49 protein-coding genes and 3 pseudogenes (2 of these 52 cut by a window edge) are annotated in these 57,671 nt (G+C 59.3%); 26 read left to right on the forward strand and 26 right to left on the reverse strand.

Translation table 11 applies throughout. The features are described from left to right. The 4 genes from lptF to ACJ8IM_RS03005 all read left to right on the forward strand — a co-directional run. Window positions 1-435: the 3' portion of an LPS export ABC transporter permease LptF gene (gene lptF, locus ACJ8IM_RS02990; protein ID WP_033655204.1), read on the forward strand. Its footprint begins 636 nt before the window's first position; only the last 435 of its 1,071 coding nucleotides appear in the window; the start codon falls outside the window, past its left edge; it ends in the stop codon at window positions 433-435. Next, the gene (gene lptG, locus ACJ8IM_RS02995) at window positions 432-1,511 is read left to right on the forward strand and encodes an LPS export ABC transporter permease LptG (protein ID WP_033655203.1); all 1,080 of its coding nucleotides are present in this window, start codon (window positions 432-434) and stop codon (window positions 1,509-1,511) included. The genes lptF and lptG overlap by 4 nt, the downstream gene beginning before the upstream one ends. Window positions 1,512-1,734: 223 nt before the next feature. After that, entirely contained in the window at window positions 1,735-3,237 is a 1,503-nt protein-coding gene (locus ACJ8IM_RS03000; RefSeq protein ID WP_033655202.1) for a hypothetical protein, read from the forward strand. Then, window positions 3,234-4,007 (forward strand): ankyrin repeat domain-containing protein, encoded by a 774-nt coding sequence (locus tag ACJ8IM_RS03005; protein WP_033655200.1) that lies wholly within the window; start codon window positions 3,234-3,236, stop codon window positions 4,005-4,007. Before ACJ8IM_RS03000 ends, ACJ8IM_RS03005 begins: the two co-directional genes overlap by 4 nt. A 91-nt stretch (window positions 4,008-4,098) precedes the next feature. Here ACJ8IM_RS03005 and ACJ8IM_RS03010 read toward each other — a convergent pair whose 3' ends face one another. Beyond that, window positions 4,099-5,406, reverse strand: coding sequence for a serine hydrolase domain-containing protein (locus ACJ8IM_RS03010; protein ID WP_033655198.1), 1,308 nt, complete (start codon window positions 5,404-5,406; stop codon window positions 4,099-4,101). 107 nt (window positions 5,407-5,513) lie between these two features. Here ACJ8IM_RS03010 and ACJ8IM_RS03015 point away from each other — a divergent pair. Continuing rightward, a pseudogene (locus tag ACJ8IM_RS03015) lies at window positions 5,514-6,289 on the forward strand (LysR family transcriptional regulator). Between the two features lie 250 nt (window positions 6,290-6,539). Here the strand turns inward: ACJ8IM_RS03015 and ACJ8IM_RS03020 are convergent. After that, window positions 6,540-6,847, reverse strand: a pseudogene (locus ACJ8IM_RS03020) (LysR family transcriptional regulator); the annotation flags it as partial. On the opposite strand from ACJ8IM_RS03020, the pseudogene ACJ8IM_RS03025 reads away from it, so the two are divergent. From ACJ8IM_RS03025 to ACJ8IM_RS03035, 3 genes and pseudogenes are all read left to right on the forward strand, one after another. Further along, window positions 6,843-7,061, forward strand: a pseudogene (locus ACJ8IM_RS03025) (DUF3577 domain-containing protein); the annotation flags it as partial. The pseudogenes ACJ8IM_RS03020 and ACJ8IM_RS03025 overlap by 5 nt on opposite strands. 347 nt (window positions 7,062-7,408) lie before the next feature. Further along, on the forward strand, window positions 7,409-8,728 hold the full coding sequence (locus tag ACJ8IM_RS03030; RefSeq protein WP_072008453.1) for an AAA family ATPase: 1,320 nt from the start codon (window positions 7,409-7,411) through the stop codon (window positions 8,726-8,728). Next, on the forward strand, window positions 8,729-9,628 hold the full coding sequence (locus ACJ8IM_RS03035) for a hypothetical protein (RefSeq protein ID WP_154231896.1): 900 nt from the start codon (window positions 8,729-8,731) through the stop codon (window positions 9,626-9,628). Between the two features lie 555 nt (window positions 9,629-10,183). Here ACJ8IM_RS03035 and ACJ8IM_RS03040 read toward each other — a convergent pair. Continuing rightward, window positions 10,184-11,188 carry an IS110-like element IS5075 family transposase gene (locus tag ACJ8IM_RS03040; protein ID WP_000427614.1) on the reverse strand — a complete coding sequence of 335 codons (1,005 nt, stop codon included), beginning with the start codon at window positions 11,186-11,188 and terminating at the stop codon, window positions 10,184-10,186. Between the two features lie 178 nt (window positions 11,189-11,366). Next, window positions 11,367-12,236 (reverse strand): hypothetical protein, encoded by an 870-nt coding sequence (locus ACJ8IM_RS03045; protein ID WP_072008452.1) that lies wholly within the window; start codon window positions 12,234-12,236, stop codon window positions 11,367-11,369. 496 nt (window positions 12,237-12,732) lie between these two features. On the opposite strand from ACJ8IM_RS03045, the gene ACJ8IM_RS03050 reads away from it, so the two are divergent. Then, window positions 12,733-13,737, forward strand: a complete 1,005-nt coding sequence (locus tag ACJ8IM_RS03050) for a LacI family DNA-binding transcriptional regulator (RefSeq protein WP_060388043.1) — start codon at window positions 12,733-12,735, stop codon at window positions 13,735-13,737. A 6-nt stretch (window positions 13,738-13,743) separates the two neighbouring features. On the opposite strand, the gene araD is transcribed toward ACJ8IM_RS03050, so the two are convergent. The 8 genes from araD to ACJ8IM_RS03090 form a co-directional block, all read right to left on the reverse strand. Then, a complete protein-coding gene (gene araD, locus ACJ8IM_RS03055; protein ID WP_033632583.1) occupies window positions 13,744-14,436 on the reverse strand; it encodes an L-ribulose-5-phosphate 4-epimerase in 693 nt (230 codons plus the stop codon). After that, the gene (locus ACJ8IM_RS03060) at window positions 14,430-15,299 is read right to left on the reverse strand and encodes an L-ribulose-5-phosphate 3-epimerase (protein WP_033655116.1); all 870 of its coding nucleotides are present in this window, start codon (window positions 15,297-15,299) and stop codon (window positions 14,430-14,432) included. The genes araD and ACJ8IM_RS03060 overlap by 7 nt, the downstream gene beginning before the upstream one ends. Further along, on the reverse strand, window positions 15,286-16,773 hold the full coding sequence (locus ACJ8IM_RS03065) for an FGGY-family carbohydrate kinase (protein ID WP_033655115.1): 1,488 nt from the start codon (window positions 16,771-16,773) through the stop codon (window positions 15,286-15,288). Before ACJ8IM_RS03065 ends, ACJ8IM_RS03060 begins: the two co-directional genes overlap by 14 nt. An 8-nt stretch (window positions 16,774-16,781) precedes the next feature. Continuing rightward, window positions 16,782-17,771 (reverse strand): ABC transporter permease, encoded by a 990-nt coding sequence (locus tag ACJ8IM_RS03070; RefSeq protein ID WP_033655114.1) that lies wholly within the window; start codon window positions 17,769-17,771, stop codon window positions 16,782-16,784. Beyond that, window positions 17,768-19,258: a sugar ABC transporter ATP-binding protein gene (locus ACJ8IM_RS03075; RefSeq protein WP_033655112.1), complete on the reverse strand. Its 1,491-nt coding sequence runs from the start codon at window positions 19,256-19,258 to the stop codon at window positions 17,768-17,770. Before ACJ8IM_RS03075 ends, ACJ8IM_RS03070 begins: the two co-directional genes overlap by 4 nt. 54 nt (window positions 19,259-19,312) lie before the next feature. After that, window positions 19,313-20,230: an ABC transporter substrate-binding protein gene (locus ACJ8IM_RS03080; RefSeq protein ID WP_015378502.1), complete on the reverse strand. Its 918-nt coding sequence runs from the start codon at window positions 20,228-20,230 to the stop codon at window positions 19,313-19,315. Between the two features lie 135 nt (window positions 20,231-20,365). Continuing rightward, complete coding sequence (locus ACJ8IM_RS03085) at window positions 20,366-21,433, reverse strand: zinc-binding dehydrogenase (protein ID WP_033655121.1); 1,068 nt, start codon at window positions 21,431-21,433, stop codon at window positions 20,366-20,368. A 285-nt stretch (window positions 21,434-21,718) separates the two neighbouring features. Continuing rightward, window positions 21,719-22,672 carry a LysR family transcriptional regulator gene (locus tag ACJ8IM_RS03090; protein ID WP_033655111.1) on the reverse strand — a complete coding sequence of 318 codons (954 nt, stop codon included), beginning with the start codon at window positions 22,670-22,672 and terminating at the stop codon, window positions 21,719-21,721. Window positions 22,673-22,810: 138 nt separating this feature from the next. Here ACJ8IM_RS03090 and ACJ8IM_RS03095 point away from each other — a divergent pair, with 138 nt between their 5' ends. Both ACJ8IM_RS03095 and ACJ8IM_RS03100 read left to right on the forward strand, forming a co-directional pair. Next, window positions 22,811-23,992, forward strand: a complete 1,182-nt coding sequence (locus tag ACJ8IM_RS03095; RefSeq protein WP_033655110.1) for a M20 aminoacylase family protein — start codon at window positions 22,811-22,813, stop codon at window positions 23,990-23,992. A 22-nt stretch (window positions 23,993-24,014) separates the two neighbouring features. Then, window positions 24,015-24,803, forward strand: a complete 789-nt coding sequence (locus ACJ8IM_RS03100) for an ABC transporter substrate-binding protein (protein WP_033655109.1) — start codon at window positions 24,015-24,017, stop codon at window positions 24,801-24,803. Between the two features lie 158 nt (window positions 24,804-24,961). Here the strand turns inward: ACJ8IM_RS03100 and tmaR are convergent, their stop codons facing one another. From tmaR to ACJ8IM_RS03115, 3 genes are all read right to left on the reverse strand, one after another. Further along, window positions 24,962-25,279 carry a PTS system regulator TmaR gene (gene tmaR / locus ACJ8IM_RS03105; protein ID WP_004935612.1) on the reverse strand — a complete coding sequence of 106 codons (318 nt, stop codon included), beginning with the start codon at window positions 25,277-25,279 and terminating at the stop codon, window positions 24,962-24,964. A 160-nt stretch (window positions 25,280-25,439) separates the two neighbouring features. After that, the gene (locus tag ACJ8IM_RS03110) at window positions 25,440-26,507 is read right to left on the reverse strand and encodes an FUSC family protein (protein WP_033647985.1); all 1,068 of its coding nucleotides are present in this window, start codon (window positions 26,505-26,507) and stop codon (window positions 25,440-25,442) included. Between the two features lie 94 nt (window positions 26,508-26,601). Beyond that, a complete protein-coding gene (locus ACJ8IM_RS03115; RefSeq protein ID WP_033647986.1) occupies window positions 26,602-27,369 on the reverse strand; it encodes an N-acetylmuramoyl-L-alanine amidase in 768 nt (255 codons plus the stop codon). 176 nt (window positions 27,370-27,545) lie between these two features. Between ACJ8IM_RS03115 and ACJ8IM_RS03120 the strand changes: the two genes are divergently transcribed. After that, on the forward strand, window positions 27,546-28,292 hold the full coding sequence (locus ACJ8IM_RS03120) for a S24 family peptidase (RefSeq protein WP_004935623.1): 747 nt from the start codon (window positions 27,546-27,548) through the stop codon (window positions 28,290-28,292). A gap of 34 nt (window positions 28,293-28,326) precedes the next feature. Here ACJ8IM_RS03120 and ACJ8IM_RS03125 read toward each other — a convergent pair whose 3' ends face one another. Beyond that, entirely contained in the window at window positions 28,327-29,436 is a 1,110-nt protein-coding gene (locus tag ACJ8IM_RS03125; RefSeq protein ID WP_033655108.1) for an SDR family oxidoreductase, read from the reverse strand. Window positions 29,437-29,955: 519 nt separating this feature from the next. On the opposite strand from ACJ8IM_RS03125, the gene ACJ8IM_RS03130 reads away from it, so the two are divergent. Together ACJ8IM_RS03130 and sbcB are read left to right on the forward strand one after the other, a co-directional pair. Then, entirely contained in the window at window positions 29,956-30,144 is a 189-nt protein-coding gene (locus ACJ8IM_RS03130; protein WP_033635247.1) for a DNA polymerase III subunit theta, read from the forward strand. A gap of 90 nt (window positions 30,145-30,234) precedes the next feature. After that, window positions 30,235-31,662 (forward strand): exodeoxyribonuclease I, encoded by a 1,428-nt coding sequence (sbcB, locus tag ACJ8IM_RS03135; RefSeq protein ID WP_101455532.1) that lies wholly within the window; start codon window positions 30,235-30,237, stop codon window positions 31,660-31,662. 70 nt (window positions 31,663-31,732) lie between these two features. Here the strand turns inward: sbcB and ACJ8IM_RS03140 are convergent, their stop codons facing one another. Then, window positions 31,733-33,100, reverse strand: a complete 1,368-nt coding sequence (locus ACJ8IM_RS03140; protein ID WP_033647989.1) for an APC family permease — start codon at window positions 33,098-33,100, stop codon at window positions 31,733-31,735. A 534-nt stretch (window positions 33,101-33,634) separates the two neighbouring features. Then, window positions 33,635-35,053 carry a glutamine synthetase family protein gene (locus tag ACJ8IM_RS03145; RefSeq protein ID WP_033653807.1) on the reverse strand — a complete coding sequence of 473 codons (1,419 nt, stop codon included), beginning with the start codon at window positions 35,051-35,053 and terminating at the stop codon, window positions 33,635-33,637. On the opposite strand from ACJ8IM_RS03145, the gene ACJ8IM_RS03150 reads away from it, so the two are divergent. The 6 genes from ACJ8IM_RS03150 (at window position 34,967) to ACJ8IM_RS03175 (ending at window position 41,908) form a co-directional block, all read left to right on the forward strand. After that, a complete protein-coding gene (locus tag ACJ8IM_RS03150; protein WP_162057002.1) occupies window positions 34,967-35,251 on the forward strand; it encodes a hypothetical protein in 285 nt (94 codons plus the stop codon). The two genes, ACJ8IM_RS03145 and ACJ8IM_RS03150, sit on opposite strands and share 87 nt — an antisense overlap. Before the next feature lie 197 nt (window positions 35,252-35,448). Continuing rightward, window positions 35,449-36,006 carry an HTH-type transcriptional regulator PuuR gene (puuR, locus tag ACJ8IM_RS03155; RefSeq protein WP_016927000.1) on the forward strand — a complete coding sequence of 186 codons (558 nt, stop codon included), beginning with the start codon at window positions 35,449-35,451 and terminating at the stop codon, window positions 36,004-36,006. A gap of 156 nt (window positions 36,007-36,162) precedes the next feature. Further along, the gene (locus ACJ8IM_RS03160; protein ID WP_060430642.1) at window positions 36,163-37,674 is read left to right on the forward strand and encodes a sugar ABC transporter ATP-binding protein; all 1,512 of its coding nucleotides are present in this window, start codon (window positions 36,163-36,165) and stop codon (window positions 37,672-37,674) included. Continuing rightward, on the forward strand, window positions 37,671-38,666 hold the full coding sequence (locus tag ACJ8IM_RS03165) for an ABC transporter permease (protein WP_033648150.1): 996 nt from the start codon (window positions 37,671-37,673) through the stop codon (window positions 38,664-38,666). Before ACJ8IM_RS03160 ends, ACJ8IM_RS03165 begins: the two co-directional genes overlap by 4 nt. A 244-nt stretch (window positions 38,667-38,910) precedes the next feature. After that, window positions 38,911-40,899: a ligand-gated channel protein gene (locus tag ACJ8IM_RS03170; protein ID WP_033653805.1), complete on the forward strand. Its 1,989-nt coding sequence runs from the start codon at window positions 38,911-38,913 to the stop codon at window positions 40,897-40,899. Between the two features lie 55 nt (window positions 40,900-40,954). After that, complete coding sequence (locus tag ACJ8IM_RS03175; protein ID WP_033653804.1) at window positions 40,955-41,908, forward strand: siderophore ABC transporter substrate-binding protein; 954 nt, start codon at window positions 40,955-40,957, stop codon at window positions 41,906-41,908. Window positions 41,909-41,941: 33 nt separating this feature from the next. Here the strand turns inward: ACJ8IM_RS03175 and ACJ8IM_RS03180 are convergent, their stop codons facing one another. Continuing rightward, window positions 41,942-42,730, reverse strand: coding sequence for an ABC transporter ATP-binding protein (locus ACJ8IM_RS03180; RefSeq protein ID WP_033647994.1), 789 nt, complete (start codon window positions 42,728-42,730; stop codon window positions 41,942-41,944). Next, on the reverse strand, window positions 42,727-43,809 hold the full coding sequence (locus ACJ8IM_RS03185; protein WP_031300718.1) for a FecCD family ABC transporter permease: 1,083 nt from the start codon (window positions 43,807-43,809) through the stop codon (window positions 42,727-42,729). Before ACJ8IM_RS03185 ends, ACJ8IM_RS03180 begins: the two co-directional genes overlap by 4 nt. Window positions 43,810-44,171: 362 nt before the next feature. Between ACJ8IM_RS03185 and ACJ8IM_RS03190 the strand changes: the two genes are divergently transcribed. Then, the gene (locus ACJ8IM_RS03190; protein WP_033653803.1) at window positions 44,172-45,272 is read left to right on the forward strand and encodes a GGDEF domain-containing protein; all 1,101 of its coding nucleotides are present in this window, start codon (window positions 44,172-44,174) and stop codon (window positions 45,270-45,272) included. Between the two features lie 45 nt (window positions 45,273-45,317). On the opposite strand, the gene ACJ8IM_RS03195 is transcribed toward ACJ8IM_RS03190, so the two are convergent. The 3 genes from ACJ8IM_RS03195 to ACJ8IM_RS03205 form a co-directional block, all read right to left on the reverse strand. Further along, entirely contained in the window at window positions 45,318-46,796 is a 1,479-nt protein-coding gene (locus ACJ8IM_RS03195; protein ID WP_033635259.1) for an amino acid permease, read from the reverse strand. Window positions 46,797-47,014: 218 nt separating this feature from the next. Continuing rightward, window positions 47,015-47,881, reverse strand: a complete 867-nt coding sequence (gene yieE / locus ACJ8IM_RS03200) for a DNA-binding transcriptional regulator YeiE (RefSeq protein ID WP_016926991.1) — start codon at window positions 47,879-47,881, stop codon at window positions 47,015-47,017. Window positions 47,882-47,987: 106 nt separating this feature from the next. Beyond that, a complete protein-coding gene (locus ACJ8IM_RS03205; RefSeq protein WP_033647996.1) occupies window positions 47,988-48,185 on the reverse strand; it encodes a hypothetical protein in 198 nt (65 codons plus the stop codon). Between the two features lie 193 nt (window positions 48,186-48,378). On the opposite strand from ACJ8IM_RS03205, the gene ACJ8IM_RS03210 reads away from it, so the two are divergent. Beyond that, window positions 48,379-49,452, forward strand: a complete 1,074-nt coding sequence (locus ACJ8IM_RS03210) for a YeiH family putative sulfate export transporter (protein WP_048321814.1) — start codon at window positions 48,379-48,381, stop codon at window positions 49,450-49,452. A gap of 99 nt (window positions 49,453-49,551) precedes the next feature. Continuing rightward, entirely contained in the window at window positions 49,552-50,391 is an 840-nt protein-coding gene (nfo, locus tag ACJ8IM_RS03215; protein ID WP_033635262.1) for a deoxyribonuclease IV, read from the forward strand. 60 nt (window positions 50,392-50,451) lie between these two features. On the opposite strand, the gene fruA is transcribed toward nfo, so the two are convergent. From fruA to fruB, 3 genes are read right to left on the reverse strand one after another with little or no spacing between them, the layout of a single operon-like run. After that, window positions 50,452-52,134, reverse strand: coding sequence for a PTS fructose transporter subunit IIBC (gene fruA, locus ACJ8IM_RS03220; protein ID WP_049195140.1), 1,683 nt, complete (start codon window positions 52,132-52,134; stop codon window positions 50,452-50,454). 11 nt (window positions 52,135-52,145) lie between these two features. Next, complete coding sequence (fruK, locus tag ACJ8IM_RS03225) at window positions 52,146-53,087, reverse strand: 1-phosphofructokinase (RefSeq protein ID WP_004935702.1); 942 nt, start codon at window positions 53,085-53,087, stop codon at window positions 52,146-52,148. Beyond that, on the reverse strand, window positions 53,084-54,217 hold the full coding sequence (gene fruB / locus ACJ8IM_RS03230) for a fused PTS fructose transporter subunit IIA/HPr protein (protein WP_033635264.1): 1,134 nt from the start codon (window positions 54,215-54,217) through the stop codon (window positions 53,084-53,086). Before fruB ends, fruK begins: the two co-directional genes overlap by 4 nt. 247 nt (window positions 54,218-54,464) lie before the next feature. Between fruB and ACJ8IM_RS03235 the strand changes: the two genes are divergently transcribed. The 3 genes from ACJ8IM_RS03235 to torA form a co-directional block, all read left to right on the forward strand. After that, window positions 54,465-54,887, forward strand: coding sequence for a nucleotide triphosphate diphosphatase NUDT15 (locus ACJ8IM_RS03235; RefSeq protein ID WP_101455533.1), 423 nt, complete (start codon window positions 54,465-54,467; stop codon window positions 54,885-54,887). 232 nt (window positions 54,888-55,119) lie between these two features. Further along, window positions 55,120-56,280 (forward strand): NapC/NirT family cytochrome c, encoded by a 1,161-nt coding sequence (locus tag ACJ8IM_RS03240; protein ID WP_033648001.1) that lies wholly within the window; start codon window positions 55,120-55,122, stop codon window positions 56,278-56,280. A gap of 12 nt (window positions 56,281-56,292) precedes the next feature. Further along, on the forward strand, window positions 56,293-57,671 hold the 5' portion of the coding sequence (torA, locus tag ACJ8IM_RS03245; protein WP_101455534.1) for a trimethylamine-N-oxide reductase TorA. Its footprint extends 1,096 nt past the window's final position; only the first 1,379 of its 2,475 coding nucleotides appear in the window; the start codon lies at window positions 56,293-56,295; its stop codon lies off the right edge, out of view.

Genomic DNA, 57,671 nt, shown 5'->3' on the forward strand with positions numbered 1-57,671 from the left:
GTGCTGGATCGCCAGGGCACCGACGACAACGGGCAGAACTACGACAACTTTGATATCGCGCTCAAGCCGTTCGTGCCCAGCGCCGAGAGCCGACACAAATCGGCCTCGCCGGCGGAGCTGGCGCGCTCCGCCGATCCGGGCGACGCCGCCGAACTGCAATGGCGCGAAAGCCGCGGGCTGACCACCGTGCTGATGGTGCTGCTGGCGATCCCCTTTAGCCGTATCAAGCCGCGACAAGGGCGCTACGCCGCGCTGCTGCCCCTGACGGTGCTGTTTACCGTGATTTTCTATGGCGGCAACATTTGCCGCACGCTGGTCGCCAACGGCTCTGTGCCGACGATCCCCGGCGTTTGGCTGGTGCCACTGGCGATGGCTGCCGGCATAGCCCTGTTGCTGGCGCGCGACTTATCCCTGCTGCGGAAACCCTCCCGATGACTATTTTTAGCCGTTACCTGATCCGCAACGTGTTCATCGGCTTCGCCGCCGCGGCCGGGCTGCTCATTCCGCTGTTCACCACCTTTACGCTGATCAACGAGCTGGAGGACGTGACCCCGGGCGGCTACCGCTGGCAGCAGGCGCTGCTGGTGACCGTGCTGACCCTGCCGCGCAGCCTGGTCGATCTGGGGCCGTTTATCGCGCTGCTCGGCGGCATCGTCGGGCTGGGGCAGCTATCTAAAACCCTGGAACTGACCGCGATCCGCTCCGCCGGGATGTCGATATTCCGCATCGCGCTGGTGATGCTCGCCGCCGGGCTGCTGATGAACCTCTCGCTCGGCGCCCTCGATGAATGGGCGGCCTCGCCACTGCAGCAACGCGCGCTGCAGATGAAGAACAACGCCCTGGCGCAGTCGAACGCTAACGACGTGACCGTGAACCCGCTGTGGGCGCGGCGCGGCAATGAGTTTGTGACGGTCAAAACCGTCGATGAGAACGACCAGCCCCACGGCATTGAGATATTCCGTTATCAGGCCAACCGCGCGCTGGAATCTTACATTTACGCCGACAGCGCCAGCACCGCCGCCGACGGCAGCTGGCTGCTGCACAACGTGATGCAGAAAAGCTGGCAAGGCAGAAAAGAGACGATTGCGCGGCAAAGCAGCCTGCCGTGGCGCTCGCTGTTCGCCGTGCCGAGCCTGAAAGAGCTGACTCTGCCGGCCGGCAGCTTCTCGCTGCAACAGCTGGAGCGCTATATCGATTACCTGCAGGGCTCGGGGCAGCCCAGCACCGAATACCGCCTGGCGCTGTGGAAAAAACTCGGCCAGCCCCTGCTGGTGCTGGCGATGATTTTGCTGGCCATCCCGTTTACCTTTACCGCCCCGCGCGCCCCCGGCATGGGCAGCCGGTTAGCGCTTGGCGTGATCGTCGGGCTGCTGACCTACATCGCTTATCAGATCGTTCTCAATCTGGGGTTGCTGTTCGCCCTCAACGCGCCCTTCACCGCCCTCGCCCCGCCGCTGCTGATCCTGGCGCTGGCGTTAGTGCTGGTTTATCGGTTTGATCGGCGGGGTTAAAAGCCCGCAGCAGCCTTTGGAAAACAAGAACTTTCCGGTTAACCTTTGGCCGGCTTTACAAATTGGCCTGAGCCGTTATCATCCCTTATCTGGTGTCCTATGCGCCGTTAGCTATCGCTGACTGCCGTTCGATAACATGCCCCTCAGGGGGCCATCGAGTGCAAGGAGTGCGAGCGCCCGCCTGAACAGGCCAAGACGCAGCAAGCAAAGGAAGAGACACACTATGTTTTCCCGTTTGAAACTGCTGTATATCGCCGATGATATTATTTCACCTGATGAATTCCCCCGTATAGTCAGCCCTTCCAGCGCCTGTCACGGCCTTTCATACATGCCGGACAATGACATTCTGTCGCTTTTTTCTGGTTTTCGCGGTGGCGAACGGATCCGCCGTGAAGTCGGCGTTACGCAAAACGGAATAAGCTCTAACCTGCGCGCAAGAGTGCAGAGCGACCTAATGAGAGGCGTTGTCGTAGCGGTCGAAACCCGGCCCGGCGTGTTGGCGACGATGGGGCCATTTTACGCCGACATCGACGGCTACCTGATACCGCAGGGGAGACAAGAGCCCAACTACCCGGTGGACAAGATAGTGAAGCGGTACGAAGAGGCCGTGAAGTCTTACGGTGGCCGCCGGGCGCGCCCGTCCGTCTTCCCCGCACAAGTCACGCGGGCCAAACCGGCCCTTGGCCCGGATATCCCGGCGCAAGGTGCAAGAGCCTCACAGTCGGTCGTGTCTGGCTCCTTGACCAAAGCGCAACGCTGGCAGGAGCGAAAATACCTCATTGGCCGCGGGCAACGGAGTATCTACCCGGACGCCCGAATCGCCTCGGAACGCCTGGCGGTAAACAATGTCGCCGTCGAGAAGGCAAAGCTGGCGGAGAATATCTACAAGACCACGAATCCGCTAAAGGATACACCCGGCATTCCTGAGGGTTGGAAAGATGTCAGTAACGATGAGTTGGCGCTAAACAAACTGGGTCTTAAAAGCTCAATGCTTTATGATAACAATTTATCTCCAGACTTTCTGGCCCGAGTATATCAACCTGATAGAGGTATTTTTGGTAAAGAGATGAACCCAACGGTCGTGTTCAGAGGGTCAAGAGCGCCAGAGTTCCCGCAGGGAATCGGCAGCGCCGCAAAAAAAGCACTTAAAGGTGATTTATCGGGCATTAAAAATGTAAATGACTGGATAAATAACGGTGCTCAAGGGATTGGTAAAAGTTCTGAGTATTATAAAAAGGCTGTTGAGATTGGTGACGGCATATCAAAAACCCCCAGTATTGATATCTCTGGTCATTCATTAGGTGGTGGAATGGCTTCCGCAGCATCAATGACCAGTGGAAAACCCGCATGGACGTTTAATGCAGCCGGACTCCATCATGGAACTGTAGGAAGATACGGATCTGAGATGATTGGTTCAGCCAAGAACATACAGGCCTATCGAGTGGAAGGTGAGCTATTAACCACGTTACAGGAGGTTAATAACGAAAGTGATTATCAGCTTATAAAAAATGCCCTGCCCGATTCTTTGCAAAAACCCTGGGGCGTAGCATTGCCTTTCACCTTGAAAGAGTGGTCATCACTGGCGCTGCCTGATGCCGCCGGCATACCGCACACTCTTGCCGGTGGGACAGGAACCTTGCTCGATAAACACGGTATAGACCAGACAATAAAGTTGATTGAAGATCAGAAAGACGAGGATGTCGCCACCATCAGGGGGAGAATATGAGCAAGTTGATAATGGCAATGGCGTTACTCTTTACTGCTCTCATGATGCAAGGATGCGAAAAAAACATGGAATATGAACCACGGGATTTTTTTGTAGGCCGTCAACTGGACATCGCCCAACTGATTTATGATGGCGACGAAGTGAAACTGAATGAGAAGCTTCCTTCAATAAGCAAGGAAGAACTGAATCGACCGGTTAAGGCGGACATGACCCTGCTGTTTTGGTCGGTGCTAAACGCAATCTATGATAAAAATACGCCGAAAAGACTGAGCATTATTACTGACTTGGTTAAAGCGGGTGCAGACCCATTGCAACCCAGACCGGAAGGGGGAAGCAGTCCAGCTGAGTTTGTCCTGCAGGGCGATAAAGATGTCTGGATAAAAGCAATGTTGGATGGTGGGTTACCACCGAATTCTAGAGATAAAGTTCATAATGAGCCAATTATATTCGAAGCATTAGACGCGAAAAACACTGAAACTTTAAAGGTGATGTTAGATTATGGTGCGGATATAAACACAAGAGATTCATTGGGAAACACCTTGTTAATAAGCTCACTGGATTCTCGTTCGTTTGATCATACGATTCTTTTGTTAGAGAGAGGTGCGGATAGCAAAATAAAAGGGAAGTTTGGTTGGACTATGGGCAATCAGCTTCAGCGCTTTATAGATAGAGGTGTAGGCGATGCCGAAGATAAAGAGAAAATTGACAAGATAAAAGAGTTATTAATTAAAAAGGGTGGTGACTGGCCTCCACTACCTGTAGAGAATTGAGACTCCCCTAAGGTCGACGTCGAAAACATGTAATATACCGTTCAGGGGCTGAATGGCAACCGCCATCCAGCCCCTGCTTGCCCAGCCGACGTTAACGCAATTCCTTCGCTATCGCACTAAACATCAGCGATGCCTCCAGCGGTTGCGCGCTGAAAGAAGGCTCCGCCTGCGGCCAGGTGGACCACTGGACGATCACCAGATTCTCCGCCTGATTAACCATAATCATCTGGCCGAAGATCCCCAGCGCCCACAGGGAATGCTTGAGGGAAGCCTGCGGGGCGGGTTCCACGTTGGTCGCATTCACCGGCACTTCGTTGTTCCACCACTGGAAGCCGTAGATGCCGTTTGGATGCGCCGCCGACACCGACCCTGCCGCCCGCGTCCAGTTGGACGACTGGGCTACCCAATCTTTCGGCAGGATCTGTTTGCCGTTCGGCAACGTCCCGTTATGCAGGATGAATTCGCCGAAGCGCCCCCAGTCTTCCAGCGTGGCGTTGAACCCGTGCGCGCCCACGTCGTGCTGGCCTTTGGCGTAGGCATGCCACACCCCATCGCTCGCCATGCCGTAGGGCTGCCAGATGCTTTGCTGCAGATAGGCCGCCAGCGGCATGCCGGTGGCACGCTCCAGCACGTCGCCCAGCAGCCACGCGCCGCCGGAGGAGTAAGACCAGTTCTGCCCGGCCGGATGCGCACGCTGCAAACCGGCCACCAGCTTGCGCACGCAGGCGTAGGTGCCGGGCCTGGCTTCACACTCGGTCAACTGCGCGAAGTCCGATTTTGGGTTGGTGTAATCCTCATTCCACGCCACGCCCGAGGTGTGGGTGATCAGCTGCCTGAGAGTCACGCCGTCCCACGCGGTGCCTTTCAGATCGGGTTCGTATTGCGTGATGAGATCGTCGAGTGAGCGGATCTTGCCCTGTTTAATCGCCACGCCCACCAGCGTGGCGACCACGGATTTGCCCACCGAGCGCGACGTCCACAGGGTGGCGTCGGTATTGCCCTGCCCCAGATATTTCCAGGCGATTTTGCCGTCTTTCAATACCAGTATGCCGCTGACGTTCTGGCGCTGCAGGTAATCCTGCAGGTGGTAGGTTTTGCCATTCACCCGATAGCTGGCGTCGGTTAACGGTTTAGCGGCAGTAAGCAGCGGCGCGGCGTTGCCGTGGTGAAACACATCCCCGGCATAGTTACGATAGTCGTTACGAAAACCGATCACCCGGTCGCTCTGGCTCCAGGTGAGCATCTTGTGCGTATCCGGCAATTGCGCATCGAAAGGCGCGGGACAGGCGCTGAGTTCGGTGCCCGCACAGGCGGCCAGCGCGGCGGGTGCCAACAGGCCGCTGCAGAGACTGATGACAACGCCCGCCAGCAGGCTGCGGTTAAACACTTTGCTTTTCATATTTTTTCTCACTTAGCTCAGGAAGGCGTTCAGCTTAAAAAAACGCGGCCTATAATAAAAAACGCCTGATGGGGGAAAATCCCCCGAAAAATCGACGGGAGAACCGCGTGCCGAGCCTGATTTATTCCTTTGCCCAACTGGAAGCCTTCACCGCCGTGGCCGAGCACGGCAGCCTGGCGAAAGCCGCGCTCAAGCTGGGCAAAGACCGCACGACGCTGCGCGATTTGATTGATTTTCTCGAGGATGGCTTGGGCTATGCGCTGTTCCTGCGCGAGGGGCGCAGCCTGCACCTGACGCCGGAAGGCGAACAGCTGCAGCGCCAGGCGCACCTGCTGATGCGCCAGGTGAAAGCGTTTGAGGCATTTGCCAAAGACGTGCCGAAGAGCGCGGCGCAGGAAATTTCGCTGGTCTACGACCCCTTTACCCCCCGCGCGCTGCTGCAGGCGCTGATTGCCGCTATGGCCCAACGCAACACGCGCCTGAGCCTGATTAACGCCTCGCGCGATGAAGCGGAAAGGCTGCTGGCGAGCGGCCAAGCCGATCTGGGCATCTGCCAGGCGCGCAACCGCAGCGTGGGCGACGCCATGGAGTGGCGCGCCGCCTGCAAATTTCCGGGCACACTATCTTCACCAACGAACTGGAAATGCTGCGCGCCCTGCTCGAACAAGGCTGCGGCTGGGGATTCTTGCCGACGCACATGCATGCCGAACAGTGGAAAAACGTCAACACGCTGCGCACCGAAGTGGGCAGCCAGGGGATCAGCCAAACCATGGTGACCATCTGGAAGCCGGGCAATGACAGACGGGCGCTGATTGATGAGACACTGGCGTTGTTGCCGGGGTTATGGGGGAAATTGCGGTGTGAAAAGTCGCTGCTAGATTAGCGGTGTTGTTACCGGAAGACGGTCTTAGGACTCATCATCTACGTTGTCGATCTGATCGCTCTTAAGCAGGGATTTCTGTTTTCCTCAATGAGCCCCATAACGCTTCCGTTCCACAGCTACTGGTGCTGGTTTATTGCTTTGAACGGTGGCATTAAGGGGCAGTTTTAGCGAGAAGCGGACGTTCATATTTTATAATCTGCAAATAATTCCATTCAAAAGTAAAACACCTCACCATTTCGGTTTTTCGCACTCACAGCTCTGAATTTACCTCTTTCGCCAGCAGTTCCAATACTGACTTCAGCCAGTTAGTCGCTTATCGCTACGTATATACGAACAAATCTTCACTTCAAAGGAGGGGATCTTGAACGGCAGTGCAAAAATCTTGATATTGATTGCCGTGAGCAGTTTCTCTGCTGCGAGGCGGGGAATTGTCATCAGCAGATCGCTTTCTTCAACAATAAACGGCGAACTCAGAATGGATGGCGTTTTGATCGCTATCTGCCGTATATAACCCATCTGCTCAAGTTGTAGATCTAGGATACCTCGCTTCTCATTCCAAGTTGATGAAGACAAGAAAGTGCTAATTGGTTTCGTCCTCAGCCCCCCCTCAACGGACATTTTTCAGCTGAAAAATGGTGAGCATGCCGGTGAAAGTCGCGTCAACCTGAAAGCCCGTCTGATCAAGGTGGACTAGGTCAAAATAGGCTAGGATATGGTTTACAGGACTGAACATGCGGAACTGCAACAGGCGCCGAACGCCGCTTCACAGTAGCAATCCTACGCCGAAAACTTATACTGATATTACTCCTAAGCCTGCTCATTTTTGGGCAGGCTATCTAAAACGAACTAGCATTTCAAAGATGTTATGGAATAATTGGTGGTGGCTAAAATGGGCTGATTAACTGATTGGAGCTTAATGAACTCCTTTTGTCACATATCTGATACCCTTTACTGTCAATATTATCGATTGAAAATGTATATTTTTCATTTAAAATTTGTTATTTTAATGAATGAAATTTGGGATCCAACCCAGTGTTGGTGACAGGCATGGGCACGGAAATTGGATTTTTTAGTAACCAGGTGTCTTAAGTCGATAATTTTTGAAATAAAAGGACGAAGATGAAAATATCCAAAATATCTGTTAAGAATCTATTTGGGATTTTTAACCATGATATTCCACTAAATGAAAATCCAGATATTACGATTGTTTTAGGTGAAAATGGAATCGGTAAGACCAAGCTTTTGGAAGCTATTAGTGCCATTTTTAGGAATGATTACGATTTTTTAGTTGAGCTTGATTTTGAAAGTATTGTTATCTTTTTTGATACCGGAGAGTCTTGGGGTTTTTCTAAAAGCTTGCATGGAAATGACTCAACATTATATGTGCAAAGAAAGTTTTTTAATTCAAATCCCAAATCAAAACCTGAGAGGTTATCAAATTCTAAGCATGGGAAAAAGATTCATTCAATGGAGCGGCGAAGAAGAGAAATAGAGATGATTCATTACGAGATGCTGCACTCTCGTTATGATTATGAATCTAAAGATTTCTATGATTTAATGAAAGAAAATGAATATTTAGAATATAAGCATCGTAATGATTTAGAGAGAATAAAGCCGCTAAAATGGATTTTAGAAGAAACAAAAAAAATCAATATTAGACTCATTGAAACCCAGCGAATAATCACCAGAAATGAAATGAGCAAAAACGCCTATGAAAGCGCTGTAATACAATGCTCAAATCAGTTGAAAGACTTAATATCAGTTGCAATAAAATCCTCTGCAGATATCACGTCAGCTCTTGATAGCACATATCCCAATCGTTTAGTAAAAAGTCTTCGTGAGGAAAATAATTATACTTATTCCCAGCTAAATGAAGATCTTTCTGATTTAAACGAAAAAAGGAAAACTTTATCAGCTGCAGGATTGGTTGTTGATGCTCAAGACACAGAGCTTGCAGTAATTGAGGATGAAAATAATGATTCTATCATCATATCAATGAAGCAATACGTTGAGGATAGTAAGAAAAAGCTCGAGCCGTATGAAAAGTTGGCAGAGAAAATTGGATTATTTATGGATATAATAAGCAACCGATTTAAACATAAAACTATCAAAGTTAATAAAGATGAGGGCATTACATTTTCATCCATCATTAGTGATAAAAGAAACAACCCCATTAATATCGCATTAGGCAAGCTTTCCTCTGGTGAGCAACATGAACTTGTTTTGTTCTTTAAGCTTATTTTCAATTCAACCCCTGGAGATCTTATCCTAATTGATGAGCCTGAACTTTCATTGCATATTTCATGGCAAACGCAATTTATAGATGACTTAAAAAGAGTTGCTGCTCTAAATGAAATTTCTGCAGTTATTGCTACTCACTCTCCTGACATAATTTCATCTAATTGGGATTTGAGAGTTGAATTGTTAGGGGTAAAGTGAGTGGAGGGATACATTACTGCTGAACGGATCGCAAACTCAATTATGCAACAAAATAGCTTCGAAGGAACGCACATTTTAGTGGAGGGAGTTAAGGACATTAAAGTTTACACTAAGTTCTTTCAAAAAGAACAGGTCAAGCTCACGCAGACATTTGGTAAGTATAAGTTGCGTGAAGTTTTCGATATATTATCTCTAAGGGGATTTAACAAGAAAATAGCTATTCGTGATGCAGACTTCTTACGATTGAAAGATAATAGAAAGTTTGAGGTAGACTATGCAATTGACATCTATCCAACTGATGGTCATGACAGCGAAGTCATGATGTTGGCAGTGAACACTCTTGAGGATTTATTGGCTGTAACTGTTGAGCAGGATAAGCTAGATGCTTTTGAAAAAAGAATAGGGGAGTCGTTCAAATCAAGGGTAATTAAAATGTCATACCTTATTGGGTGTTTGAGGCTTGCTAACAAAAGATCAGGGCTGGGATTGTTATTTAAGCCCGCAAAGCAAGGTGGAAATAGAATAAAATTCAAGAAATTTGTCTGTGACAAAGAATTTAACATTGACACATCTAAAATGATTCATGTCATATCTGAATATTCTAAAAATAGAGATACAATCGTTTGTGCACAACAAGTGATCACTGATAATCTTGATAAAGTGTTGATGGAAAATCATGATGTACTTGAAGTTATTAATGGACATGATGTAGCTGAAATAACATGCATATTATCCTCTATCGGAGTTAAAAGTAAGAGTGATATATTTCAGCATCCTGATAAATTAGAGGAGGCACTTGCCATGTGCTTTGATAGGAATAAATTTTGTAGTACAAATCTCTATAGAAAAATAAACGACTGGAAAGTTAAGAATGATTTAGAGATTTTTTTTAGTATGTGATGAGTTTTTTCAAGCTTTAAATTATTTACTCAAAACAACGCTGCCTCCGGTCGGCGTTTTTTTGAAAATGCAAAAATAGTTGTTGATTGAAGCATGCAGAATAATTGCGCACAGTGAATCGCCACGGGTTTAACAGACACTTCCGAGTCATTTAAGATGACTTAAAAGAGAGGTACCCATGAGCGGTAAGCTTTATCCTGAAGAGTTCAAAATTCAAGCGATCAAACAGGTTGTTGATCGCGGCCATTCCATCGCAAGCGTCTCCACCCGTCTTGATAGGGGTCAGCTTGGAAAACGGAATCTATGGTCACTCCCGTTTTTGCAACACCGATTTTGACGATAAGTTGGCTTGCTTGAATCTATCCGGCGTCTGAATGGGATTTTATTCCCGCGCCTCGATGAGTTCCGCGCCTGATGAACCTCCAGAAAATATACGGCTTCAGCGAGCCTTTCCGTTTTACAGGTTCCTCAACAGGCCGGTGGGCCGTTTGTATCATCAATATCAGTATTCGCAAAACCAGATGAATGATTGTTTAAACTGGTGTATTTCTGCCTTTATGCTTCGTAAGTTTGCTGTCGCGCCGTCAGTGCCCAGGCTATTCTGGCCAGCTTGTTTGCCAGAGCACAGGTGACGACAAAGTTGCTTTTCCGACACAACAACTCCCTGACCCAGTCGGCCAACTTGCCAGACTGGTGTTCCAGTTTTTGTATGAATACCCTGGCACACTGAACCAACAAAGTTCGGATCTTTTTGTTGCCCCGCTTGCTAATCCCTAACAATGTCGTCCGACCTCCCGTGCTGTACTGTCGGGGTACCAGCCCTGTTGCCGCCGCAAAGTCACGGCTGCTGGCGTACTGCTTCCCGTCGCCAATCTCAGTTGAAATAGTACTGGCAGTCAGCGTTCCAACGCAGGGAATACTCAGCAAGCGCTGTCCAACCTCATCTTCGTCCAACTTTCGTTTCAACTGAGATTCCAGATCTTTAATCTGCTCAACAAGATAGTGATAATGCTGTTGTAATTTCAGCAGTAACTGGCTGAGATAAAGAGGCAAACTACTGTCCTCAAGAAGGGTACTCAGTCGACTAATAACGGCAGCACCTCGCGGAACGCTGATACCAAATTCCAGCAGAAAAGCATGCATCTGATTAGTTGTTTTCACCTTATCCTGAACCAGGGATTCACGGACACGATGCAGAGCCCGCATTGCCTGCTGAGATTCGGTTCTGGGCTGCACGAAACGCATAGATGGACGTGATGCTGCTTCACAGATAGCTTCAGCATCAACGAAGTCATTTTTGTTGCTTTTAACGAATGGGCGGACAAATTGCGGTGATATCAGCTTTGGAAAATGCCCTAACTCTGCCAGCTTGCGTGCCATAAAGTGAGAACCGCCACAGGCTTCCATCGCGATGGTTGTTGCTGGGCATGTCGCCAGAAATTCGATTAGCTTTGGTCGGGTGAATTTTTTACGGTAAACGGCCTTCCCACGATGATCCTGACAATGAATATGGAAAGAGTTCTTACCCAGATCGATACCAATAAGCGCAATGTTTTCCATGATGGTTCTCCGAATGAAAGCCTGTCCTCAGCATAGTACTGGGAAGGAGGGAGTGACCATCTCATTAAATATCCTACGTTAAAGCCGTCTCTTAAGCAGACATGGCAGGCAGCTCTGAGCGAAAAGCGGAAGTTAGCACTTATCTACCGTCAATCAAAAATGATTACGAAAGCAGTGGCTATTCGGTTCTGACCAATACTACAGCACGTGGGGTTGATAGCTCAACTTTCCTAGAGGGTTCTTCGTGTGTCAATTCAAACCCTTCGGCCAACTCACTTGGTAGATCAGAGTCTGGGTGTATTTCCTGGAGTGACGATAGCATACTTCCCAACCAAATTCGCATTTCAGTGGTTCCAGTTGAACCATATAAAACCTGCTGAAGAGGTGTCCCTATCAAGCCCAATTCAAGTGATTTTCCAAAGGTATACATACAGCAAGTTGCTGTTATTTCATCATAACGGCCAATTTTGCGAACTTGACCTAATTGAGTTTTCCACTGGAGTGTACCCGACGGCTTATAGTTATTTTTCAAGGGACTAAGTCCATTCGCAACAAAGTAAGCAAAATCGAACCCCTGACCTTTAGGATAAAAAACTCCAAATGTACCCACTGATGGTAGTAGGGCGTTAGAAAGTAGATCGGCGGGGAAATTAATTTTTGCTGTAGTAGCACTTATTGAAGGTCGATTTGATAGCAAGTCCCACTGCTCTAAATTTGCACGAAATTTGTATGGTGAAAACACCACTGGAGCACACTGTAATGGGTTAGAAGAGACTTTTGCTTGATTAAAAGTAACGCGCGCTGCTCTAGGGTTTCCCACTGGGTAATGGATGATCATTACGTCACATAATTCACAGCGTGGGACTGGTCGCCCTGTACCTCGGTTAGCACTAAATTTCACTTGGTAACGATTACCATGATATTCTTGCGTCAGTGCATTTGAACCGAGTGAATTGAAAGCGCGGATGAATGCACGGAATAGTGCTATTTCACCACTAGCAGCCAATGACTCTATGTGAAAGGCATTCTGAAGAGCTGATCCAATCATTAGACTTATAGTCTCCTTAGTTATGAAGCTCTTGAAGATAGTGACAACACTATAACTAATCAGTATGTCATTAAATGTTAACTATTAGCATTCTGCTCATTTTAATCTTACTTCTTAGGTACTATTATATTAGCCCTGTAACACTTTCGTTTTCTCATAACATCAAAGAAAACCGACTAATAAATGGCCCTTAAATGAAACCCAAAAAATTAATTACTCATCCAATACATTTATCTGAAGAATGTCCGTTTTTGGCATAAAACAGTCATTGTTACCTAACGTTGATCATGAAACATCACCTTACCAGACTCTCCGTCAACATAATATAGCTACATAAAATGATTCAATTCACAATTAATAAACCAACGCCATTATTACCTCTATTTTCATTCCATTATTTTCTCTCCCCCCGCTCCAACCCCAACTCCCCCCTAGCACCGCCCCCGCCCTTTCCCTACAATAAGGGTTCTGTTGAGGCATAACGCAAGGAAAGACGGTGTCGAAAGCCAATCCCAATGCCACTATCGTGGATATCGCCCGCCGCGCCAGGGTGACCAATATCACCGTTTCCCGCGCCTTCAATAAGCCCGAGCTGGTCAAGCCGGAAACCCGCGAGCGCATTCACGCCATCGCCAAAGAGCTGAACTATGTGCCCAACGCGTTCGCGCAGGGGCTGAAAAGCAGCAGCAGCCAGATTATCGGCATCGTCACCAGCAGCATGTACAACCCGTTCTATTCCGGCCTGATCAAGACCGTGTCGCGCATTGCGCGCCAGCAGGGCTACCAGATCATGCTGTTCGACACCGACGGCAGCGAGGAGGCGGAAATGCGTGCCATTCAGGCGCTGTTCGGCTACAAGGCACGCGGCATCCTGCTGTCGGCGGTGCGCGACGACAAGCGCTACCGCCCCGCCTATCTCGAGCTGGCCGAGGTGTACGGCGTGCCACTGATCCTGATCGACCGCGATCTTTACGATCAGCAACTGAGCGGCGTGTTCCTCGATAACCGCGAGATCGGCGTGCTGGCCGGGCGCTATCTGGCGGAGCAGCCGGAGAAGAAGCTTTTGATTATCGGCGGCCCGGCGGATTCGGAAATTACCTTAACGCGCACCGCCGGCATCGTCGCGGCCTTGCAGGGCAGCGGCCGTGAGATTCACATCATCAACGGCGACTATGATTTCACCTCGCAAGAGAGCGAGGTGCGCGCCTATCTGGCGCAGCCGGAGAACCGCCCGGATTGCATCATCGGCCTGAACGGCATCATCACGCTGGGCGCCATCGCCATCTGCCACGAGATGGGGCTTTATGAGCAGGTGAAGTTCTTCTCGATAGACGAGCCGCCGCGCGCCGGCGCTTACGGCCTGCATATTCCGGGGGTGTATCACGATACGCAGAAACTGGGGGAGATCGCCGCGGAGCTGCTGTTCAGCGCCATTCACAGCCCGCGCGGCGAGCTGCCGGTGCGCAGAGAATTCTTCACCGGCTCGCTGTTGAATCGCTGACGGGCGCTATTGCCCGTAGTAGGCGTGTTTGCCGTGCTTGCGCAGGAAATGTTTGTCCAATAGCTCCGGCTGCATCGGGGCGATGGCCGGCGCCAGTTGGCGCGTCGCCATCGCCATGATCGCCACCTCCTCCAACACCACCGCGTTGTGCACCGCATCCGCCGCGTCCTTGCCCCAGGCGAACGGGCCGTGGGAGTAAACCAGCACCCCCGGCACCTGCTGCGGATCGCGCCCCGCCTGGTTGAAGGTCTCGATAATCACCTTACCGGTTTCCCCCTCGTAATCCCCGGCGATCTCCGCCTCGCTCATCGGCCGGGTGCAGGGAATGTCGCCGTAAAAGTAGTCAGCGTGGGTGGTGCCCAGCGCCGGGATCGGTTGCCCAGCCTGCGCCCAGATGGTGGCGTTGCGGCTGTGGGTGTGCACCACGCCGCCGATGTCGGCGAAGGCGCGGTACAGCGCCAGATGGGTGGCGGTGTCGGATGAGGGTTTGCGGTGCCCTTCGCGCACCTTGCCCTCCAGATCCACCACCACCAAATCCTCCAGCGTCATCGCCTCGTAGGCGATGCCCGAAGGCTTGATCACCACCAGCCCGCTCTGGCGATCGATCGCCGAGACGTTGCCCCAGGTAAAGGTCACCAGCCCGTATGCCGGCAGGCTGAGGTTGGCGGCCAGCACCTGCCGCTTGAGTTCGTTCAGCATGCGATGCCTCCCTCATTCATCTGTTGTTCGATCCAGGCCTTGGCCTGGGCGATGCGTTGCTTATCCTGCCCGTCTTCGCGCGCCCACATCTCCAGCAGGTAGGGTCCGCGATAGCCGAGCGCGTTGAGCACGGAAAAGGCATGGGCGAAATCCACGCAGCCTTCGCCGAACGGCACGTCGCGGAACTGCCCGGCGCTGCCCGGCCCCACCGCGACGGTGTCTTTGAGGTGCACGGCGGTGATGCTGCCGATGCCCAGCGCCAGCTCGGCGGCGACGTCGTTGCCCCAGGCGCTGAGGTTGCCGAGATCGGGATACACCGTGAACCACGGGCTGTTGACGTGGCGGGCGATGTCGCGCCATTTGCTGATGCTGTTGATGAACGGCGTGTCCATCACCTCCACCGACAGCATCACCTGCGCCCTGGCGGCCTGCGCCGCCGCCCACTGCATGCCCTCGATAAAGCGTTCGCGGCTGTGGCGATCAGCGGGTTCGTAATAGACGTCGTAGCCCGCCAGCTGGATGTTGCGGATGCCGAGATCCGTCGCCAGTTCCAGCGCCTTGCTCATCAGCACCCGTGCCCGCTCACGGGTGGCGGCGTCATGGCTGCCGAACGGGTCACGCCGGTGCGCCGACAGGCAGAGGCTCGGCACCGTCACCCCGCTGTCGAGCCGCGCCTGGATAAACGCCAGCCGCTGGCGGCGATCCCAGTCCAGCCGCTGCTGGCGCGCCGGCTGTTCGTCGATCGACATCTCCACGAACTCAAAGCCCAGCTCGGCGGCGGTGGCCAGCCGCTGCGGCCAGCTCAGATCGGCGGGCAGCGCCTTTTCATACAGCCCCAGACAGGCGGCGTTAGTCGTTTGCATCAGTCACCTCACTCAAAGCCTGAGCGACCGCCAGATAGCGCGCCTGCTGGGCGCGCAGGCGCCGATGGGCGGCGGTCGCGGGATAATAACAGCGCAGTTTGGGCGGCGCGGCAGCGATCGCTTCGGCGAACCCGGCGTACTCCCCGGCGCCGACGGCGGCGCACAGGGCGGCGGCGCGGCAGCCGCTTTGGCGCGTTTCCACCACCTCAAGCGGCAGGTTGCCGGCGTCGGCGTACATCTGCATCCAGACCTCGGACTGCGTCGGCCCGCCGGTCATGCGCACCCGCTCGATGCGCGGGTTCAGCTGCACCATGCGCTCCTGATGGATCAGGTGCGAGAATACGATGCCCTGGTAGATCGCCTGCACCACGTCCGCCATCTCATGATGGGCGCTCAGGCCGATCAGCCCGCCCGGCGTGTTGCCGCCGAGGTTGGAGCCGTACAGATACGGCAGGAACAGCAGCCCGCTGGGCTGCTCGCGGCGCTCGGCCACCCAGGCGTTGAACTGGGCATAGCGCTGCCGGTCGTCGGCGCAGAACTGGCGCAGGAACCAGGCCAGGTTGCCGGCCGAGGTCGGGCTGCCTTCGTGCACGAAATAGCGGCCGTCGATGCAGTAGCGCCCCCAGGCGTAGGGATAATCGGCGGGAATGATGCGCTCGGTCACGCAGGTGGCGATCGACCAGGTGCCCGCCACCGCGCTGAGCGTGCGATCGTCCGCCACGCCGGAGCTGAGCGCCGCGCCCACCACGTCGAACAGGCCGCCGTACACCGCGGTGCCCGTTCGCAGGCCGCACTGCGCCGCCGCCGCGACCGTCACCCGCCCGGCCAGCTGCGCCGAGCCGATCACCGGCGCGGTCTTCTCCTGCGCCTCTTCGATGCCGAAGGCCGCCATCAGCATCGGATCGTAAGCGCCGCTGCGCTGGTTAAACAGATTGCTGCCGGAGATGTTGGTCACCTCGGCCGCCGCCTCGCCGGTGAGGCGAAAGCGCAGGTAGTCGTGTGCCATCAGGATGCGATCGACGGCGGCGTACTGCGCCGGTTGCCGCTGCTTCAGCCAGCGCAGCAGCAGCGCCGGGTGGCTGGGCCACAGCGGCTGCAGGCTGCGCGGGTAGGTCTGCGCGTCCACGCCGGCGCGGCGCAGCTCAGCCACCGTGGCCGCCGCGCGGTTGTCCGAAGAGAGGATGCCGTTGCCGACCGGTTTGCCGTGGCGATCGATGGCGTAAAGCCCTTTGCCGTGCGCAGAGAAGCTGACGCCGCGCACCTGCCCGGCATCCAGCCCCGCCGCGTGCAGCGTCTGGCGGATCGCTGCGCAAACGTCATCCCACAGCGCGTCCATATTGCGTTCGCTGAAGCCCGGCTGGGCGGCAATCGCCGCGCCGTCGCGCTCGGCGATCGCCAGCTCTTCGCCGCTTGCCCGGTACAGCCCGGCCTTGATCACCGTGCCGCCGACGTCTATGCCAAGAAAGACTGCCATCGCGCCTCCTATTTGCGCCGCACGGAGCTGAGGTAGATGGCGGCCAGGATGATGCCACCCTTCACCACGTTCTGGATATACGGCGACACGTTCATCAGATTGAGGCCGTTGTTGAGCACCCCGAGCATCATCGCCCCCACCAGCGTGCCGACGATGGCGCCGCGCCCGCCGGAGATCGCCGCCCCGCCCAGCACCACCGCGGCGATGGCGTCCAGCTCGAAGCCTTCGCCGGCGTTGGGCTGCCCGCTCATCAGACGCGAGGTCAGCACCAGCCCGGCCAGCGCGGCGGTCAGGCCGCTGATCACGTACACCAGCATCTTGTAGCGCGGCACGCGGATGCCGCTCAGCCGCGCCGCCTCTTCGTTGCCGCCCATCGCATAGACGTAGCGGCCGAACGGCAGTTGGTTGAGCATCAGCCAGGCCAGCACGTACACGCCGAGCATGATCAGGATCGGCACCTGGATGCCCAGCACCGTGCCGCGGCCGAAGAAGGAGAACACGTCGGGCAGGCCGGAGATCGGGTAGCCGCCGGTATAGAGCAGCGCCAGGCCGCGGGCGATGCCCATCGACGCCAGGGTGACGATGATCGGCGGCATGCGCAGGTAGGCGATGCAGGCGCCGTTGGCCAGGCCGAACAGCGCGCCGACCGCCAGCGCCGCCACCATCGCCAGCGGAATGGGCACCGCCGCCAGCATCAGCCCGGCGGCGACCGAGCCGGCCAGCGCCATCACCGGCCCCACCGAAAGATCGATGCCGCCGGTCAGGATGGCGCAGGTCATGCCCACCGCGATGATGGCATTGATCGACACCTGGCGCGCCACGTTGGTCAGGTTGTTGACGCTGAGGAAGCTGTCGTTCAGCAGGCTCATCAATACGAACAAGATCACGAAGCCGATAAACGGCAAGACCGCCGGGTGATGCAGCAGTTTTTCCCAGCGCTTGCCGAGGCTGGGGCCGGCGGCGCGGCGCGCCACGGCGGGTTGTTCAATTCCGATCATAAGGCACTCCCGGTCGCGTGAAGCATGATGTGGTTGGATTCGATGTCGTCGCCGGTCAGCTCGGCGACGATGTGGCCGCCGCGAAACACCAGCACGCGGTCACACACGCCGATGATCTCCGGCAGTTCGGAGGAAATCATGATGATGGAGATGCCCTGCTGGGTCAGTTGCTGCATCAGTTGGTAGATCTCGGCCTTGGCGCCCACATCGATGCCGCGCGTCGGCTCGTCGAAGATCAGGATGTTGCAGTCGTTGTTGAGCCAGCGGGCGATCACCACCTTCTGCTGGTTGCCGCCGCTCAGGGTGCTGACGGCGGTCTCGGCGTCCGGGGTTTTCACGCCCACGGCGCGGATCAGCCGCTGCACCACGTCGCGATCCTTGCGGGCGCTGACGAAGATCTTGCCGCGCCGGTGGTGCCGGTTGAGGGTGATGTTCTGCGCCACCGAGAACGGCAGCACCAGGCCCTCGGTTTTGCGGCTCTCCGGCAGCAGGCCGATGCCCTGCGCCAGCGCCTGCGCCGGGGAGCGCAGCGCCGCCGGTTGGCCGCCGAGGCTAACGCGTTTGCGGTGGCAGCGGCTGGCGCCGATCAGCGCCGAGACGGTCTCGGTGCGCCCGGAGCCCACCAGCCCGGCGAAGCCGAGGATCTCGCCCTTGTGCAGGTGGAAGCGGTCGGTCGCGCCGTGCTTCTCGCGCTGGATCTCCGCCTCCAGCAGCACCGTGGCGGTATCGACCGGGTGCTGTTTCACCGGGAAGGCGTTCTCGATTTTGCGCCCGACCATCAGCCGCACCAGCTCTTCCACGTTGGTGTCGCCGGTGGCCAGCGTTTCGATGTAGGCGCCGTCGCGCAGCACGGTGATGCGATCGCAGATGGTGAAGATCTCGTCCAGGTGGTGCGAGATAAACACCATGCCGACGCCCAGCAGCCGCAGATCGTTCATCACGCTGAACAGGTGCTCGGCCTCGCCCGGCGTCAACGTGGCGGTCGGTTCGTCCAGCACCAGCACCCGCGCCTCCAGCGACAGCGCTTTGGCGATCTCAACGAACTGCTGCTGCGCCACGCTCAGTTGCTCCACCGGGCAATCGAGATCGATAGCCACCGTCAGCCGCTTGAAGATCGCCTCGGCCTTGCGCCGCATCGCCCGCCGATCCAGCAGGCCCCAGCGGTTCCTGATCTCCCGGTTGAGGAAGATGTTGTCGATGGCGCTCATGTAGGGAATCAACGAGAATTCCTGAAAAATAATGCCGACGCCGGCCTCAATCGCCTGGCGATAGTTGTTAAAGCGGCGCTGCTCGCCGTCGATAAAAATATCGCCCTCGTCCGGCTGATAGATGCCGCACATGATTTTCACCAGCGTCGATTTGCCGGCGCCGTTTTCGCCCAGCAGGGCGTGCACTTCGCCGCGTTGAATGGCCAGATCGATGCCGTCCAGCGCCTTCACGCCGGGAAAGCTCTTCTTTATTCGCTTCAGTTCCAGTAAAGGTGTCACCGCATTGCCCTCCGCGCCGAACGCCCCGCCGCAGCGGGGCGAACCTGGCCGCTGTTACCAGCTAAAGCCGGCCGCATTGCTGCGGTCGATCAGCTTCACTTTCACCGGCACGGTTTTCGGCACCGTGGCGCCCCAGTAGCGGGCCAGCGCAATGCCGAGCGCGATGCGCAGTTGGTCGCGCGGGAACTGCGCCGAGGTGGCGATGAACGGCGAGTTCGGCTTGAGGATCTCTTTGATGGCTTCCGGCTGGCCGTCGACGCTCACCAGCTTGACCTTGGCGCCGTTGCTTTCGATCGCCGCCAGGGCGCCGAGCGCGCCGACGTCGTTGACGCTGAAGATGCCCGCCAGATCCGGCGCCGACTGCAGCATGTTTTCGGTCACGGTCAGCGCGGTGTCGCGCTCCTGCTTGCCGTTTTGCTTGGTGACGATCTTGATGTCGGGGTATTTCTTCATCGCCGCTTCAAAGCCGCGCACGCGCTCCAGGATCGGCACCACCGGGATGCCGTCGAGGATCGCCACCTTGCCTTTGCCGCCCAGCGCTTTCGCCAGGTACTCGCCCGCCTGGAAGCCGGCGTCGTAGTTTTCCGAGCCGACGAACGAATCCAGCGGCCCTTCCGCCTGCGCGTCGATCGCCACCACCACCGCGCCGGCCTTATGGGCGGAGATCACCGCCGACTGCACCCCCACCGAATCGGTCGGGTTGATCAGCAGGATATCCACCTTCTTCTGCAGCATGTCTTCCACGTCGCCGATCTGTTTGGCGACGTCATGGCGCGCATCGGCCACGTATACCTTGGCGCCGATATCCGCCGCCGCCTGATCCAGCGCCTGCTTCATGGTGACGAAGTAGTCGTTGTTCATCTCCTGGAACGACATACCGATAGTGATTTGCTTGGCCAGCGCCCCATGGCTGGCCGCCAACATTCCACCGGCGACGATAAAAGGCAGGGTCTTTTTGAATAATGAAAACATAGCCAATTCTCCTGTAGGGAAGCTTCTTGTTGTGGTTATCAGAGCAACAGCATGTCTTTACGTTTGGCCGACCGGCCGGCCCCCCATTGCGAGCGGGCCAGCGGTCGGGACTGCAACCGCGGTACAGCGGGAGGGTCAGGGAACCAGGATCACCTTGATGGAGTCGGTCGAGTCCGCCAGGGCGAAGGCTTCGTCCCAGTCGTTCAATGCATAGCTGTGGGTAACCACGCCATTGGAGGTTACCAGCCCGCGCTCGAACAGATCGATGGCGATTTCATAGCTGTAGGGCGCCAAGTGCGCGCCGCGAATGTCCAGCTCTTTGCGATCGCCGATGATGGACCAATCGACGGTGGTTTCCTTGCCGAACACGCTGAACTCCACGAAGCGGCCCAGCTTGCGGATCATCTGCAGCCCCTGGGTGACGCCGATCGGCGCGCCGGTGGCCTCGATGTACACGTCGCAGCCGTAGCCGCCGGTCAGCGATTTGACGATCTGGTCGGCGTCTTCCTTCAGCGGGTTGATCACCACGTCGGCGCCGAACTCCTTCGCCAGCGCCAGCCGCTCGTCGATGGCGTCGATCACGATCAGTTTCTTCGGCGTCTTCAGGCGCGCCACCTGCACCATGCACAACCCCAGCGGCCCGGCACCGGCCAGCACCACCACGTCGTCCAGCTGGATGTCGCCGCGCGCCACGGTGTGAATGGCGCAGGCCATCGGCTCAATCAATACCGCGTCTTCATGGCTCAGGCTTTCCGGGATCTTGTGCACGATGGCGTTCTCGGAAAAGCGCATGTACTCCGCCATGCCGCCCTCCGCCACGTCTTTTTGGAAACCGTAAATGTTATGCGTCTCACACATCCAGTAACTGCCGGATTTGCAGTAGCGGCACTCCCAGCACGGCACGATCTGCTCGGCGATCACCCGCTCGCCGAGCTGGTATTTGCCTTCCGCGCCCTCGCCCAGCGCGGCGATGCGGCCGTAGAACTCGTGCCCCGGCACCACCGGCGGTTTGACCCACGGGTTCTCCCCCCAAAACATCTGCGCGCCGTTCTTGCACTTGCAGTCGCCGGCGCAGATGCCACAACCTTCCACCTTGATCACCAGCTCGCGCGCCTTCGGCAACGGCGTGGGCACCTGTTCGAAACGATAGTCCTGCGGGCCGTGGCAAACGACCGCACGCATTTTTTCCGGCAACTGGCTCATCTCTTCCTCCAATACACTCATTAAACGCTTGAATTTTCTTAATGTTGACGTTGTCATTTTTATCCAACAAAAAACAACAAACGTTATAAAATGATAAATTTCAATAGATTAATCATCAAACATCCAGGAAAACCAAAAATGACAACGTGAACATAGAGAGACATATAACCAAAGCTGCAAAAATAATTATTTGAGCAAAATCACATATCGTTAACATTGCGGCTAAAAATGCTACAAATGCGGATCGCGATCCCATTTACGGGATCGGCGATCCGAGGGGATCCGCTAAATCAGCAGGCGCACGCGGTCGTAGATCTGGCGATCTTCCGGCCGCGACGATCGCGCCTGCTGGCGCAAGGTGCGCACCAGCGTGTCGATAAACGCATGGGCGGCGGCGCTCAGAATGCTGTTGCGCCGGGTGACGATATTCAGCTGCACCGGCCGGCAGCTCTCCCGCAGCGCCAGCGGTTGCAGGCGAGAGGCGAACTGCGGCAGCGCGGCAATCGGCTGCGGACAGCAGGTACACATTTCGGCGAACTCCACCAGCGCCTGCAGCATGCCGAACGAATGCGCCTGGATAATGCGCTGGCGCGGCAGGCGCACGCCGTGGCGGAGAAACACCTCGTCGAACAGCGCATCGAAACTTTCCGGGGTATAGCTCATCACCCAATCCTGTTCCAGCAGCTGATGCAGCGAGGTGCTGTGCGCCAGCGGGTGGCCGCGCCGCACCATGTACGCCGTTTCGTACTCCAGCAGCGGCTCGCAGTGGAACTCCTGCGGCGCCGACGACGCCGGCAGCGGCGTGATGGCGAAATCCATCGTGCCCTCGCGCAGCTGCGACTGGGCGTTGGCCATCAGGCTTTCCGACAGTTCCAGCCGCACCGCCGGCATCTTGCTGCGAAACGCCATCACCGCCGACGGCAGCACCGTCAGCATCAGCCAGGGGGTGAACGCCGCCTTGACCAGATCCGCCGTGCGCCCGCGCAGCGCCGCCATTTCGCCCTGCGCCTGCTCCAGCTGGTTCAGCACCAGCCGGGCGTGCGCCAGCAAGGTTTTGCCGTAGGGGGTAAAGCCCAGCCCGGTCGGGGTGCGGATCAGCAGCGGCAGCGCCTGTTCCTGCTCCAGTTCGCGCAGCGCGCGGGTCACCGCCGCCTGCGACAGCCCCAGATGCCGCGCCGCCGCGCGAATGCTGCCGCTGTCGGCGCTGGCCACCAGCGCCTGCAGTTGGTGCAGTTTCATGTTCACCTCCTGACAATCATAGGTTGTCAGCATAACCGAACGGCGGCTACCCGGCAAAAACGGAGTTTGCTAGTCTCGATGCCTACCCCTCTGCCCCATTCCCCGCCCGTTGGCCGGGACCCTTTGCCGGAGACCGTGATGAGCCCTTCACTCGTACTGCCTGAGATCGCCGCCGTTCATGATGAGATGGTCGCGCTTCGCCGCCACATACACGCCCACCCGGAGCTGGGATTTAAGGAGTTCGCGACGTCGGATCTGGTGGCGCAGCGTCTGGAGGAGTGGGGTTACCGCGTCACGCGCGGCGTAGGACAAACCGGCGTTGTCGCCACATTGCAGCGCGGGCCGGGAAAATCGCTCGGCATCCGCGCCGACATGGACGCCCTGCCGATCGCCGAAACCACCGGCTTGCCGCACGCCAGCACCCATGCCGGGGTGATGCACGCCTGCGGCCACGACGGGCACACCGCCATGCTGCTGGCGGCGGCGCGCTGTCTGGCGCGGCAGCCCAACTTCAGCGGCACGCTGCACCTGATCTTTCAGCCGGCGGAAGAAGGCGGCGGCGGCGCCAGAGTGATGATTGAAGACGGCCTGTTTGAGCGCTTCCCCTGCGACGCGGTGTTCGCCATGCACAACGTGCCCGGCTTCCCCACCGGCCACCTGGGCTTCGCCAGCGGCCCCTTGATGTGCTCGGCCGATACGGTGCACATCACCCTGCACGGCCACGGCGGCCACGGCGCGGTGCCGCAAAGCACCGTCGATCCGGTGGTGGCCTGCGCGGCCATCGTCATGAGCCTGCAAACCATCGTGGCGCGCAATATCGATCCGCAGGAAACGGCGATCGTCACCGTGGGAGCGATGCAGGCCGGCCAGGCCGCCAACGTAATCCCGGCGACCGCCACCCTGACGCTCAGCGTGCGCGCGCTGACGGCGGCGGTGCGCGCGCGGCTGGAACAGCGCATCACCGAGCTGGTCACGGCGCAGGCCGCCAGCTTCGGCGCCCGCGCGGAGATCGACTATCAGCACGGCTATCCGGTGCTGGTGAACCACCCGGCAGAAACCGAACTGGCGCGCGCGGTGGCGCTGGACTGGGCCGGAGAGAGCCAGGTTATCCCCACGCTGCGGCCGTTTACCGCCAGCGAAGATTTCGCCTTTATGCTGGAGAAGTGCCCAGGCAGCTACATCTCGATCGGCAACGGCCCCGCCACGCCGGGCAATTCCCTGCACAACCCCGGCTATGACTTCAATGACGACAACCTGTCGGTAGGCGCCACCTACTGGGTCAAATTGGTCGAGCGCTTTTTGGCTCGCCCCACTGTTTAATCGCCAACGCTGAGGAAATGACATGAAAACCATCAAAGGGCTGTTGTTGTTGCTGCCGCTGGCCGCGAGCTTTCCCGCGCTGAGCGGCGAATTCAGCGGCAAGGTGATCAAGCTGGGCATCGATCCCACCTTTCCGCCGCTGGAATATAAAAACCCGCAGGGCAAGCTGACCGGCTTCGGCGTCGATATCGCCCAGGCGCTGTGCGACCAGATGCAGGCCAAATGCGTGTGGGTGGAAAGCAGCTGGGACGGCATGATCCCCGGCCTGCAGGCGAAGAAATTCGATGCCATCGCCTCGTCGATGACCATCACACCGCAGCGCCAGCAGCAGATCGCCTTCTCCAGCAAAGTCTCCAACGCCCCGGCGCGGTTGGTGGCGCATAAGGGCAGCAACCTGCAGCCTACCGCCGCCTCGCTGAAGGGCAAATCGGTCGGCGTGCAGCAAGGCTCCAGCCAGGAGGCCTATGCCAACGCGCTGTGGCGCCCGGCCGGCGTTAACGTGGTCGCCTACCAAAGCCAGCAGGAGGTGAACGAAGATCTGGCCAACGGCCGGCTGGATGCGTCGCTGCTGGCCAGCGTCAGCGCCAGCGAGTTCTTCAAAACGCCCGGCGGCAAAGATTTCGCCTTTATCGGCGCCGAACTGAACGACAGCAAATACTTCGGCGTCGGCGACGGCATCGGAGTGCGCAAAGAGGATACCGCACTGCTGAACGCCTTCAACACCGCGCTGCAGGCGATCCGCGCCAACGGCACTTACAAGAAAATCAACGACAAGTATTTCGACTTCGACATGTACGGCGCGGAGCAGTAACAAGCGTTCCCCGGCGGTCACCTGCAGATCCTGCAGGATGGGGAGGCGCCTTCGGCCGCCGGGGAACGCCCCAATGGAAACGGCAGTGTCGGCAAGAACGGAAAATCAGGCGGGATAAGGATGCGAGCCAGGCAGGACGCCCGGCCCGCTAAAGCGGGTTACTTCACTTCGCCCATCGCTTTCAGCTTTTTGGACAGCTCGCGGCGTTCTTTGGACAGATCGGCATTTTTGATGATGTAGTCATCAACGCGATCTTCGTAGTCGCTGCGCATGTTGGCGATGATGCCCTGAATGTCTTCAATGCTCATGCCGGGCTTGATGTACTCACTCAGGTTGTCGAGCAGCAGCACGCGCTTCTGGTTATCACGAATTTTCTTTTCGTTGTCGACGATCTCGCGTTGCAGTTTGTTTTTGCGGCGGAACATACGCACAAACTCCAGCACGTCCTGGAAACTCGGCTTATTTGCATTATCCATCTTTATACCCTTGCTTTAGTAATACACAGATTCATTTGCTTACGGCCACATGGCACCAAGATACAGGTTTGTGGCGGTCCGGCACAACAGTGATTGCCTTATCTTACCCACTTTGCCCCGGCGGCCAAAACCCAAAGCGCCGCCTTCATGATCTGACCCCTTATTCGCGCCCGGCGGCGGTGCAGACCAGGAGCAGATCCCCCAGCTCTTCCAACTGCTGCGCCAGCTCCATGCTGAGCCAGACATAGCCGTAAATCGGCGCTTCGCCGTGCTGGCCGAGGCTGACCTCCTGCATCAGCGTTTTCAGCTCGCCGGCGATCTCCGCCAACTGCCCCGCCGCCGCCTGCCGCTGTTCCTGCGGCCCTTCGCGCATCAGCACCGCCAGCGATTCCAGCGAGCTCAGCGTCAGCAGCTGGGTGCTGCGCAGCGTGCGGGCGTTCAACATGATGAAGTGCGTTTCACGCGAGGCCCAGTAGGCGTCGGCCATCAGCTCCAGCGTGCATACCAGATTGCGGCTGAGGGTTTGCACCGCCTCGAACACCGCTTTGGGAATGCGGGTTTCCTTACTGGCGGGCACGATCAGGCTGCGCAGCTTCACCACCTGATTCAACAGATCCTTGAGCTGCGGCTCCAGCCGCGGCCGCTCAATGACGTTCGGCGAAAAATACGCGCCATAGAGGCGGGCGGCGGTTTGCAGGCAGTCCGCCATTTGCATGCGCCACAGAATATAGGCGCGCTGTGGGTAGATGCTGGTGAACAGCAGCGCCAGCAGCGAGCCGAAGATCACGTCGCCGCTGCGCCACAGCGCGGTGTGCATGTCGCCGGCGCCCGCGCCGCACACCACCGCCAGCGTGATCCCCACCAGCAGCGCCATATACGGCCGCTTGCCGAGCGTCAGGTAACCGCAGACGAACATCACCACGCCGCACCAGGCCAGCATCAGCGGCAGCGAATAGAGTTCCAGATACAGGGCGATCAGGCCGGAAGCGGCGCCGAACACCGTGCCGGCAATGCGTTGCAGCGCCCGCTGCAGCACGTTACCCCAAAATGAGATCGGCCCCATCACCACCACCAGGGTGATCAGCGGCCAGGTGCCTTCAGGCACCGCCAGCAAGCGGATCAGCAGAAAGGTCAGGATAAACGCCAACCCAATGCGCACGCCGTGAACGATGCGATAGTGCCGATAGGTCAGTAATTCAAGGGAAGAGATTTTTCGATCGAGGCGCACGATGCCTCCGATAAAGACCAGCCAGGCCGCTATTTTAGCGGAGGAAGCCCGGCAAGGAAAAGGCGAATGAGGCGTCCCCCATTCGCGGTCAGGCTCAGGCGGCGTACTTGTCGACCAACGCGCGCAGAGCGGCGGCGGTTTCGACATCCATCACGCCGTCATACTTCTGCTGGCGGAAGTGCAGCTGGAACGCGCGCACCAGCTGACGATAGCCTTCTGCGGTGTTCGCCGCCGAGGTATCGTAGCCGTATTGGGCGAACAGTTTCAGCAGCTCGGCCTGCGCCGGCAGCCCCTGGCGGCAGTATTCCTGCTGGCGCTGCTGCTTGGTCGCCTCGTCATACCAGGCGCCGACGCCGGCCTGATACAGCTGCTGCCACGGGAACTGCGGGCCCGGATCGCTCTTGCGGCCCGGCGCGATGTCGGAGTGCGCCACCACGTTCACCGGCGAGATGTCCGGATAACGCTGCAGGATGTTCTGCGCCAGCTGGGTGACCGCCTCGATCTGCTGCGGGTTGAACGGCGGGAAGGTGATGTTTCCACCGTCGCCGCTCGCCAGGTTGACGATCTCGATGCCGATCGAGGTGTCGTTGATATTGCTGCGGGTGCCCCACTGGCTGGCGCCGGCATGCCAAGCGCGCTCGTTCTCATCCACCAGATTGAAAATGCGCACGCCGCTGAAGCCGGCGGCCTGATAGGTGGCTTCGGTCGGATCCGGCACCAGATAGTGTGCGCTGACCGATTTTCCGGTCAACGACTTCACCGAGTCGGCGAAGTTTTGCGCCGTGTAGTGCAGCACCAGAAAACGCACGCGGTGGCCGAAGCTGGCGACCGATCGGTAGCTATTGTAATCAATCTTGTACATCGTAAAGTCCCTCTCTCGCTTAATTTCACTGAGCGGCCCCTCATCATGGCAGGCCGCCCCGCACAGGTGAACCTTTGGCTCACCCTTTTTGTTTTAGCTAATTGCTAAATTATGCGCAAGCGTTTTTTAGCAAAACCGTTATTTACCTTTTTGCTAAAGAGTGCGATCATGGCACGATGGAAACTAAAGAAATCAGGCGCAACAATCTGCGCGAATTGATGGCCCGCTACGCCCGGCAAGGCGTCAACCAGAATGAATTCGCCACGCTGGTTGAGTCTTCCGCGCCGACGCTGAGCCAAATCATCGGAGAAAAATCCTCCCGCAATCTTGGCGACAATCTGGCCAGGCGGATCGAGGCCAGGCTGAATTTGCCCAAGGGCTGGTTCGACGTGTTTCACGAAAAGCAGCTGGTGCGCCCGTTTGACAACGTGGCAGCGGAGTCGGACTTCCAGCCCGCCCGTTTGAAACCGGTGGTATGGGAAGATACCGAACAAGACAAGGAAGAGTTTGTGGAGATCCCGCTGCTGGATATCGATTTTTCTGCCGGCGACGGCTGCTACGAAATCGTCGATCGCGAGGAGTTTTCGCTGATCTTCCGCCGTTACTATCTGCACAAGATGGGGGTGGCGGTCAACGCCGCGCGCATTATCCGCATTTCCGGCTCCAGCATGGAACCGCGTCTGCAGGACGGCGACGTGGTCGGCATCAACACCGACGACACGCGCATCCGCGAAGGCAAGACCTACGCCATCCGCCACGGCAATTTGCTGCGGGTGAAGGTGCTGATCGAGCAGCCGGACGGCGGCGTCGTCATCCGCTCCCTCAACCGGGAAGAGTACCAGGACGAGCATCTCAGTTATCAGCAGCGCAAGGAGCAACTGGTGGTGCTCGGCCGCGTCTTCTGGTCCTCTTCGTCCTGGTAGCGGAGCAACCTCGGGCGCCCGGTGCGCCCGGCGGTTATTTGAAGTCCACCACCATCTGCTGCTGGATAGACAGCCCGCGGGTCGACTGCACGCAGCCGGCGATATAGTCGGTAAAGCGCGGCGGCTTCGGCATGCCCAGCTTGAGGATCTTTTCGTTGCTGAAACGCACGTTGAGCATGGCGAACGATCCGTACAGGCGCATCGCCTTGAGCATCAGCCGCTCGTTGCACGGGCCGAAAATGTCTTTCAGCTGGCGGCGCATTTTCACCAGCGCGTCATACGTCACCTGCGCATACTCATCGCCCACCGGCGCCTTTTCCAGCGCCGCCGCCATGGCGCGGTCGATTTCGGCAAAGCTGACGCTGCTCTCCTCACCGGCGGAGATGTGATAAACGTCGTTCTCCAGCGTTTCGCTGTTCATCAGCATCACCAGCGCATCCGCGCAGTAGTCCGCCGGGATCACATCGATATTGTCCTGCAGCGAGCACATGAATTTGCGCAGCATCAGCGCCATGCCGAACACCCAGAAAATACTGCTGGAAGGCTGGCAGCCCAGGCGGGTGTGGCCCACCACGATCGACGGACGAGCGATGGTCAGCGGCAGTTGCGGGCAGCGCTGGCGCATCAGCTGTTCGATGGTGGATTTGGAACGGGTGTATTCCACCAGATGCTCGGCGTCTTCCTCAAACTCGCCGCTCTCCGCCACCAGCGAACCCGGCTCCGGCGAACAGGACATGGCGGTACCGACGTGCAGGAAACGTTTTAATCCCGGCACCTGCGCCATTCTTTCGGCAAAGGCCAGAGTGCCTTCTACGTTTACCTTCCAAATGAGCGGGTTATTACCAAATGAAGCAACGGCCGCGCAGTTAATAACGTGCGTGACTTTGTTAATACGTGCGTCAATTAAAAAGTCGGCCGGCTCGGAAAGGTCGCCCAACAATATATTTTCTATCGTAATTTTAGACAGCAGGTTCGCGTCGATATTAAACTTTTCCATATTCGCGCGAATACGGGCCAGCCCTTGTTGTGCATCGTCGGCGCGCACCAGCAAAAGATAATTAACAGACTGATTTTCAATCAATAATTTCTCGAGAACCGCACCACCCAAAAAGCCGGTAGCGCCGGTCAACAGTAGCGTTTTCATAATTGTCATCCACATTGGTATTGAATATGGGAGATTGTATCTGCGGGTATTTAAACAAATATTAAATAGAATTACGGCGCCAGAAATCACTTCTCTTAATATTATCTTAAGGAATCTTTTGATACATCCAACGTGGATTTAGTAACAAAAGAATCTCATCTATTTTATGATTAATCTCTGCCGTTTAAATACCATTGATGTAGCACCTGATTTAATTTAGCGGTCAATGTTATTTCTCTTATCGTCCGTGGAGGACTTATGACCTATAACCAAAAAATCTGGTTGGGGGTTTTGCTGCTGTGCGCCCTGTTTTGGGGGGCGGTGATAAGCGGCGCCTGTTCGCTGTATAACCGGGCGGATCGCTTCCAGGCTCACCACCCGGAGAGCGAGCTCGCCGCTCGCCACAGCCAGCCCCCTTGCACGCAACCCAGCTCACAGGCATCAAGCGCCCCCCGGAATGGGTAGGGACAAGACCCGCTAACGATCCTATTATGCCCTAAGGTTAACAGGGAGATAACGATGGCTCGAAAGCTGGATAGCTTACCGCAGGCACAACGCGAAAAAATAGAAACCGATTTGCTGGCCATCAGCGTGATCTACAATGAGCGCTACGGCATCGCCTCGACCCAGGCGGAAACGGAACGACAGATCCCCGACCACCTGCTCCCCTACTTTCATCAACGGCTGGATTACTATCGCCGTGCGTAATTGCGCGCATTTCGCTAACCGTCGCTTGGCATCGCTCCCTACGCCGTTACAATAGGAACATATTGTATCCGCCACTGAAGAGACGCGATTTTGAGCAGCAAGGCAACGGCCACATTTTATATTCACGATTACGAAACCTTCGGCAAAAGCCCGTCGCTGGACCGCCCGGCGCAGTTTGCCGGCGTGCGCACCGATATGGATTTCAACATTATCGAAGAGCCGCTGGTCATCTACTGCGCCCCGGCCGACGACTACCTGCCGGAACCCGAGGCGGTGATGATCACCGGCATCACGCCGCAGGTGGCGCGCGCCAAAGGCGTTAACGAAGCCGAATTCACCCGCCAAATCCACCAGGCCTTCAGCGTGGCCGGCACCTGCATTCTCGGTTACAACAACATCCGTTTCGATGACGAAGTGAGCCGCAATATCTTCTATCGCAACTTCTACGATCCCTATGCCTACAGCTGGCAAAACGGCAACTCGCGCTGGGACCTGCTGGATGTGATGCGCGCCTGCTACGCCCTGCGCCCGGACGGCATCGTCTGGCCGGAAAACGAAGACGGCTTCTCCAGCTTCCGCCTGGAGCATCTCACGCGCGCCAACGGCGTCGAGCACACGCAGGCTCACGACGCAATGTCGGACGTTTACGCCACCATCGCCATGGCCAAGCTGGTCAAGCAGGCGCAGCCGCGGCTGTTCGATTTCCTGTTGCAGCACCGCAACAAGCACAAGCTGAACGCCCTGATCGACGTCGCCGAAATGACGCCGCTGGTGCACGTCTCCGGCATGTTCGGCGCGGCGCGCGGCAACACCAGCTGGGTGTCGCCGTTGGCCTGGCACCCGGACAACAAAAACGCGGTGATCATGTGCGATCTCGCCGGCGATATGACGCCGCTGCTGACGCTGAGCGCCGAGCAGCTGCGTGAACGGCTGTACACCCGCCGCGACGACCTGGCGCCGGATCAGGCGCCGGTGCCGATCAAGCTGGTGCACATCAACAAATGCCCGGTGCTGGCGCCGGCCAAAACCCTGCTGCCGGAGAACGCCGAGCGGCTGGGCATCGATCGCCAGGCCTGCCTGCAAAACCTACAGCTGCTGAAACAGCACCCGGAAGTGCGTGAGAAAGTGGTGGCGCTGTTCGCCGAAGCCGAGCCGTTCAAAGGCTCCGACGACGTCGACGCCCGGCTGTATGACGGCTTCTTCAGCGACGCCGACAAGGCGGCGATGAGGATTATCCAGCAGACCAAGCCGCAGAACCTGCCGGCGCTGGATCTGGCCTTCAGCGACGGCCGCATGAAAGAGCTGCTGTTCCGCTTCCGCGCGCGCAACTACCCGAATACGCTGGACGATGCCGAACAGCGCCGCTGGCTGCAGCACCGCCAGGAAGCGCTGAGCGCGGAGCGCGTGCACAGTTACCTGCTGCAGCTCGAATCGCTGTATAACCTGCACGAAGGCGACAAAGAGAAAACCGCCCTGTTGAAAGCGCTGTTCGATTACGGCAAAGAGTTGGTGGGGTAAACCCGCAGCAAGCAGAAAAGGAAAAGGCCGCAAATGCGGCCTTTTTTGTGGCTGAGGAGACGGCTCGCGCTTAGGCGGCGTCTTCGCTCGCTTGCGGCACCGGCAGACGGAAGCTGCGGGTGACGAAGGCCAGGTAGATCAGACCGATGGCCGCCCAGACCAGGCCCAGCGTCATCGAGCTGGCTTCCAGGTTGATCCACAGCGCGCCGACGGTCAATGCGCCCAGCACCGGCAGGATCAGGTAGTTGAACGTGTCTTTCACGGTGCGGTTCATCTTGTCGCGAATATAGAACTGCGAAATCACCGACAGGTTGACGAAGGTGAAGGCCACCAACGCACCAAAGTTGATCAGCGCGGTCGCGGTCACCAGGTCAAACGACACGGCGGACAGCGCGATGGCGCCAACCAGCAGCACGTTCAGCGCCGGGGTACGCCACTTCGGATGTACATAGCCGAAGAAACGAGTCGGGAACACGCCGTCGCGGCCCATCACGTACATCAGACGCGAAACGCCCGCGTGCGCCGCCATGCCTGACGCCAATACCGTCACGCAGGAGAACACCAGGATCACCGACTGGAAGAATTTGCCCGCCACGTACAGCATGATTTCAGGCTGCGACGCGTCAGGATCCTTGAAGCGCGAGATGTCCGGGAAGTACAGCTGCACGAAGTAAGACACCACGATAAAGATGATGCCGCCGATCAGCGCCGTCAGGAAGATGGCTTTCGGGATCACTTTTTCCGCGTCTTTGGTCTCTTCAGACAGCGAGCTGATGCCGTCGAAGCCCAGGAACGAGAAGCACAGGATGGTCGCGCCGGTAATCATCGGCACCACGTGAGCGTTATCGGACCAGAATGGGCGGCTGCTGACCAGCGTACCGGCGCCTTCGCCGTGGTAAACGCCGTTGATCACCAGGCCGAGGAACACGATCATGATCGCCACCTGCACCACCACGATGATGGAGTTCAGGTTAGCCACCAGCTTGATGCCGCGCAGGTTGAAAATCGTCATCAAGCCGACCAGCACCGCCACGAAAATCCAGGACGGAACGCCCGGGAAGATCGCTTCCAGGTAAATCTTGGCCAGCAAAATGTTGATCATCGGCATGAACAGGTAGTCCAGCAGCGATGACCAGCCCACCATAAAGCCGACGTGCGGGCTGATGGCTTTCTGGGCGTAAGTGTAGGCAGAACCGGCGGAAGGGAACTTCTTCACCAGTTTGCCGTAGCTCAGGGCGGTAAACAGGATCGCCAGCAGAGCGAAGGCGTACGCGGTCGCGACGTGACCATCGGTCAGGCCGGATACGATGCCGAAGGTATCGAAGATGGTCATTGGCTGCAGATAAGCCAGGCCCATCATCACTACCGGAACCAAAGTCAGGGTTTTACGCAGCTGAGTGCGCTGAGCCGGAGCGGCGTTGAGGGTGTTATCGGACATTGTTCAGCCCCCCCTTACCTTGAGCCTTGCGGATGGCGGACACGCCAAGACTTAAGGTTGCGGGGAAACTTCGCAACGAGCGACTTAATTCTAAAAGAAGGGGATTGTAAGCTGGATAACGGGTCGAGGTAACCTCGGCTGCTCCATAGTCGCTGCGGCCACAGCGGAAACCGGCGGGCACCGGTGCTAAAGTGAAAAATTGCCCCATCTTTCTAATCCTCATGAGTCACGACCATAAAGTTTTGTTTGATCGTGCACGAAACTATTTATCTATCCGGATCGGTGTCCGGCCTCGCTTGGTGTATGAAACGCTACGTTGGTAAAACTTAATGCAAAAAAAATAACCGACGCGTTAAAACGTCGGCTATCTGCATTTGAGATATTTTGCACCAGAATGCCTCCGGATGACAAGATCCGGAAGCCCTCAAATACAAATTCTTTTTGTCGATCGAACGGAAAACCGGCCCGGCAGGCGAATTAATCCACTACCGGCAGGCCGGTCGGCCGCACATACCTCTTACTTTATACGCCCATTCAGGCATTTTTCAACATCCAGTCAATCTCGGTTTCCGTCACCCGCCGCTCGAACTGCAGCAGTTCGTCGGTCTTGCAGGCGTGATAAACCTGGGTGAAACGCTCGCCCAGATAGTGGGTCAGCGCGTGCTGATGTTCAAACTCGTATAGCGCGTCGCTCTGGCGGATCGGCAGCGGCAGCCCCTCCTGCTCCAGCCCGTTGCCGGTCACCGGCTCAGGCAGCGGCAGCGCGTTGTCCAGCCCGTACAGCATGCCGGCCAGGATCGCCGCCATCACCAGATATGGATTGGCGTCGGCGCCGGCCACGCGATACTCCACCCGATGGTTCTCCGGTTCGCCGCAGGGAATGCGCAGCGCCACGGTGCGGTTGTTGTGGCCCCAGGCGGCCTGGATCGGCACATACATCCCAGGCTGGAAACGCCGGTAGGCGTTGACGTTCGGCGCCAGCAGCGCCATCGACGCCGGCATCAGGGTGATCATCCCGGCCAGCGCCTGTTTCAGCAGTGGCGAATCCTCGCCTTCGTCGTCGGCGAACAGGTTGTTGCCCGCGCCGTCCTGCATGCTGACATGCACGTGCATGCCGCTACCGGCATGATCCTCGTAGGGCTTGGCCATAAAGGTGGCGTGCATGCCGTGGTTCTCGGCCACCAGCCGCACCAGCCGTTTCAGCGCCAGCGCGTGGTCGCAGGCCAGCAAGATATCGTCGGTATGACGCAGGTTGACCTCGAACTGCCCCGGCGACGCCTCCGCCACCGCGCCGTCCGCCGGCAGCCCCTGCAGCTTCGCCAGCGCGTCGATGTCGTTCAGCACCTCGGCGAAATGGTTCAGGTTATCGACGGAGTACACCTGGCTTTGGGTGTTGCGCTCCTGGGTGCCGGGCGCGCACGGCGGCTGCAGATCGCCCTCCGCGTCGCGCTGCCGATCGATGAGATAAAACTCCAGCTCTACCGCTGCCACCGGGAACAAGCCGCGCTGTCGCAGCGCCTGCCACACGCGGTTCAACACATTGCGGGGTTCAACGTCAAAGGGAGTGCCATCTTCATCCAGCATGGTCAGCAGCACCTGGCCGATATGCTGCGGATCGGCGGCCGACGGCGTCAGCGAGCCGGGCACCGGCAGGCAAATGCGGTCCGGCTCGCCGAGCTCTTGCCCAAGGCCGGTCTCCTCCACCACGTTGCCGAGGATGTCCATGGCGAACACCGACGCGGGGAAGTAGCTGCCTTTTTCCAGTTTTTTCAACCCTGAGACGGGTATGCGTTTGCCGCGGAAGGAACCATTGAGATCGGTGAGAAGGATATCGACATACTGCGTGGCGGGATGGCGTTCCAAATAATGAGCAACCTCATTTTGGAACGCGCTACTTCGCCTCTCTTCATGATGCTGTGCAAAATGTTCAACTGCTGCGCTATTGGTTTGCATACGTCACCCGCCATTATGCTCTTAAGGCGCGTTGGCGCCCGTCCGCCGTTCGATTCAACACATGATTGGATTTCTCGCCAGGCTGCGCCGCTGCCGGGCGCTCAAAATAACATCCACACCATGAAACATAGTCTTAACAGAATAGGTTTGCAAATGTTACAATCCTGTTTGATTATTCGCCGCCGGCTGCTAAATTGATAAAATATTGACCGAAAAGGCCTTGCCGCCATTTTTACGTCAACTATTTCGTCCAACGCACCGAGAGTGAACATGGGCAATATATTTTCCAAACCTGCCCTAACTACCGATATCATGCAACATCGTTATCGCCCAGACAGGCGCCCGATAGCGATATTCATGTCTGCCTGTCGCCCCTACCAGAAGGAAGTACCGCTATGAGCGAAGCCAGCTTGGCACCGGGCAAACGCCTGTCGCAGATCCGTCAGCAATTGGGTTTGTCGCAGCGCCGGGTCGCCGAACTGTCCGGGTTAACCCACAGTGCGATCAGCACCATCGAACAGGACAAGGTCAGCCCGGCCATCAGCACGCTGCAAAAGCTGCTGAAGGTGTATGGCCTGTCGCTGTCTGAATTCTTTGCCGAACCGGAAGCCGTCGACGAGCCGCGCGTGGTGATCGACGCCGAGGATCTGATTGAGATCGGCAGCCAGGGGGTGTCGATGAAGCTGGTGCACAACGGCAGCCCGACGCGTAACCTGGCGATGATGCTGGAAACCTACCAGCCCGGCACCACCACCGGTGAAAAGATCAAGCACCAGGGCGAAGAGATCGGCACCCTGCTGGAGGGCGAGATCGTGCTGACCATCAACGGCCAGAGCTACTGCCTGACCGCCGGCCAGAGTTACGCCATCAACACCGGCATTCCGCACAGCTTCAGCAATACCTCGGCGCGCATCTGCCGCATCGTCAGCGCACACACCCCCACCACCTTCTGAGCGCTTCTCGCACCGGCGCAGCCTGACGCGGGTTGCGCCCCGCCCGCCAACGCGTTTTTCACCGCCGTTATGCCATTTTGTTGGTTGCCAACGGCGCAATCTGTGTTACAACAGAGCAAATCAGCCATCTAAACATCTAAACGGCCTTAATACCCTATGTCAACCGCAACGCCTTCACGCCTCGAGATGCGCAATATCTCGATCGCCTTCGCCGGTTTCAACGCGCTGCAGGACGTGGACTTCACGCTGCAGGGCGGTTCAATCCACGCGCTGGTCGGCGCCAACGGCGCGGGCAAGTCGACGCTGATGGCGATCCTCTCCGGCGCCCACGATCATTATCGCGGCGAGATCCTGATCGACGGCCAGGCGGTGGCGATCCACTCCCCGCTGCAGGCGCGCCGCCACGGTATTCACGTGGTGCAGCAAGAGGTCGACGTCGCGCTGATCCCCACGCTGTCGGTGGCGGAAAACATCATGCTGGACTGGCTGAACGAACCGGGCCACTGGCTGAACTGGGCGGAGCTGCACCGCCGCGCCGCGCAGCTGCTGCAGCAATGGGCGTTGCCGCTCAACCCGCGCAGGCGGCTGGCGGACTGCACGCTGGCGGAAAAACAGCAGGTGCTGCTGGCGCGCGCGCTGTCGCACCGCTGCCGTTTTCTGGTGCTCGACGAACCGACCGCCCCGCTCGATCGCGCCGAGAGCGAGCGCCTGTTTAACGTGGTGCGCCGCCTGCAATCCGAAGGTATCGGCATCGTATTTATTTCCCACCGCATCCACGAACTGAGCGACATTTGCGATCGGCTGACGGTGCTGCGCGACGGCCGGCGCGTCAGCGAGGACGCCATGCGCGGGCTGAGCGGCGAACAGATCGTCGAGAAGATGCTCGGTCATCGGCTGGACGATATTTTCCCGCCGCCGCGCCCGCCGCACGCCGAGCGAACGCTGCTGCAGGTGCAAGGCTTGCGCGATCGCCACAAGCTGCGCGACGTTTCGCTGCGGCTGCATGAGGGCGAAATTCTCGGCATCGCCGGGCTGGCGGGAGCCGGCAAAACCGAGCTGTGCAAAGCGCTGTTCGGCGCCAGCGCCGTGCAGCTTGAGCGCGGCGAACTGCGCGGGCAGCCCTGGGCGCCGCGCGCACCGCACCTCTCGGTCGAACAAGGATTGGCGCTGGTGCCGGAGGAACGCCGCAAAGAAGGCATTTTCATCGATGAGGCGATCCCGATGAACCTGAGCGTCAGCGCCGACGACAGCTTCTCGCGCTGGAGCCTGTTCAGCCGGCGACAAGAGCTGCGCTGGGCGCGCGAGATCATGCAGCGCCTGAACATTCGCGCCTCGGGCCCGCAACAGCGGCTGGCGCGCCTGTCCGGCGGCAATCAACAAAAAGTGGCGATCGGCAAATGGCTGCGCGGCGACGCCGAGGTGCTGATCTTCGATGAACCGACCAAGGGCGTGGACATCAAGGCCAAGCAAGAGCTGTTTGGCCTGATCGACGGCCTGGCGCGCGCCGGCAAAGGCGTGATTTACGCCTCCGGCGAGTTCGCCGAGCTGGTTGGCCTGTGCGATCGCATCTGCGTGCTGTGGGACGGCCGCATCGTGGCGGAGTTGAACGCCGCCGACATCGACGAAGAAACCTTATTGCTCTATTCCACCGGAGGAACCCCTGCGTGAGTAAAGAATTAGCCCTGCGGCCTGCGCTGCCCTGGCGCCAACAGCTGTTCGATTTCCTCTACAAATGGGGCATGCTGCTGACCGTGGCGGCGCTGATCGCCCTGTTCGGCCTGGCGTCGGACAACTTCCTCGATGCCAACAACATCATCAATATCCTGCGTTCGATCGCTATCGTGACGGTGATCGCCATCGGCGTCTCTATCTCGCTGTCGGTTGGCGGTTTCGATCTGTCGGTCGGCTCGACCGCCTCGCTGGCCAACGCGCTGGTGATTTCGCTGTTCGTCTGGCACGGGTTCGGCACCACAGGCGCCATCGTAGTGACGCTGCTGCTGTGCACGCTGGTCGGCCTGTTCAACGCCCTGCTGATCGTGGTGTTCAGAATTCCCGATATGCTGGCGACGCTGGCCAGCCTGTTCGTGATCCAGGGCGTGGCGATGACCTACAGCTACGGCGGATCCATCACCCAAAACATGGTGCTACCGAATGGCGACATGGCGGAAGGCCTGATCCCGGAGGTGTTTTCCGCCCTCGGCCAGGTGCCGGTGATCGTGCTGATCATGCTGGCGGTCACCGTGGCGGTGCAGCTGTTCCTGTCGTTGACCAAGCATGGCCGCCGCATGTATGCCATCGGCGGCAACCCCGAGGCGGCGCGCCTTTCGGGCATCCGCACCGTGCGTTACAGGGTTGCCGCTTATGTCATTTCCTCTTGGTTGGCGGCGCTTGGCGGCATCTTGCTGGCGTCACGTATCGGCTCTTCGCAGGTCAACGCCGGCGGCGGCTATCTGATGGACGCGGTGGCGGCGGCCTATATCGGCTTCTCGCTGGCCGGGGCCGGCAAACCTAATGCGCTCGGCACTCTGATCGGCGCGGTGATCCTCGGCGTGCTGCAAAACGGGCTGGTGATGCTGTCGGTGCCCTACTACGCCATGGACATTATCAAAGGCCTGGTGCTGGCGCTGGCGCTGGCCATCACCTATATACAGAAACGCTGATCCTCCCCGGCGCACGCCCGCTGCGCCGCTTTTCCCTTTAATTCATCCGGTTAAACTTTCCCGCCAGCAAAACCAGCATACAAATGATATGGATTATCATTAGCGTTTACATTCAGAAAAAAATCCTTACAATAGCCTCACGCAACGTTGACGAAGCTAAGCATTTCTCAGCGAAAGACGAACAATTTCATTAGAAATTCAATTGGTTAATTACTTTCACTTCAATCCAGGAAAGGTTTACCTCATGGAAACGCCACGTTACAGCAAGCTCGCCGCTCTGGTGATCGCCTCACTCAGCGCCACCGCCGCGCTGGCCGCGCCGCAGGACGACACCCAGGACACCATGGTCGTCACCGCCTCCGGCTTCCAGCAAAAAATTCAGGACTCCGCCGCTTCCATCTCGGTGATCCCGCGCCAGCAGATCGAAGACAAGGCCTATCGCGACGTGACCGACGCGCTGAAAGACGTGCCGGGCGTGGTGATCACCGGCGGCGCCAGCAGCAGTGACATCAGCATCCGCGGCATGTCCTCCAAGTACACCCTGATCCTGGTGGACGGCAAGCGTGTCGACACCCGCGGCACCCGTCCGAACAGCGACAACGCCGGCATCGAACAGGGCTGGCTGCCGCCGATGGAAGCCATCGAGCGCATCGAAGTGGTGCGCGGGCCGATGTCTTCGCTGTACGGTTCCGACGCCATGGGCGGCGTGATCAACGTCATCACTCGCAAGACCTCCCGCACCGAGTGGAAAGGCTCGCTGCACGGCGACGCCACCATTCAGGAAAACCGCGATTCCGGCGATCTGTTCCAGACCAACGCCTACGCCTCCGGCCCGCTGGTTGAAGGGCTGCTCGGCCTGCGGGTCAACGGCCTGCTGTCGCGCCGCGCGGAAGATAAAATCGTCAACGGTTACAACGAACAGCGCATGCGCAGCGGCACCGCGGTGTTCACCCTGACGCCGGACGAGAAAAACGAATTCGACTTCGAAATCGGCCGTTCTCTGCAAGATCGCAACAGCACGCCGGGCAAATCGGTGGTGGCGGAGCGCTGCAGCAGAGGCAAATGCTCGCCGACGTCCCGCAGCGAAAGCCTGTATACGCGCACCAACTACTCGCTGACCCACAACGGCTATTATGACTTCGGCAACTCCACCAGCTACGTGCAGCGCGAAGAAACCGGTAACCCGGGCCGTAACATGAAGGCCTACAACACCATCTTCAACACCCAGAACCAGTTCGAGCTGGGTTCCCACATGCTGAACCTCGGCGGCCAATACCGCTATGAAAAACTGGGCGACGGCGGCAACCAGCTTGAGTCGGCTCAAGGTCTCAGCAAGCTGACGCGCTGGAGCTGGGCATTGTTCGCTGAAGACGAATGGGCGCTGACCAACGACTTCAGCCTGACCAGCGGCATCCGCATGGATCAGGATGAAAACTTCGGCAGCCACTGGACCCCGCGCATGTACGGCGTCTGGCACCTGACCGAACAGTGGACGCTGAAAGGCGGCGTCTCCGCCGGTTACAAATCGCCGGATCTGCGCCAATCCTCCCCTAACTGGGGGCAGGTCACCGGCGGCGGCGTGCGTAAAGGCATCATCGTCGGTAACCCGGATTTGCAGCCAGAGAAGAGCCTGAGCGAAGAAATCGGCCTGATGTGGGATAGCCTGAAAGGCGTTAACGCCGGCGTGACGGTCTTCAACACCGACTTTAAAGACAAGATCACCGAAGTGCGCCGCTGCGAAGACACGCCGGATTGCACCATCGGCGGCACGTCCTACGACTTTATCAGCGATCGCGTCAACGTCGACAAAGCCAACATGCGCGGCGTGGAAGCCACCTTCGGCTGGCAGATCAACAAAGACTGGAAGTGGAACACCAACTACACCTACACCGCTTCCGAACAGAAGAGCGGCGAGTTCCAGGGCAAGGCGCTCAACCAGATGCCGAAGCACATGCTGAACACCGTGCTGGACTGGCGCGCCACGCAGGACCTCAGCCTGTGGTCGCGCGTTAACTTCCGCAGCCGCACCTCTGACTACCTGAGCCGCACCTCGATGGCCAAGAGCACGCCGTCCTACACCTTCGTCGATGCGGGCCTGAGCTACCAGGCGGCGAAAAACCTGCAGCTGACCGGCGGGGTCTACAACATCCTCGACAAGACCGTGGATTACGACCACTACAACACCACGCTGGACGGCCGCCGTTACACCGTCGGCATGACCTATAACTTCTGATGCCCCCGGGCGCGCGCTGCGCGCCCTTTTCATTCCATCACCGTGAGGAAGCCCCATGAGATTACGCCGCTCCCCCCTGATGATCGCCCTGCTGGCCGCGATGGCGCTGGCGGGTTGCCACAGCAAAACCACTACGCCGGTAGCCGCAACCCCGGCCACCGTCAACGTCCAGCACCTGAACGGCAGCACCGAGGTGAAAAAGCACCCGCAGCGCATCGTGGTGCTGGATTACGCCTCGCTGGAAACGCTGCAGCTGCTGGGCGTCGAGCCGCTGGCGCTGCCCGGCAACCGCAAGAACTTGCCGGATAGCCTGAAGCGCTATCAGGACGACAAATACCTCAATGCCGGCACCCTGTTCGAGCCGGATATGGCCGTGCTGCGCGCCGCCAAGCCGGATCTGATCCTGATCGCCGGCCGGGCGTCCAAAGCCTATGACGAGCTGAACGCGCTGGCGCCGACGCTGAACATGTCCGTCGATCCGCAGGATCAGCTGGGCAGCCTGAAACAGCGCACGCTGCAGCTGGGCGAGCTGTTCGATAAGCAGCAGCAGGCGCAGGCGGCGGTCGATAAGCTGGATGCGCAGATCGCGGCGGTCAAACCACAGGCCGCTCAGGCCGGGCGCGGGCTGGTGGTGCTGTTCTCCGGCGGCAAGATCAGCGCCTACGCCCCCAAGAGCCGTTTCAGCTTCGTCTATGACGCCCTCGGCTTCTCGTCTGCGCTGCAGTCCGACGAAAAAGACGTGCGCGGCAACAAGCTGACGCCTGAGCAGGTGGCCAAACTGAATCCGGACTGGCTGTTCGTCATCGACAGAGACGCCGCGACCGGGCGGCCGAACGCGGTGGCGCCGCAGAAGATCCTCACCGGCACCGCGCTGAAGAAAACCACGGCGGTGAAAAAAGGCCAGGTGGTTTACCTGCCGGCGGCCGAGGTGTATCTGTCCGGCGGCATCGTCACCGCCCAGCACGTCGTCGAACGCGTGAGCGAGGCGCTGAACCACGCAGCACGATAAAGAAAGCCCGGCGATGCCGGGCTTTTTCTTGGATTAAATCGTCGGCTGGTTCACCAGACCGTCTATCAGCACCTGCGGCGTGCCCTGCGAACAGCGCTCGATACGCCCGCGCACGCCGTAGACCCGCGCCAGGCTCTGCGGCGTAATCACCTGATCTGGCGCGCCGTCGGCGATCAGATCGCCATCCTGCAGCATCAGCACGTGGTCGCCGTGGCGCAGCGCGATGTTGATGTCGTGCACCACCACCACCGTCACGATGTTGCGCTTGCGGGTTTCGCGGCGCACCAAATCCATCACGTGGAATTGATAGTTGAGATCGAGCGCGCTCAGCGGTTCATCCAGCAGCAGCAGCGAGGGCTGACGGATCAGCGACTGCGCCAACCCCACCAGCTGTTTCTGGCCGCCGGACAGCTGATCGAGATAGCTCAGCGCCAGGTGGGCGATACCCAATTGCTCCAGCAAAGCCATCACTTCCGCTTCGCTGCCGGCGTTGCTGCGGCCGCCCGATGCGCGCTGCGCCACGATGATCGACTCCAGCACGTGCAGGTGCACCCCGGCGGGCAGCGACTGCGGCAAATACACCACTTTCTCCGCCCGACGGGCGAACGGCATCTGCATCAGATCGCCGTCGTCCAGCCACAGCTTGCCCTGCGCCGGGTTCAGCCCGGCCAGCGAGCGCAGCAGCGTCGATTTGCCGCTGCCGTTCGGCCCCAGCAGCACGGTGATTTGCCCGCGCGGCAGCATCGGCACCGAGAGATCGTCGATCACCTGGCGCTTCGGGTAGCCCGCCGAGAAGTGTTCTATTCGCAGGCCCTGGCTCATACGTTCCCCCGGTGGCGCAGAATAATGCTCAGGAAGAACGGCACCCCGACCAGCGACGTGACGATGCCCACCGGAATGATCACGCCAGGCACCAGATTTTTCGACGCCACCGAGGCCATCGACAGCACCAGCGCGCCAATCAGCGCGCTGGCCGGCAGATAGAAACGGTGATCTTCGCCGAAGATCATGCGGGCGATGTGCGGCGCCACCAAGCCGATAAAGCCGATCGGCCCGACGAACGCCACCGCCAGCGCCGAAAGGATGCTGATGCGCAGCAGCGTGGTCAGCCGCAGACGGCGCACGTCGATGCCGAAGCTCACCGCCCGGTCTTCACCCAGGCGCAGCGCGGTCAGTTTCCACGAGCTCATCATCGACAGCGGCAGCAGCACGGCGAATACGCCGAACAGAATGCCCAGCTTGTCCCACGAGGCGCGCGCCAGGCTGCCCATAGTCCAGAACACCAGCCCCTGCAGCGTGTCCTCGCTGGCGATGAACTGCATCATCGACACCAGCGCGTTGAAGGTAAACACCAGCGCGATGCCGAACAGCACCACGCCGGAGGTGGCGACCCGCGTCCAGCGCGTGATGCCGTCGAGCATCAGCGCGGCGAACAGCGCGAAGATAAAGGCGTTGGCGGAGATGAACCACTGATCGGGAATGCCCGGAATGCCGATGCCGAGCACGATCGCCAGCGCGGCGCCAAAGGCCGCGGCGGAAGACACGCCGAGGGTAAAGGGGCTGGCCAGCGGGTTATTCAGGATGGTCTGCATTTCCGCCCCGGCCAGGCCGAGCGCAAACCCCACCACCACCGCCATCAGCGCGTAAGGCAAGCGGATGTCCCAGACGATCACCCGCGTGCCGGCATCGGCCGCCGCGGGGTCAAGCAGCGTTTGCCATAAGGACGACAGCGACAGCCCGGACGGCCCCATGGTGAAATCCAGCAGCAGCGAGCCCAGGATCGCCAGTGCCAATACGCCCATCATCAACAGGCGATGGCGAAGAATATGCTGATAACGCCCCATCACGCCGGCGTTGGGTTGCCCCTTGGCGTCAGTCATGGGATCGGTGGATACGCTCATTCGTTAAGATACCTGTTACAACCATCATGACAGCGGCGCGAAAGCGTCCGCCGTAAACCGGAAAGCGCGCGGCGACAGCCTGCGCGCAGCCGTCAACAATAAAGCAAACGATAATACTTATCAATCATATCAATAGGTGAAAACGGCGTTATCGAAATGTAATAAATTGTTTTTCCACGCCATTCTTCAATCCATCGCCTTTACCCCCGCTGCGGCCAGCAGGTTCATTATTCTGAAAGTTATTCCTGATCCGACCAGACTCTGACAAATAACGAAAAAACCACATAGAATCCAAAATCACAGCACCGAGCGTGCAAAAAACTTCAGGCCGCCGCAAGAGCGGCCTTATTGACGAGGCTGTAATGAGAAGTCCATCTCCGGCGGTAACGCCCAAACGCCCGGCGCTGCTGAACTGGCTGTTGCACAGCCCGCTGCACGCCGATGACGAGCCGTTTAAACGCCAGCTGCGGCTCACGCTGACGCCCTCTCCTCTCACTCCCTGGCTGAATGCCGTGGGGCCGGCGGCGCTGTTGGTGGGGTACGCCTGGCTGAACCAGCGGCTGGTCGGTATCGTTCTGCTGCTGCTGTTACTGCTGCTGACCGCCGGGCGCGCCTGGCTGGCACAGAGGCGCCAACCCGCCTGGCCGGACGCCATGCTGGTGACGGTGTTGCTGTGGATGCTGCTGGTCGGCGCCAGCGCCGCGCTGGCGATGCTGTCGGGCCGCTTTGTGCTGATCCTGTTCGCCGGTCTGACGATCACCGCTCTGGCCTGCTGGCTGATGCAGCGCCATGCCGCCGCGCCGCGTTTCGCGCTGCTTGAGGTGATCGCGCTGACGCTGCCCTACCTGCTGGCGGCGCCGCTGTCGCGCGTGCAAAACCTGTTCGTCCTGGCGGATCTCACGCCGCTGTGGCTGGTGCTGGCCCATGGCATGATCGCGCGCTACCACCGCCAGCGGGTACAGCACGTCACGCTGGCGTGGGAGAAGCAGCAGGCGTCCCACCGCGATCGCCTGACCGGCTTCCTCAACCGCGCGGGCGGCGAGGCGGTGATGCGCAACATCTGCCGCCCTGGTACGACACAGCCAATCTCTCACCTGTTCATTCTTGAATTCGGCCCGCTGGCGGCGCTTTACCAAAGCCACGGCGTGCAGATCGGCGACGACGTGCTGCGCACCGTCGGCGAGCGCCTCAAGACGCTGATCCGCCCCAGCGACTACGTCTGCCGCTACACCGGCGGCCTGTTTTTGATACTGGTGCACGATCTGCCCTACGGCGCGGAAAGCGAGTTCCTGGCGCGCATTGTGCCGCCGCTGGAAGCGCCCTACGATTTTGGCGCGTTCGGCGAGGTGAACATGCAACTCAACGCCGGCATTTTGGCGCTGACGCAGGATTATGCGACGGTGGAAGATTTGATGAGTTCGGCGCAGCAGGCACTGGCGGAAGCCAAAGCCGGGAAAAAGTAAAACCACACGCGGCGGGAGCTCCCGCCGCGTGTCACTCACCGAAGATTACTTCACGTCCATCTTCGGGAATTCCATTTCACTGTACTTCACGACGCGGGTGCCGCGCGACAGCTTGTAACCGAACCAAATCAGCAGGAACAGCGGAATGCCGATGTAGGTGGCGGTCACGCCGTACCAGTCGATCTTGTCTTGCAGGAAGGCCTGGTAGTTCTGGCCCAGGGTAATGATCAGGCACAGCACGAAGGCGAAGATCGGCCCCAGCGGGAAGAACCCGGAACGGTATGGCAAGTCGTTCAGATCGCGCCCCTGCAGCATGTAACCGCGACGGAAACGGTAGTGGCTGATGGCGATGCCCAACCAGGCGATGAAACCGGTCATGCCCGAGGTATTCAGCAGCCACAGGTAAACCGACTGGTTGCCGAACATCGAGGTCAGGAAGCACAGCCCGGCCACCACGCAGGTCGCATACAGCGCGTTGCGCGGCACGCCGCCTTTCGACAGCTTGGCGAAGATGCGCGGCGCCTTGCCTTCCGACGCCAGGGTGTACAGCATGCGGGTAGAGGCGTACATGCCCGAGTTACCGGCGGACAGCACCGCCGTCAGGATCACCGCGTTCATCACCGCCGCCGCCGACAGCAGGCCAGCATGCTGGAACACCAGGGTGAACGGGCTGACGCTGATGTCTTTCACGTCATTGCGCAGCAGGCTCGGATCGGTGTACGGAATGATCAGGCTGATGATCAGAATGGCGAAGATATAGAACAGCAGAATACGCCAGAACACCTGACGCACCGCGCGCGGGATGTTTTTACCCGGGTTCTCCGATTCGCCGGCCGCGATGCCGATGAGCTCGGTGCCCTGGAACGAGAAGCCGACGATCATCGCCACGCCAATCATCGCCGAGAAGCCGCCGGCGAACGGCGCGTCCCCTATCGTCCAGTTCTGCCAGCCGGCGTGCTCGCCGCCTTTCAGAATGCCGACGATCATCAGCACGCCGACGGCGATGAAGATAATCACGGTGCTGACCTTGATCAGCGCGAACCAGTATTCCGCCTCGCCGAACCCTTTCACCGAAATGTAGTTCAGCAGGAACATCAGGCCGAGGAACAGCGCGCTCCAGATCCAGCCGGGGGTGTCCGGGAACCAGTAGCTCATCACCAATTGCGAAGCCACCAGGTCAACGGCGATGGTCACCGCCCAGTTGTACCAGTAGTTCCAGCCCAGCGCGAAGCCGAAGCCTTCTTCCACGTATTTGGCGCCGTAGGTGGAGAATGAACCGGAAACCGGCATAAAGGCCGCCAGTTCGCCCAGGCTGGTCATCAGGAAGTACACCATCAAACCGATCAGAGCGTAAGACAACAGCGCCCCGCCGGGGCCTGCCTGAGAAACCGTGGCGCCCGAGGCGACAAACAGGCCGGTGCCGATGGAGCCGCCAATGGCGATCATGGTCAAATGCCGGGCTTTCAGCTCGCGGCGCAATCCGGGTGCTTGCTGCCCCGATGTTTTTATATCCTGCTGAGCCATTCGTACCCTATCTGCTCTTTGAAAAAATGAGGGCGGATTGTAACAAATACCCGCCGGTGAACTAGCAACATTGCACTGATATAAGATAGCTTCATAATTCAGAGGCAATTATTAGCCGCGACCCTTATGGCCTTACTTACTCTCATTAATGTGAGCGCGCGCAGGTTTTTATGCTTTCTTCGGCCTGCGCGGCAGCAGAGGGCGTGACGCGCTGTCGATTACAGCGCGCAATAGCTGAGAAAACGCTGCAAGGCGTTGGAAATGTGCTTTTGCCGATGGCGGATTAGGTACAGGGTGCGCCGCAGCGGCGGCAGCGGCACCGGCAGTTCCACCAGCGCGCCGCTGGCCAACTGTTCCGCCACCACCCGCCGCGACAGGCAACTGATGCCGATGCCGTGCCGCACCGCGTGCTTGATCGCCTCCGAGTTGCCGAGCTCCATCACCAGCTGGAAATGCGGCAGGTGCGCCAACAGCAGATGATCCAGCACCTCACGGGTGCCCGAACCGCGCTCGCGCAGGATCCAAGGGGCATTGGCCAGCGCCTCCAGCGTTGGCGGCTGACGGGTCAGCGGGTTGTCCGGCGCGGCGAACACCACCAGCTCGTCCTCCAGCCACGGCTGCGTCACCAGCTCCGGCATATGGCAAGGCCCTTCGATCAGCCCCAGATCGACGCGGAAATCCGCCACCGCCACGATCACGTCCTGGCTGTTGCCGACGTTCAGCTCCAGCGGCGTGGCCGGAAAGTCCCGGCGGTAACGGGCGATCATCTCCGGCAGCATGTAGTTGCCGATCGTGCTGCTGGCGGCGATGCGCAGCGCCCCGCCGTCATGGCGAAACAGCTGCTCGATCTCCCCCGCCTGCTCCAGCAACGCCAGCGCCTTGGGATACAGCAACCGGCCGTGCTCGTTGATCACCAGCCGTTTGCCGACGCGATCGAACAGCTGCACGCCCAGCTGCCCCTCCAGATCCGCCAGCGCCGCGCTGACCGCCGACTGCGACAGCGCCAGCACCACCGAGGCCTGAGTGGTCGAACCGCTTTTCAGCACTTCGGTGAAGACTTCCAGTTGACGCAACGTGATATGCATAGCCGTCCCGGTAATGAAAAAGGGTTCTGCCAGAGAACCGCAAAATGATGTCAACATGCTGTGGGGAGCCCGGCGAGGCCACCCCGTTTACGGCCAATTCGGCGCGCTACTTACCCAAGGCGACCAGCTGCGCCGCCGCAGCCAGCGCCGCCTCGCGCGGCGTGCCGGCTTCGTCCCGCTGTATCAATTGCAGCATCGCCACGAGATGGTCGCGGTCGATCGCCTTGTTTTCTTCAATCAACCGCCGCACCGCGCGGCCCACTTCCCGGTCTATCTGCTCTCTGCGTTGATCGTCGGTATCCATCGCCTGCTCCTGTTCAGTTGGAAAGTTGACGGCGGTTCGCCGCTCCTCCTCACCCTAGCCGCAATGCGGCTGTATGCCAATGCCTGACGCCATACCACTTATTCAGATAGGTTATAAATATATAATCAATTTCTCTTTTATTCAGCCCAAACGTACTCTTGGCAGTAAGAAACAGACTGAAGGACTGACTTTTATGGCGACTGATACCACTCATACTTACCCCGAGCGACGCTTTCCGCTGTTCGGCCTGCCGCGGCTGGTGCCGGGGCTGGCGCTGACCGGCGCGCTCACCGCGCTGGCCGTCTGGGCCGGCGACATTCCCTGGGTGGCGGAGCTGGGCCTGGGGGCGCTGACGCTGGCGATCCTGTTCGGCATTCTGGTGGGCAACACGCTGTATCCCCGCTGGCAAACCGTTTGTCACGGCGGCGTACAGCTGGCCAAACAACGCCTGCTGCGTCTGGGCATTATCCTGTACGGCTTTCGCCTGACCTTTCAGCAAATCGCCGACGTGGGCGCCAGCGGCATCATCATCGATGCGCTGACCCTGACCACCACCTTCCTGCTGGCCTGCTGGCTCGGCAAGAAAGTGTTCGGCATCGACAGCCAGACCGCGATGCTGATCGGCGCCGGCAGCAGCATTTGCGGCGCGGCGGCGGTGATGGCCACCGAGCCGGTGCTGAAGGCCGACTCCAGCAAAGTGGCGGTGGCGGTCTCGACCGTGGTGGTGTTCGGCACCCTGGCGATCTTCGCCTACCCGTGGCTGTATCAGCTGAACGAACACTTCCAGTGGCTGCCGTTCAGCCAGGAAACCTTCGGCATCTATGCCGGCTCCACCATCCACGAAGTGGCTCAGGTGGTTGCGGCCGGGCACGCCATCGGGCCTGACGCCGAAAATGCGGCGGTGATCGCCAAGATGATCCGCGTGATGATGCTGGCGCCGTTCCTGCTGCTGCTGTCGGGCTACATCAGCCGCGGCGGCGCAGGCAAGGCGGAAAAATCCGCGATTACCATTCCGTGGTTCGCCGTGCTGTTTATCGCCGTCGCCGGGCTGAACTCCTTCAACCTGCTGCCGGCCATGCTGGTGCAGCACCTGATCACCGCCGACACCTGGATGCTGGCGATGGCGATGGCGGCGCTGGGATTGACCACCCACATCAGCGCCGTGCGCCAGGCCGGGATGAAACCGATTCTGTTGGCCACGCTGCTGTTCGTCTGGCTGCTGGTCGGCGGCGGCGCGATAAACCAGCTGGTGCAACACTGGCTCTAATCACTCCCTTCTGCCCCTTCTGCGGCTCGCTTCGGCGGGCCGCATTTATTCCGCCCGCCATCAATGCCATAATGTCACCGATAACACAGGAGAATGAAGATGAAGTTTGTCGGTGCACATGTCAGCGCGTCAGGCGGCGTGGATCAGGCGGTTATCCGCGCGCACGAATTGGAGGCGACCGCGTTCGCCCTGTTCACCAAAAATCAGCGTCAATGGAAGGCCGCGCCGCTGGCCGCCGACGTGATCGATAAGTTCAAGAGCGCCTGCGCCCAGTACGGCTTCGGGCCGGGGCAGATCCTGCCGCACGACAGCTACCTGATCAACCTGGGCCACCCGGTGGCCGACGCGTTGGAAAAATCGCGCGAGGCGTTCATCGACGAGCTGCAGCGCTGCGAACAGCTGGGGCTGACGCTGCTGAACTTCCACCCCGGCAGCCACCTGCTGCAAATCGATGAAGACAAGTGCCTGGCGCGCATCGCCGAATCGATCAACATCGCGCTGGATAAAACCGCCGGCGTGACGGCCGTGATCGAAAACACCGCCGGCCAGGGCAGCAACCTGGGCTTCAAATTCGAGCACCTGGCGGCGATCATCGACGGCGTGGAAGACAAAAGCCGCGTCGGCGTTTGCATCGACACCTGCCACGCCTTCGCCGCCGGGTACGATCTGCGTACCGAAGAAGACTGCGAACACACCTTCAAACAGCTCGGCGACATCGTCGGCTTCAACTACCTGCGCGGCATGCACCTGAACGACGCCAAGAGCGAGTTCAACAGCCGCGTCGACCGCCACCACAGCCTGGGGGAAGGCAACATCGGCAAAACGGTGTTCAGCTACATCATGCGCGATCCGCGCTTCGACAATATCCCGCTGATTCTGGAAACGGTAAACCCGGATATCTGGGCGGAAGAGATCGCCTGGCTGAAAGCGCAGCAGTAACGCGGCGCCAAAACGACAAAACCGGAGCCTGAGCTCCGGTTTTTTTATGGCTGGACGCCGTTACGCCACGCTGGCCGCCGGCACTTCAGCACGTTTCAGCAGAGCGTAAGCCACGCCCGCCAGCAGCGTACCGGCGGCGATCGCCACCAGGTACAGCAACACCGGCGAAATCGCGCCCGGGATCAGCAGCACGAACAGCCCGCCGTGCGGTGCCATCAACTTGGCGCCGAACGCCATCGACAGCGCGCCGGTCAGCGCCCCGCCGGCAATGCAGCACGGCAGCACGCGCATCGGGTCGCGGGCGGCGAACGGAATCGCCCCTTCGGTGATGAAGCACAGCCCCAGCACCAGCGCTGCCTTGCCGCCTTCCTGTTCGGATTTCGGGAACTTGCGGCGCGCCAGCAGCGTCGCCAGCCCCATCGCCAGCGGCGGCACCATGCCCGCCGCCATGATCGCCGCCATCGGCGCATACACCGAGGAGCTGAGCAGCGCCACGCCGAAGGCGTAGGCCGCTTTGTTCACCGGGCCGCCCATGTCGGTACACATCATGCCGCCGAGGATCGCCCCCAGCAGCACGGCGTTGGCGGTGCCCAACGATTGCAGCCAATGGGTCAGGCCTTCCATGATTTTCGCCACCGGCGTGCCGACCACGTAAATCATGATAAGACCGGTGATCAGACTGGCCACCAGCGGAATGATCAAGATGGGCTTCAGCGCTTCCATACTCTGCGGCAGGCGCAGCTTGCTGCTGATCGCCTTGGCGACGTAACCCGCCAGGAAACCGGCGATGATGCCGCCGAGGAACCCGGCGCCGGTGCTCACCGCCAGCATGCCGCCGATCAGGCCCGGCGTCAGGCCAGGGCGATCCGCGATGGAGAAGGCGATGAAACCGGCCAATACCGGCACCATCAGCGCAAAGGCGGAGCCGCCGCCGATCTGCATCAGCGCCGCCGCCAACGTGTCTTTGACTTCAAACGCCTTAATGCCGAACACGAACGACAGCGCGATGCACAGGCCACCGGCCACCACCATCGGCAGCATGTAGGACACGCCGGTCAGCAGGTGACGATACGGGCCGTTGCCCTCTTTCTTTTTACCCGCCGGCGCCGCGCTACCGCGCTGCTGCGGCTGGAACACCTCAGCCTCGGCCAGCGCCTTGTCCAGTTCCTGGGCAGTTTTCTTCAGCGCCAGGCCGGTGGAAGTGCGGTACATCGGCTTACCGGCGAATTTATCCAGGTCCACCTCAATATCCGCCGCGACGATCACCAGATCCGCCGCCGCCACCTCTTCCGGGGTGATGGCGTTGCCGGCGCCGACGGAGCCGCGCGTTTCCACCTTCACCCACCAGCCGCGTTTATTCGCTTCGCTTTCAATGGCTTCGGCCGCCATAAAGGTATGCGCCACGCCGGTTGGGCAGGCGGTAATCGCCACGATGCGTTTTTGCCCGGCGGCTTTCACCGGCGCCGCCTGCGGCGCCTGATAGGTTTCAGCTTCGGCCTTGGCGCGCGCCAGAAAAGCGTCCGGTTCACGCACCGCCTGTTCTACGTCGCCCACATACACCAATTTGCCGTTCAGCCCGGCGTCAGCCGGGGCCGACTGCCCCGCCACCGCCACCAGTTCGGCGTCCTGCAGCGACTCGACCAGCGTCAGGCCGGTTTTGGCCGCGGCGGCCTCCAGCATGCGTTTCGCCAGGTGGCCACGGGCCTGCCCCAGCGAACTGTCTACCATCAGCAGCGTTTTCATTCTGCCTCCTGCTATTGATTGAAAGGTTTCAGATCGACGCGCGCCATCATCGCGGCCAACTGGGGACGATCGGTCACGCCGACGTTGCTCTGGCTGACCGCCAGCGCCGCTACCGCCGTGGCCAGACGCAAGGTGTGTTCGCTGGATTCGCGCATCAGCAGGCCGTAAATCAGGCCGCCGACCATCGAATCACCGGCGCCCACGGTGCTGACCACCTCACAGGACGGCGGTTTGGCGATCCAGGCACCGGAGGCGTTAACCCACAGCGCGCCTTCCGCGCCGAGGGAGATCACCACGTGGGCGATGCCCTGCTCGCGCAGCGCATGCGCGGCCTCGACCACGTCCGCCAGCGCCGGCAGCGGGCGGCCGGCCCAGATCTCCAGCTCGCGGCGGTTCGGCTTCACCAGCCACGGCGAGGCCTTCAACCCGGCGACCAGCGCTTCTCGGCTGCTGTCGAAAATGATGCACGGACACTTGGCGCGCAGCTGGGTCATCCAGTCGGTAAAGGCATCGGGATCGACGCCGGCCGGCAGGCTGCCGCTCACCGCCACCATGTCGAACTGGCCCAGCCAGCTCAGCGAGTCGCTGACGAAGCGATCCCAGTCCTGCGGCGTCACTTCAAAACCGGAGAAATTGAAATCGGTGACTTCGCCGTCTTTTTCCGTCAGCTTGACGTTGATGCGGGTGCGGCCCGGCACCACCTGGAAGCGGTTGGCGATCCCCAGATCGCTGAACAGCAGCTGGAAACCGTCCTGATTGTCTTTGCCCAGGAAGCCGCCGACGGTGACGTCGATGCCCAAATCCTTCAACACCTTGGCGACGTTGATGCCCTTACCGGCGGCGTGCAGGCCGGCGGTTTTTACCCGGTTGACTTCCCCGCGTTCGATCTGCGGGCAAAACCCCACCAGATCGTACGCCGGGTTCAGGGTGATCGTTGCTACTCTTCTGCTCATGCTGCGCCCTCGCCCAGTCCTTCATTAATCGCTTCGCCGATCGCCTTCAGCGCGGCTTCAGCATCTTCTCCATTGGCGGTAAAGCGCAGGTGATGCCCTTTTTTCACGCCCAGCGCCACCACCTTCATCAGGCTGCGCCCGTTGGCCGGCTTGCCGCTGCCGTCCAGGTTGGTGACGGTGATGTCACTGTTGAAACTTTTGATCACGTTGACCAGCGCCGTGCCCGGCCGTGCGTGCAGGCCGTGCTCGTTGCGGATCACGAACTCGGCGCTCAGTACGCTGCTCTCCTCGGCCACTTCGCTGGTCAGCAGCGCCAGCACCCCGGCGGCATCCGCCTTCAGCAGGCGTTCAGCTTTGTTGGCCAGCAGCAGATCGCTGAGGTAGTTGAGCACCGCCAGCGGCTGCGCGTCGGCGACCGACACCGTCAGCAGCAGCGCCACCGGCTCGCCGTCTTCCACGAAAGCCTGCGCCGGGCGGCTGACGGTGGCCGCGCTGGCCAGGTTGCCTTCAACGCTGTCGCTCAGCCAGATGCCCTGCCCCAGGTTCAGCGGCTTGCGGGTAATGGCATCGCTGACGAACTGCGCGTTGACCGCGCCGGCCTTTTGCAGCCGGCCGGCGTTCAGCGCCTGCAGCGTCATCAGGCTGTCGGCCGCGACGTCGAGCGCAATCAGCGAAACGTCGAACTGGAATTCGGCGCTCTGCTGCTCGCCCATCAGCAGGCCGCGCAGCTCTTCCGCGGAGGTGGTTTTCGCCAGCCGCTCCGCCACGCCGTCATCACTCAGCACGTGAGTAAGCTGGCGCAGCAGCGCCAAATGCTCGTCGGAACGGGCGGCGATGCCGATCGCCACATAGGCGGTCTGGCCTTCGCCCCAGGCGATGCCCTGCGGGAACTGGAACACCTGCACGCCGGTTTTCAGCACCAGATCGCGGGTATCGGTGGTGCCGTGCGGAATGGCGATGCCGTTGCCCAGATAGGTGGACGTCTGCAGTTCGCGCTGCAGCATGCCGTCCACGTAACCGGCGCTGACGCAGCCGGCTTCGGTCAGGGCGGCGGCCACCTGGCGGATGGCCTCCTGCTTATCGGCGGCAGCGGCGCCCAGATGAATGTCTTGCGGTGACAACTGGAACATGATTCTCCTCTCCTGCTGAATTGAATCGTTTCAGCTTCATTGAGAAAAAGGAGCGTTACCCGCTCGCCACAAGCGGCCGGATAACGCTGAAACGTTTCAAGGAGTGTGTGAGCAGCGCAAGGCGAAAGCAAGCTTTCTCCCTTTTGCCATTGCAGATTTTTGAGCTTACGCACACTTTCGCCGACGCATTGGTCAGCGCCGGGGCAAAATGACATACTGTGCTGAAACTTTGCTGACGGAGAAAAGCATGAACGTAGTGACCGGCGTCGGGGTGATCATCGTCAACCCGCAGGGCGAGATTTTGTTGGGCAAGCGCTGCGGTTCCCACGCGCCCTTTTGGTCGATCCCCGGTGGGCATCTGGAGGCCGGTGAAACCTTCGAGCAGTGCGCCCGGCGCGAAATCGCCGAAGAGACCGGGCTGCTCATCGCTCCGCCGCGCTTCGTGGGCGTCAGCAACAATCTGCAAACCTGGCGCGCCGAAGGCAAACACACGGTGTCTGTTTGCCTGCAGGTGGATCACCCCGGCGGCAGCGCCGAGTTGAAAGAACCCGAAAAGTGCGCCGAGTGGCGCTGGTGCGCGCCCGACGCCCTGCCGGAACCGCATTTCGAAGCCAGCCGCACCGCCATCCGGCTATGGCTGAGCGGCCAGCCCTATTTGCCCACGGCCTGAGCCATCGCGAACGCGACCTGCGTTCGCTTCCCCTGCCGCTCGATCCCATCGCTATATACACCAGAATATAACGCTATTTTTTGCGATATATGCCCTTTTTTTGACTACGGATAACCCTATGGGGTTAACCCTCTTCTATATTACCCCTGCAATCGACGTGGCATTCTGACCTCCGGTCGGCGGCCTTTTGGCAAGATTTTATTTTAAATTCATAATTATAAGCGGGTTTACCATGAGCAAAAAACTGACTGGCTTTGAAAAAAAGCGCCGGTGGGGATGGCTATGGCTTTTGCTGCTGGGGATTATCCTCGGCGCGGCGCTGTTGGCCGGGACCGCCACCGTATTCCATAAAACCAGCGATACCGCCTTCTGCGTTTCCTGCCACACCATGCAACAGCCGCTGGCCGAATATCAGGGCAGCGTTCACTTCCAAAACACCAAGGGCATCCGCGCCGAGTGCGCCGACTGCCACGTGCCGCACCAGCCGATCGATTACCTGTGGACCAAAATCCGCGCGGTGAAAGACATTTACGGCGAAATGGTCGGCACCATCGATACGCCGGAAAAATACGAAGCGCACAAGCTGGCGATGGCGCAGTCGGTCTGGAAAACGCTGAAAGAGAACGACTCGGCCACCTGCCGCTCCTGCCACAGCTACGACGCCATGGACATCACCGCCCAGCGCCCTGAGGCGCGCCTGCAGCACCCGGTGGCGATCAAACAGGGCGAGACCTGCATCGATTGCCATAAGGGCGTGGCCCACATCCTGCCGGACATGAGCGGCGAAACCCAGGCCGGCGCCGCCGAGCTGGCGAAGGCCGCGGCGTTGACCGCACCGGACGCCACCACCCTCTACACCATCGCCACCGAACCGTTCTTCCTCAGCGCAGACGACAGCCATAACGCCGGCAACCTGATGCCTTCCACCGAAGTGCAGGTGGTGAAACAGGATGGCGACAAGGTGCTGGCCACCGTCAGCGGCTGGCAGCAGGACGGCGTCAGCGAAGTGTTCTACGCCGCGCAGGGCAAACGCATCCTCAGCGTGCTGCTGGGTGAAGACGCGCGGCAACAGCTGAAGACCGCCTCCACCCAGACCGATGCGGAAACCGGCCTGGTCTGGCATCAGGTTTCTCTGCAGGTGTGGCTGCCGCGTAAACAGTTGATTGACGATCAGCAAAAAATCTGGCGCTACGCCGCGGACATGATGTCGGCCAACTGCACCGGCTGCCACGGGCTGACCGCGCTCGATCGCTTCAACGCCAACCAATGGATTGGCGTCATCAAAGGCATGGCGCCGCGCACCTCGCTGACGCAGGAACAGCTGCGCGTGCTGACGCAATACGTACAAAAACACGCCAGCGACATGCCACCTGCCGCACCGGCCAAGCTTTAAGGGAGAAGCGCAATGAGCAACCAACAACCGTTAACCATGAGCCGCCGCCGCTTCCTGACCGGAGCCGCCGCTCTGGCCGCCGCCCCTCTGCTGGCGGGCTTATGGCCCAAAGCGGCGCTGGCGCAGGCCATCAGCGAAGCGCTGCCGCAGTTCATCGCCTTGCGTCAGGCGCAAAAAGGCATTCTGACCGGCGCCCACTGGGGCGCGTTCGAGGCCATCGTGCAGGACGGCAAGATGGTCGGCGTACAGCCGGTGCAGGACGATCCGTATCCGAATGAGCTGATCACCATGGCGCCTTATCAGGTGCACGCCGAGAACCGCATCAAATACCCGATGGTGCGTAAAAGCTGGCTGGAGGGCGGCCCCGGCAGCCGCACCGAGCTGCGCGGCCGCGACGAGTGGGTGCGCGTCAGCTGGGACAAAGCGACCGAGCTGGTGTGCAATGAGATCACTCGCCTGCAAAGAGATCACGGGCCGCAGTCGATCTACGCCGGTTCCTACGGCTGGAAAAGCGTCGGCATGCTGCACAACAGCCGCACGCTGCTGCAACGCTTGATGAACCTGACCGGCGGTTTCCTCGGCTACGCCGGCGACTACTCCACCGGCGCGGCGCAGGTGATCATGTCGCACGTGGTCGGTTCGATGGAGGTCTACGAACAGCAGACCGCCTGGCCAAACGTAATTGAGAACAGCGAGCTGGTGATCCTGTGGGGCTGCAACCCGATGGTCACGCTGAAAAACAGCTGGAACGTGCCGGATCACGTCGGCCAGACCGGCTTCGAGGCGCTGAAGAAGAAAGGCACCCGGGTGATCAGCATCGATCCGGTGCACAGCGACAGCGCCAAGTTCGTCAATGCGCAGTGGATCGCCCCGCGCCCTTATACCGACGGCGCCATGCTGATCGGCATCGCCCACACGCTGCTGACCGAGAAGCTGCATAACCCGGACTTCCTGAAAACCTACACCGTCGGCTTCGACAAGTTCCAGGCCTACCTGCTGGGCGAGAGCGACGGCGTAGCGAAAACCGCCGAATGGGCGGCCGACATCAGCGGCGTCGATGCCGACACGCTGCGCCAACTGGCGCGCGAGATGGCGAAACACCGCACCATGATCATGGGCGGCTGGGGCATTCAGCGCCAGCACCACGGCGAACAGCAGCACTGGCTGCTGGTGACGGTGGCGGCGATGCTCGGCCAGATCGGCCTGCCGGGCGGCGGCTTCGGCTTCAGCTACCACTATTCCTCCGGCGGCAGCCCGACCGCCAAGGGCGGCATCATCGCTGGCATCTCCGCCGGCAACGCGCCGAAGAACTCGCCGGCGCCGATCCCGGTGGCGCGCATCGCCGAATGCCTGAGCAACCCGGGCAAAACCATCGACTTCAACGGCGCCAA

The organism is Serratia sp. CY33525 (assembly GCF_052169115.1).
In the GTDB taxonomy this organism is placed as follows: domain Bacteria; phylum Pseudomonadota; class Gammaproteobacteria; order Enterobacterales; family Enterobacteriaceae; genus Serratia; species Serratia sarumanii.

Coding starts and splice junctions, on each gene's coding strand:
- lptG (WP_033655203.1), top strand. CDS start 432: ATGACTATTTTTAGCCGTTACCTGATCCGCAACGTGTTCATCGGCTTC.
- ACJ8IM_RS03000 (WP_033655202.1), top strand. CDS start 1,735: ATGTTTTCCCGTTTGAAACTGCTGTATATCGCCGATGATATTATTTCA.
- ACJ8IM_RS03005 (WP_033655200.1), top strand. CDS start 3,234: ATGAGCAAGTTGATAATGGCAATGGCGTTACTCTTTACTGCTCTCATG.
- ACJ8IM_RS03010 (WP_033655198.1), bottom strand. CDS start 5,406: ATGAAAAGCAAAGTGTTTAACCGCAGCCTGCTGGCGGGCGTTGTCATC.
- ACJ8IM_RS03030 (WP_072008453.1), top strand. CDS start 7,409: ATGAAAATATCCAAAATATCTGTTAAGAATCTATTTGGGATTTTTAAC.
- ACJ8IM_RS03040 (WP_000427614.1), bottom strand. CDS start 11,188: ATGGAAAACATTGCGCTTATTGGTATCGATCTGGGTAAGAACTCTTTC.
- ACJ8IM_RS03045 (WP_072008452.1), bottom strand. CDS start 12,236: ATGATTGGATCAGCTCTTCAGAATGCCTTTCACATAGAGTCATTGGCT.
- araD (WP_033632583.1), bottom strand. CDS start 14,436: ATGCTGAACGAACTCAAGCGGCAGGTGCTGGCCGCCAACCTCAGCCTG.
- ACJ8IM_RS03060 (WP_033655116.1), bottom strand. CDS start 15,299: ATGCAAACGACTAACGCCGCCTGTCTGGGGCTGTATGAAAAGGCGCTG.
- ACJ8IM_RS03065 (WP_033655115.1), bottom strand. CDS start 16,773: ATGGCAGTCTTTCTTGGCATAGACGTCGGCGGCACGGTGATCAAGGCC.
- ACJ8IM_RS03070 (WP_033655114.1), bottom strand. CDS start 17,771: ATGATCGGAATTGAACAACCCGCCGTGGCGCGCCGCGCCGCCGGCCCC.
- ACJ8IM_RS03080 (WP_015378502.1), bottom strand. CDS start 20,230: ATGTTTTCATTATTCAAAAAGACCCTGCCTTTTATCGTCGCCGGTGGA.
- ACJ8IM_RS03085 (WP_033655121.1), bottom strand. CDS start 21,433: ATGAGCCAGTTGCCGGAAAAAATGCGTGCGGTCGTTTGCCACGGCCCG.
- ACJ8IM_RS03090 (WP_033655111.1), bottom strand. CDS start 22,672: ATGAAACTGCACCAACTGCAGGCGCTGGTGGCCAGCGCCGACAGCGGC.
- ACJ8IM_RS03095 (WP_033655110.1), top strand. CDS start 22,811: ATGAGCCCTTCACTCGTACTGCCTGAGATCGCCGCCGTTCATGATGAG.
- ACJ8IM_RS03100 (WP_033655109.1), top strand. CDS start 24,015: ATGAAAACCATCAAAGGGCTGTTGTTGTTGCTGCCGCTGGCCGCGAGC.
- tmaR (WP_004935612.1), bottom strand. CDS start 25,279: ATGGATAATGCAAATAAGCCGAGTTTCCAGGACGTGCTGGAGTTTGTG.
- ACJ8IM_RS03115 (WP_033647986.1), bottom strand. CDS start 27,369: ATGTACAAGATTGATTACAATAGCTACCGATCGGTCGCCAGCTTCGGC.
- ACJ8IM_RS03120 (WP_004935623.1), top strand. CDS start 27,546: ATGGAAACTAAAGAAATCAGGCGCAACAATCTGCGCGAATTGATGGCC.
- ACJ8IM_RS03125 (WP_033655108.1), bottom strand. CDS start 29,436: ATGAAAACGCTACTGTTGACCGGCGCTACCGGCTTTTTGGGTGGTGCG.
- ACJ8IM_RS03130 (WP_033635247.1), top strand. CDS start 29,956: ATGGCTCGAAAGCTGGATAGCTTACCGCAGGCACAACGCGAAAAAATA.
- ACJ8IM_RS03140 (WP_033647989.1), bottom strand. CDS start 33,100: ATGTCCGATAACACCCTCAACGCCGCTCCGGCTCAGCGCACTCAGCTG.
- ACJ8IM_RS03150 (WP_162057002.1), top strand. CDS start 34,967: ATGAGCAACCTCATTTTGGAACGCGCTACTTCGCCTCTCTTCATGATG.
- ACJ8IM_RS03145 (WP_033653807.1), bottom strand. CDS start 35,053: ATGCAAACCAATAGCGCAGCAGTTGAACATTTTGCACAGCATCATGAA.
- puuR (WP_016927000.1), top strand. CDS start 35,449: ATGAGCGAAGCCAGCTTGGCACCGGGCAAACGCCTGTCGCAGATCCGT.
- ACJ8IM_RS03160 (WP_060430642.1), top strand. CDS start 36,163: ATGTCAACCGCAACGCCTTCACGCCTCGAGATGCGCAATATCTCGATC.
- ACJ8IM_RS03170 (WP_033653805.1), top strand. CDS start 38,911: ATGGAAACGCCACGTTACAGCAAGCTCGCCGCTCTGGTGATCGCCTCA.
- ACJ8IM_RS03175 (WP_033653804.1), top strand. CDS start 40,955: ATGAGATTACGCCGCTCCCCCCTGATGATCGCCCTGCTGGCCGCGATG.
- ACJ8IM_RS03180 (WP_033647994.1), bottom strand. CDS start 42,730: ATGAGCCAGGGCCTGCGAATAGAACACTTCTCGGCGGGCTACCCGAAG.
- ACJ8IM_RS03185 (WP_031300718.1), bottom strand. CDS start 43,809: ATGAGCGTATCCACCGATCCCATGACTGACGCCAAGGGGCAACCCAAC.
- ACJ8IM_RS03190 (WP_033653803.1), top strand. CDS start 44,172: ATGAGAAGTCCATCTCCGGCGGTAACGCCCAAACGCCCGGCGCTGCTG.
- ACJ8IM_RS03195 (WP_033635259.1), bottom strand. CDS start 46,796: ATGGCTCAGCAGGATATAAAAACATCGGGGCAGCAAGCACCCGGATTG.
- yieE (WP_016926991.1), bottom strand. CDS start 47,881: ATGCATATCACGTTGCGTCAACTGGAAGTCTTCACCGAAGTGCTGAAA.
- ACJ8IM_RS03205 (WP_033647996.1), bottom strand. CDS start 48,185: ATGGATACCGACGATCAACGCAGAGAGCAGATAGACCGGGAAGTGGGC.
- ACJ8IM_RS03210 (WP_048321814.1), top strand. CDS start 48,379: ATGGCGACTGATACCACTCATACTTACCCCGAGCGACGCTTTCCGCTG.
- nfo (WP_033635262.1), top strand. CDS start 49,552: ATGAAGTTTGTCGGTGCACATGTCAGCGCGTCAGGCGGCGTGGATCAG.
- fruA (WP_049195140.1), bottom strand. CDS start 52,134: ATGAAAACGCTGCTGATGGTAGACAGTTCGCTGGGGCAGGCCCGTGGC.
- fruK (WP_004935702.1), bottom strand. CDS start 53,087: ATGAGCAGAAGAGTAGCAACGATCACCCTGAACCCGGCGTACGATCTG.
- fruB (WP_033635264.1), bottom strand. CDS start 54,217: ATGTTCCAGTTGTCACCGCAAGACATTCATCTGGGCGCCGCTGCCGCC.
- ACJ8IM_RS03235 (WP_101455533.1), top strand. CDS start 54,465: ATGAACGTAGTGACCGGCGTCGGGGTGATCATCGTCAACCCGCAGGGC.
- ACJ8IM_RS03240 (WP_033648001.1), top strand. CDS start 55,120: ATGAGCAAAAAACTGACTGGCTTTGAAAAAAAGCGCCGGTGGGGATGG.